Here is a 57671-nt window from a genome sequence, read left to right as displayed (position 1 = left end):
GATCTCAGAGAAAATCTTCGCTTCCAGTGCAACCTTACCAGCTTCGATGATCGTACCGTTGCATACCGTCTGGATACCGAATTCTGCATCGTTACCTACGAGTTCGATTTTTCCATTAGATGCATCGACGAGGATACACTCGAGAATCGACATCGTGGTTTTCGACGGAACAGCTTTGGATACGATATTGATCGCGTTGATCAGATCAGTTTTCTTGAATTGCAGTTTCATGAGGCGGCCTCTCTTTATATTTAATTAATTCTTTTAATTTCTAGTACTATTATTAGGGGCTGTGGAAATGTGAAAAAGTCATTTTCACGGCATAATTACGTCATTTTCGGCATCTGACAACTCGGTTGACAGTTGCTTTACACACTGTGAACAAATCATGTCACGATAAGACGCTTAAGGTGAGATTTTTTTCTTCAGGGTCTCAATTGTGGATTTCAATTGTTCGTTTGTGCGTAATTCTGTGGATATCTTATCGATACCATGCATTATCGTCGTATGATCGCGCCCGCCGAGGTACTCACCGATGGTTTTCAGCGGCGCCTCGGTCATGGTACGGCAGAGGTACATCGCAAGCTGTCTAGGGTAGACGATTTCCTTGCTTTTCTTCTGCGAAGCGATCTCGAGATTTGTGATGCCGAAGTGTTCTGCAACGGTCGTGATGATCAGCTCCGGGGTCACTTCCTTCGGACCATCCGGTGTGATGTGGTCCTTCAGAAGATCCTCGGCGAGCGCGAGATCGATGGACTGGCCCTTCAGGCGGGACATGGCCACGATTTTCGTCAGTGCGCCCTCGAGCTCACGGATGTTTGACTTGATATTCGTCGCGATGTACTTGATGATCTCGTTGTCAATGTTTACATTCATGAGCTCCTCCTTCTTACGAAGGATAGCCATACGTGTTTCGAAGTCCGGCATCTGGATATCCACGATCAGACCGACCTCGAATCGTGAACGGAGTCGATCCTCGAGATTATCGATGTCTTTCGGTGGTTTATCTGATGCGATGACGATCTGCTTCTTATTTTCATACAGGGTATTAAAGGTATGGAAGAACTCTTCCTGTGTTCCTTCCTTACCTATAATAAACTGGATATCATCGATCAGCAGAACATCAAGCTCACGGTAACGGTTACGGAAGTCGGCCGGCGACATGTTGTTCTTGTTTCGGATGGAATCGACGAACTCGTTAATGAAGGTTTCCGAGGTGACATAACGGATCTTCGCGTTCGGATTATTTCTTAATATAAAGTGTGCAATCGAATGCATCAGATGCGTCTTTCCGAGACCGGCGCCTCCATAGATATAGAGCGGGTTATAGATCTCGCCCGGTGATTCAGCGACCGCGAGGGATGCTGCATGCGCCAGGTTGTTGCTTGAACCAACGACGAAGGTGTCGAAGGTGTATTCACTATTCAGATTTGCTTCCTTCAGCGTTTCAGCAAACAGCTCTTCCGGATCTTTTTTCTCGCTGGAGATACCCTGAAGACGCTTCACATAGTCGCGAGCATCTTTTTCCACCATAAAAAGAATCTCGACAGGAATGCTGGTCTTTTCTTCGACCGCTACCTTTAAAAATAAGGAATACTTTTTATCGAGATACTTGATATAGCCTTCTTCTGGTACAAGAATCAGCAGCTGATTGTTGATAAAATCAAATAGTCTGAGCGGTTTCAGCCATGTATCAAAGGATACAGGGAGGATGTCATGCTCCTCCTTCATATTCTTCAGAATATCATCCCAGTTTTTTCTAATCGTCTCAAAATCGTTCATGAGATGCTCCTTAAACGATAAAATCACGAATAAATTATAAACGATTGTGGATAGAATAGCAAGGCAATGCCACTTAGTCTGTGGATAAACACTTGTGAACATCTGTTTTTCCACATAAAAATGACGTAATTCTGTGCTTTTTAAAAATCCAAGTCAGCCTGGTACTCCACTTATCCACATTTTGTACACAATTTGTGGACAGATTTTTATACTGTTGAAAAGTGGATAAAAATGTTGATAAAGTGCATAAATAAAGGATTGACGAAAAAATAGCTTTTCTATATAATATACAAGCGATGTTTACCCTAGATCTGAAGTTACTTCAGGACGAAGGGCTATTCAAGGAGTCCAACATTGAAAACTGAAAATTCAATGGAGTCCTGAAAGATTATCAGAAAAGGAGGTGTCAGTATATGCACAAGGGAAAAATGACTTTACAGCCAAAGACCAGACAGAGATCCAAGGTTCATGGATTCAGAGCCAGAATGGCAACCGCAGGCGGTAGAAAGGTACTGGCTGCCAGAAGAGCAAAAGGTAGAGCAGCATTAACCGTTTAATTCACGACATATGATGAAGACCGCTTTTGAAAGCGGTCTTTTTTCATATAACAGTGTCTGTTTTTCGAGGGGATTCTGCGGGCGCGCTGCGCCTGAGAAAGCCGTTCGGGAGGAGACGGGTCGACAGCATTGAACAGAAATACACAGGCAGGAGAGGTTTTTTGAGAAGATGAAGCGATTTCCATCCGTAAAAAAGAATAGTGATTTTCAGAGAGCTTATCAGACCGGCCGATCGTATGCGTCGAGCGCGCTCGTGATGTATGTTTGTGAGAACGGATGCAGGCACAACCGTTTAGGGGTTTCCTGTTCGAAGAAGATCGGAAACTCGGTCGTGCGTCATACATTTGCGCGGAAGATGCGTGAAATCTTCAGATTAAATGATTTCAGAGTGAAACAGGGGCTAGACATCATCATCGTGATTCGCGGAAAGGCGAATTACTGTACTTATCAGCAGATTGAAGAGCAGTATCTCAATCTTTTGAACAGGCATCATATCTTTATGAAAGATGCGGAGGCGCAGAAGACGCCGGACGCATAGTGGTATCGAAGTGGGACGATGGGATGTGTGACGAAGAGAGAATACACATCCGGGGGGCGTGCATATGATTTCGAAACTCATGGTGGGTTTGATTCGTGGATACCAGAAGTGTATCTCGCCTTATATCGGTGCTCACTGCAAATATACACCGACTTGCTCTCAATACGCCATTGAAGCAATCAGAAAGTACGGGTGTATCAAAGGTTCATTGTTGGCGGCATGGCGCATCCTGCGATGCAATCCATGGGCCAAGGGCGGTTATGATCCTGTTCCCTAATCCGGAGGTAAATCTTGGACTTTTTATCCTTAGTTGTACTTACAAAAAATACGTCAACGATTCCTATTCTGGGACCGATCTGGAATATCATCGTAAATGTACTCGGCGTGATCATGAATGTGATCTATCTTTCGCTCGAGAAAATCGGTATCGGTAATATCGGTCTCGCGATCATTATCTTTACCCTCGTCATGAGAATTATTCTTTTCCCGACCAGCCTTAACCAGCAGAAGTCTTCCCGTATGATGCAGATCATGCAGCCGGAGATGAAGGCGATCCAGGATAAGTATAAGAATAAAACGGACAATGCGTCCATGATGGCGCAGCAGGAGGAGATGAAGGCCCTCTATGAGAAGTATGGTACATCCATGACCGGTGGATGTCTGCCGCTCCTTCTTCAGATGCCGATCATCTTCGCGCTGTATCGTATCATCATGAACATCCCTGCCTACGTTCCGCATGTATACTCCATCTACGAGAACGTCATGAATGCCATCGGTGGTTCATCCGCAGCTCAGAAGCTCGTGGATTTCGCAACCGATAACGGTATGAAGAACATCCTGGCACAGCTTCATAATCTCGGTGTCGGTGAGAATGTTTCCTACACGGCAGATCAGATCGGGAATTTCATCATCGATTTCCTGTACAAGCTGAACCCGAGTCAGTGGACCGCACTTCAGGGTGTGTTCACCGACACAAATGCGGTCAATGCGATTCAGACCGCTGCAGAGCAGTCCGCACATATCAATAACTTCCTAGGTATCAACCTCTCCACTGCACCGAGTGCGATGGGCTTCGTACCGAACGTTTACTGGATCATCCCGATCCTCGCCGGTCTTCTGCAGTACCTGAGTGCGAAGCTCATGACTGCACAGAATGCAGGTATGGCAGAGGGCAATGATCAGTCCGCGCAGATGATGAAGAGCATGAATATGATGATGCCGCTTATGTCGGTATGGTTCTGCTTCACCTTCGCATCTGGTATCGGTCTGTACTGGTGTGCTTCTTCCTTCTTTATGATCATTCAGCAGATCATGATGAACAAGTACTTCGGTAAGTTCTCGGATCAGGAGCTTCTGCAGGCTTCGATGGAAAAGACCAATAAGAAGCGTGCGAAGAAGGGTCTGCCGCCAATCGACGAGAAGACCGTAGAGAAGCGCATCGAGAAGGCAAAGGCGATGGCAAATACGGCCGAGAAAAACCGCATGGCCGTCATCGCAAAGCAGAGTGCGAAGACAAAGGAGTCCACAGAGTATTACAACCGTAATGCAGCACCGGGATCTCTGGCATCGAAGGCCAATATGGTTAAGATGTATGATGAGAAGAACGAAAAGAACAAGAAGTAAAGAGGTTTATCATGGATAAAATCAGAGTTTCAGCCAAAACCAAGGATGAAGCCATCACCAAGGCCCTGATTCAGCTTGGGATCACATCTGATCGCCTGGATTACACTGTGCTTGTCGAGGGTAAGTCGGGTCTTTTCGGTATCGGTGCGAAGCCATGGATTATCGAGGCTTCCGTAAAGGCGGCTTCTCAGAAGTCCGAGCTCGAGCGTCTCGAGAAGGAGATTCATAATATCACGAGCGGTAAGGCAGCGGAAAAGAAGACCGCGCCAGCCGCTCCGAAGAAGCCGCTTACGGAAATGCCGGTCGCAGCGCCTGCAGAGAAGAAGGCGGAGGATGTAGCAGATCCGAAGGATGAGAGCCCGAAGTCCGAGAACAGAGCGGATACAGAGCGCACGGAGCGTCGTGAGCGCAGTGAGCGTCGTCCGAGACGTGATCGCAATGAGCGTAATGATCGGGGAAATCGTGGTGAGCGTCGTAATGACCGTGTTTCCGGTAAGCGTTATCCGCGCGGCGGCTACGAGGTAAAGGACATGTCCATCCTGAATACCCCGGAGCCGGAGCATAAGGTACACGAGATCAAGCCGGTTTCCCCAGAGGAAGCAGCGGCAGCACAGAAGCAGGCCGAAGAGTTCATCACGACGCTTATGAAGGGGATGAACATGGACGTCAACATCAGCGCATCCTTCGATCATGCCAATAATGAGCTTCTCCTCAATATGGAAGGCCCGGACATGGGTATCCTGATCGGTAAGCGTGGACAGACACTCGATTCGCTGCAGTACCTGACCTCCCTCGTCATCAATAAGGAGCACAAGGAGGATTACATCCGCGTAAAGCTCGATACCGAGGATTATCGTTCCAGAAGAGAAGCAACCCTTCGTAATCTTGCAAGAAACATCGCCTATAAGGTTCGCCGCTCCAGAAAGCCGGTGGCACTCGAGCCGATGAATCCATATGAGCGTCGGATCATCCACAGCGCACTGCAGAATGATCGCTATGTGACCACTCGTTCCGAGGGTGAGGAACCGTTCCGTCATGTGATCATCTTCATGAAGAAGAAGGATCGGAAGCCGTATCCACAGGATGAGAAGCGGCAGGAGAAGGCACCGGAAGCGGTAGAAGCTCCGGTTGTGGAGATGCCAGTTACAGAAGCAGTAGCCGTGGCTGAAGAGACAACAGAAAATGCATAATCCACCGAATCGGCGTATCCGTCGATAGAAATGTGGATAACAGGGTCCCGTATGCAAAGCGCATACGGGATTTTTGTATGCATTTAAACGTATTGCAAATAAGCGGATTAGCTATTAGAATAAGTGGAGTTTTAGGATGATTATGGTGGATAACTGCCCGCTTTTTTGAAGGGAGACGAGATGAGAGAGGATACAATATGTGCACTGGCGACGGCTGCCGTCGAATCCGGTATAGGAATCATACGTGTCAGCGGGCCAGATGCGGTTTCGATCGTGTCGACACTCGTCCGCTCGAAGAGCGGTCACGCTGTGGATATCTCGGAAACGCATCGTATCAGATATGCGTTCATCTATGATGCTGAGGAGCCGCTCGATGAGGTTCTGATCCTGACGATGCGGGCACCGCGTTCGTATACAGGGGAAGACACGGTGGAAATCGACTGTCATGGCGGTGTGCTCATGATGCGGAAAATCCTCGAGGCAGTGGTGCACGCAGGTGCACGCCTGGCAGAGCCGGGCGAGTTCACAAAGCGTGCATTTCTGAATGGTCGGATCGATCTTTCAGAGGCAGAGGCCGTCGGTGATATCATCACATCCGAAAATGAAAATGCACTGAAGGCGTCGGTTCGGCAGCTGCGCGGCTCGGTTTCCAGAGAAATCAAGGGCTATCGTGCGCAGATTCTCGAGGATGATGCCTTCATCGAGGCGGGGCTCGATGATCCAGAGCATATCTCACTCGATGGGTTTACAGACGAGCTTAAAACACATGTTGCGACTATACTGTCCGGTATACGACGGCTGATCGCCAGTGCGGATGATGGACGTCGACTCCGGGAGGGCATCCGTACCGTCATCCTGGGGAAGCCGAATGCCGGTAAATCCTCTCTGCTCAATGCACTCGTCGGTGCAGATCGTGCGATCGTCACCGATATCGCAGGCACGACACGCGATACGCTCGAGGAGCATATCAATCTGAAGGGGGTCAGTCTCACCATCGTGGATACGGCCGGCATCCGTGCGACCGAGGATACTGTCGAAAAAATCGGTGTGGAGCGTGCGCTGAAGGCTGCGTCGGATGCAGATCTTCTGATCTATGTCGTGGATGCGTCGGTACCACTGGATGCGTCGGATGAACAGATCATCGGGGAGCTCGGCGATCGGAAGTGCATCGTACTGATGAATAAATCAGATCTTCAGGCAGTGATCAGCGAGGAGGAACTCGAGAAAAAGACGGGCCGTCCGGTGCTCTCCATCAGTGCGAAGCAGGAGACCGGTATGGACCTCCTGGAAGAGAAGATCCGGGCGATGTTTTACCAAGAGGAGCTTCGTTTCAACGATCAGGTGATCATCACAAATGAGCGTCATAAGTACTGCCTCAGTGAAGCTGCGAAGGCGCTCGAGGAGGTGCTTCACTCCATCGCGATGGATATGCCGGAGGATTTCTATACGATCGATCTGATGCGGGCCTATGAGGAGCTCGGCTACATCCTCGGAGAACAGGTATCCGAGGATCTGGTCAATGAAATCTTTTCGAAGTTCTGTATGGGAAAGTAGAGATAGGAGACGGAAATGTCAGTAGTAGAAGAGAGATATGATGTGATCGTCGTCGGGGCGGGCCATGCCGGATGTGAGGCAGGACTCGCAACGGCACGTCTCGGACTGGAGACCGTGGTATTTACGGTGAGTGTCGACAGCATCGCTTTCATGCCATGTAATCCGCATATCGGTGGCAGCTCGAAGGGACATCTCGTCCGTGAGCTGGATGCGCTCGGCGGTGAGATGGGAAAGGTCATCGATCAGACTTTCCTGCAGTCGAAGATGCTGAATAAGTCGAAGGGACCAGCGGTGCACAGTCTGCGTGCGCAGGCAGATAAAAAAGCCTATGCCGATGAGATGCGGAAACGCCTCGAGAATCAGCCGCATCTTCTGATCCGGCAGGCGGAGGTCGCGGAACTGATCACGGAGGATGTGTGCGACGCGAACAGTGAGTATACAGCTGCCCATAAGAAGGTGACGGGCATCCGGACGACATCCGGTGCCATCTACCATGCGAAGGCCGTCATCCTCTGTACCGGAACCTATCTTAACTCCCGCTGTCTGACTGGTGATCTCATCGAGCATACCGGTCCGAATGGCTTCAAGGCAGCGACGAAGCTGACGGATTCCCTGAAGGCAAACGGGGTACGGATGCTTCGTTTCAAGACGGGAACGCCGGCGCGTGTCGACAAGCGTACACTGGACTTCTCCCAGTTTGAGGTGCAGAAGGGCGATGTACCGGTGATTCCGTTCTCCTACTCGACGGCGTTTTCCGAGGTACAGCGACCGCAGGTCGACTGCTGGCTCGTGTATACAAACGAAAAGACGCACGAAATCATCCGTGAGAATATCGAGCGTTCCCCGATGTATAACGGATCGATCCAGGGTGTGGGACCGCGCTACTGTCCTTCCATCGAGGATAAGGTCATGAAGTTCCCGGATAAGAACCGGCATCAGATTTTCATCGAGCCGGAGGGACTGTATACGAACGAGATGTACCTGAGCGGTATGTCGAGCTCGATGCCGGAGGACGTACAGTATAAGATGTACCACTCCATGAAGGGATTCGAGCATGTACACATCGTCCGAAATGCCTACGCTATCGAGTATGACTGTATAGATGCGACCCAGCTTCGCTCGAACCTCGAATTCATGAACATCGACGGTCTCTTCGCCGGCGGTCAGTTTAACGGTTCCTCCGGCTATGAGGAGGCAGCTGTGCAGGGCTTCATGGCCGGTGTCAATGCTGCCATGCGTATCCTTCATCGTGATCCGGTCGTACTCGATCGTTCAGAAGCCTATATCGGCGTACTGATCGATGATCTCGTCACGAAGGAGAGTACAGAGCCGTATCGTATGATGACGAGTCGTGCAGAGTATCGTCTGCTCTTACGACAGGACAATGCCGATCTTCGTCTTCGAAAAATCGGCCATGCGATCGGACTCGTATCCGATGCAGAGTACGAGAAGACGCTCGAGAAGCGCAGAATGATCGATGTCGAGGAGGAGCGCCTTCGGAAGACCTTCATCGGAAACAGCGATGAGGTGAATCACTTCATGGAGGCACATGGATCGACGGCACTCAGTTCCGGTGTCTCCCTCGCAGAGCTTATCAAGCGACCGGAGCTCGACTATGAGAGTCTGAAACCGCTGGATCCGAAGCGACCGGAGCTTCCGTATGGCGTACGGGAAGAGGTCGGCATCGAGATCAAGTATGAGGGATACATCCGGCGGCAGGAGCAGCAGGTCGAGGGATTCCGTCGCATGGAGAATAAACGCATCCCGAAGGACATACGCTATGAGGAGGTCGGAAATCTCCGCATCGAGGCGAGACAGAAGCTCGAGCGCATCCGGCCGGAAAACATCGGTATGGCCAGCCGTATCAGTGGTGTCAACCCGGCAGATATTTCAGTGCTGCTGATCTATCTGGAGACGTACCACGCACCGAAGAAGGATGCAAATACGTAAAGAAAATCCCGTCGCTGAATGACGAATCCATCCTCTTTTCTGAAAAGAAACAGGTGATAAGAAGGGTCAATCAGAACGGATAAAACAATAGAAAATACAGGGAGCAGTATGACCGATACATTTTATCATCGACTGAAGGAGCAGGCGGAAGCACTGGGCATCCGGCTGAGCGACACGCAGATCGAACAGTTATTTACATATTATGAGATGCTGGTGGAAACCAATAAGGTGATGAACCTGACGACCATCACAGAGGAGTCTGAGGTCGTGACGAAGCACTTCATCGATTCTATGGCGATCGTAAAAGCCGTCGTGAAAAACGAGAATGTTTCACGTGAAACATTGAGCGGAAAAACACTGATCGATGTCGGAACTGGTGCGGGTTTCCCCGGGCTGGTGCTGAAAATCGTATTTCCAGAGCTGAGGGTCACACTGAGTGATTCACTGCAGAAACGTCTTCGTTTCCTTGAGGATGTGATCGCGAAGCTCGGACTTCAGGAGGTCGAGACCATCCATGGAAGGGCCGAGGACCTCGGGCATCAGAAGAATCTTCGTGAAAGCTTCGATTTCTCGACCTCACGGGCTGTAGCAAATATGTCAACATTGAGCGAATATGATCTGCCGTTTGTGAAGAAGGATGGCTACTTCATCGCATACAAGTCGGGCAAGGTCGACGAGGAGCTGGCGACGGCGGAGAGCGCGATCCGAAAGCTCGGTGGTAAGCTGGAGCAGGAGGTAGAGTACATGCTTCCAGAGTCGGATATCCGTCGCTCACTGATTACGATCCGGAAGGCGAAGGAAACACCGAAGACTTACCCGCGAAAGGCCGGCACACCGGCGAAGGATCCGCTATGAAGAAAAATCAGATTGCATTGATTTCAAATTCACTGCTTCTGCTGACGGCGATCATCTGGGGCTTCGCGTTCGTCGCGCAGAGCGTCGGCATGAATTATGTCGGGCCGTGGACCTTCGTGTTTACGCGTTTCTTCATCGCGGCGATTCTGCTCCTGCCGCTCTCGGCATTTTCGGAGAAGAACTACCGCGCATCGCTGCCGGAAGCAGTGGAAGAGAAGCAATATAAGACAGAAGCGCTGCTCGGTGGGGGAGTCTGTGGACTGTGTCTGGGGGCAGCGAGTATCACGCAGCAGATCGGTATGCAGACGACCTCCGCAGGCAAGGCCGGATTTATCACCGCCTGTTATGTCGTCATCGTGCCGGTGCTCGGCATATTCGTAGGAAAGAAACCGAAGAAAACGATCTGGCTGAGTGTGGCGCTGGCGCTGATCGGTCTCTACCTCATCAGTATGCATGGCGGCATGACGATCGAGCGGGGGGATGCGATGGTGAGTCTCTGTGCACTGCTGTTCTCGTTTCAGATCATTTCCGTCGATCACTTCTCGGAGAAGGTGAATCCGATCCGGCTGTCGAATATTCAGTTCTTCTTTGCATCCCTCGTCGGACTGATCGGTATGCTTCTGTTTGAAAGGCCGGATATGGCGGGCATCCTCGGTGCGATGCCGTCGATTCTGTATGCGGGTGTGCTGTCATCGGCGGTCGGCTATACGCTGCAGGTGCTGGCGCAGAAGAATACGGATCCGACGATTGCGTCGCTGCTGATGTCACTGGAGTCGGTGTTCTCCGTGGTCGGTGGCTTCCTGATCCTTCATCAGATGCTGTCGATGCAGGAGCTCATCGGGTGTGTGATCGTGTTTGCGGCGGTGATCATCGCACAGATCGTCTGATGATCATTTCGTTATGAAGAGCTCGGAGGGGCGGCAACAGAAGCACAGTACTGCGAGCTCGGAAGACGCATGGCTGAGAAAAGTTGGTACGTGGTGGTGCCAAAATTTGACACGTATATATGTATGGGGTAAAATAGCGACAGTGATGATGTTTCACGTGAAACATTATCACTGTTTTTTCTTTAAGATGGATGTTACATCTAATGGTAAATGTTCTTAAATATCTGGTCTATGTTTCACGTGAAACATAGATGGACCATAAGTGACTGAGATGTTTCACGTGAAACATTTTCAGTTCACCTTAAATCGATCACGGGAGAGTATCATGGGGAAGATTATAGCGATTACAAATCAGAAGGGTGGCGTCGGAAAGACGACGACGGCAGTAAATCTGGCGGCGACGCTTGCGGAGGCCAATCAGCGGGTTCTTCTGGTGGATTTCGATCCGCAGGGAAATGCGACCAGCGGGTTCGGTGTCGAGCGTGATGAGGTCGAGCATACAATTTACGATGCGATGAGCGGCAGCTGCACGATGGATGAGGCGATTCTCGTGGAGGTGACGGAGAATCTGGATCTGATACCGGCAGATATGAACCTGGCAGCGGTCGAGGTGGAGTTTGCGGATCAGGAGGATAAAAATCAGATTCTGAAGAATCTGCTGACACCGTATAAGGAGCACTATCACTATATCCTGATCGACTGCCCACCGAGTCTCGGCACGATCACGGTCAATGCACTGACAGCGGCGGATTCGGTGATTATCCCGATTCAGTGTGAATACTATGCACTGGAGGGTCTGAATCAGGTGCTGAATACCATCGGACTCGTACAGGAGGGACTGAATCCGGAGCTCGACATCGAGGGTATCGTGTTCACGATGTATGATGGACGAAATAAGCTGTCACAGCAGGTGGTGGAGTCGGTCAAGCAGAATTTCCAGGGCAATATCTATGATACGTTGATTCCGCGAAATGTACGTCTCGCGGAGGCACCGAGTCATGGTGTGCCGATCACTGAGTATGAATCATCGTCGACGGGGGCTGAGAGCTACCGGAGACTGGCAGCAGAGCTTATGAGTAAGGGGGACGATATCTATGGCTAAGGAGCATGGACTGGGAAAGGGCCTTGGGGCCATCTTCGGAACCAGCACAACGGTGAAATCGGATCGCCCGAAAACAGAGCATCGCTATAAGACGGTCGCAGAGAAGACGGCGGAACAGTCTGAGACAGCGGCGGGCCTCGCGGAGCCAATGCAGGCGACCGAAGAGGCTTCTGCTGAAGCAGAGAAGAGTGTCAGCGGAAGAAAAAAGCGGGTGACCGCGGCCGCAAAAAAAGAGACGGCGAAGAACAGCACAGAAAATACCGTGATCGTGATGGCAGGCGAAAAGACCGTTCATGAGAATACAATCACGAAAGATACGAAGAAGGTTCACAGCACCGAAACCGTGCATGATACGGAGCAGGACGGGATGCTGCTCGTGAAGCTCAGTCGCATCCAGCCGGATCCGGATCAGCCGCGAAAGAATTTCGATGAGGAGAAGCTGACCGAGCTTGCAGAGTCCATCCGAACCTACGGGATGATATCACCGATCGTGGTGAAGAAGAGGGGCGCACTGTATGAGATCGTCGCTGGTGAGCGTCGCTGGAGAGCAGCACGCATCGCCGGTCTCAAGGAAATCCCGGTGGTCATCAAAGAGGTCGATGAAAAGACGAGCCGTGAGCTGTCCATCATCGAGAATATCCAGCGTGATGACCTGAATGCGGTCGAAGAAGCGAGAGCATATCAGTCTCTGATCGAGGAGTATGGACTGACGCAGGAGGAGGTCGCTGCCCGTGTAGCGAAGAATCGTTCGACCATCACGAACAGTCTGCGACTTCTGAGGCTCGAGCCGGAGATCCTCACACTTCTCCAGGATGGAAAGATCACGCAGGGACATGCCCGTGCACTGCTGGCGGTCGAGGATCCGGAGCTCCGAAAGAAGATCGCAGAGAAGTGTACGAAAGAAAATCTCTCTGTACGAGAGATCGAGACCCTCGTCAAGCTTGATAAGCTCTCGAAGGCGAAGAAGGAGAAAAAATCCTCTCCGGAAGCCCAGGAGCTTCGGCGGCTCAAGGTCATCTATAAGGATCTCGAGCGGAAGATGAAGACGAAGCTCGGTACGAAGGTCTCCATCGTTCCGAAAAATACGGAGCGTGGCACACTCGAAATCGAATATTATTCGCAGGATGATCTGGATCGTATCTTTATGATCCTGAACTCCAGCAGAAATGATTAAACAGAGCGAGGAAATATATGATAGTGACAGAAACGCTTCTGCTCGGAATCGCAGCCGCTGGGCTGCTGATCGGACTGATCTCTCTGATCCTGGCTATCCGGGCAAATGCAAAATACAAGAGACTGTATCGTCAGTATGATTACTTCATGCGTGGCAAGGATGCAGAGACCCTGGAGGACTATTTCGTCGATCTCCAGCAGCACGTGGAGGCACTCGAAAAGGAGGATATCAAGAATAAGGACGTCATGCGTGTACTCAATAAGAATATCCGTGCGTCCTTTCAGAAGCTCGGCATCATCCGGTATAACGCCTTCGGCGGAATGGGTGGAAACATGTCCTTCGCCATCGCGATGCTGGACAGCACGAACAGTGGCTTCGTCATCAATTCCGTGCACTCGAGAGAGGGCTGCTTCTTATATATAAAGGATGTCGATGCCGGTACCACCGAGGTGGAACTCGGCGCAGAAGAGCAGCTCGCGCTGGAGCAGGCGCTGGGCTATAGAGAGAAAGAAAAGCAGCAGTGAAAAAACAGACACGAAAAAAACTGAAAAAATGCCTGGCGATGGGTGCGGTATTTCTGATCGCACTCATCCTCTATTTTTACCGTTCCTGGCACTCGATGGAGCGGCAGAATACGGTGTACTCCACGATGGAAGAGCCGAGCCTGCCGGTGGCCTATGTTTCGAGCGGCGATTACCTCATGAATCCGATGCATGCCTATCTTCAGGATATGGGAAAGCAGGCAGCCCGCGATATGATCACGGTGCTGCCGCAGGATCGTCAGCTGAAGCTCGTCGTGCAGGAGTACGATAACATGGTGGCTTCAGCCAGCTACGAGATCCGTACACTGGACCTCAGCCATCTCATCGAAAAGGGAACGGTCTCCGACATCAGCCGGAGCGACGGTAACGCAAGCCTCGTCCTGCCGATTCAGAATCTCATCAATAAGGATCAAGCGTATCTTCTGCATATCACGCTGGAGACGGGTGCCCATACGCTGAACTACTATACACGTATCCTCTGGACGGACCGTGATTACACGAAATCGATGGAGGATGTCGCGTTCAGATTTACGACGGGCAGCTTCGATTCAACGAACAGTAAGGATATCACGACCTATCTGGAAACGAAGGATACGGCGGATAATTCGAGTCTCGGACATGTCGATCTGCACTCGAGCTTCAACCAGATCATCTGGGGAAAGACCGGGATGCAGCCGAAGGGAAGATTCTATATGACGCTCAAGGAATTTGACGGCATGATGGGCGAGATTCAGATCAGCTACGAGTCGTATATGACGGATGAGAACGGAGAGGAGAAGCACTTCCTGAATGAGGATAACTTCGTCTTTCGAAATGATCCGGAGCGGGTCTACATGATGGACTTCGACCGGACGACACATCAGATCTTCGAGGGCGACAGCGAGGATTTCGCGGGCAAGCGGATCACGCTCGGTGTCGGAAATACGGATGATATCGCCGTGCAGAAGTCGGAAAATGAGCATTATATCGCATTTAAGACGGATCAGGGGCTCTGGCGCTACGATCAGTCTTCGAAGAGCGGACATGCGGTGAATATCTTCAGCTACCGCTCGGATACGGATGATGGCGTCCGCGCAAACTATGATCAGCATGACATCAAGATCCTGTCGGTATCGGATAAGGGCGATGTGGATTTCCTCGTCTACGGTTATGTGAACCGGGGAAGCCATGAGGGATATAATGGTATCCTGTACTACCGCTATGACAGCTCGAATGATACAGTGACGGAGAACTTCTTCATTGCGATCCCGGAGGTATATGATCAGATACGCTGGAATCTCGAGAAGCTCGCCTACCTGTCCGGTGACGGACTCCTGTATCTCTATTACGGCGGCAGCATCTACGGCATCGATACGAACAGCCTCGAGGTCGTCACGATCGCCACAGGACTGCAGGAGTCGGGCTTCGCAAGCTCGGATACGCAGCAGTACATCGCTTACCAGAATCCGGATGCGGAGGACATCTATCACGCCGCGAAGATCACGCTCGTAAATCTCGAGAGTAATCAGTCCAGCGAGATCCAGGGTGGTGGCTATCTCCGTTTGATCGGCTTCAACCAGGATGACCTGATCTACGGTATCATCAATCCGGCATACGCCAGCATCTATACCGAGAAGCATAAGATTCCGATCAGCGAAATCCATATCGTCGGACCGGATCTCAGCGATAAAACGAGCTACGCGAAGGATGGATTGCTCTTTACGAACGTTCGTGTGAGCGGAACCCGCCTTCACTTCGATAAGATCCGTCCGGTCGAGGGTGGACACTATGAGGCTGCCGGCGAGGACACCATCATCTCGAATCGTGAACAGACCGATGCGAGACTTAGTGGTGTCGGCTCGTACACGGATAAAATCCTTCAGAAGGTCTGGTATATCGAGATCAAGGACCTCGGCACGAAGCATGTGCGGAGCACGGCACCGAAAAATCTCTCCCTCGAGCGAGCCTCCTCCATCGACCTGAACATCACGGAGGATAAAAATGTGATACCGATGTTCTATGCCTACGCACACGGTCATTTCCAGGGCCGTACCCGGACGCTCGAAGAGGCGTATGAGCTCGTGTACGATGATTTCGGTTATGTGCTTACCGCGGATGGGGAATTCGTATGGAATCGTGTGGATAAGAGTACGATGGTGACGATCCGGAACGCGACAGCCCTCGCCGAGGAGCCGCTCACGAAGCTCTCGAAGCTGACCACGATCGACACCTATGATACCTACAGTATGGTCAATGCTTATGGCATGGACCTGAGCTCCGCCCTTTACTTCCTGAATAAGGGCTACCCGCTGATCGCGTATCTCGAGGACAGCTGCTATCTGATTTACAGCTATGACTCCTTCAATATCCGTCTGGTGGATCCGATGAGCGGAAGCCAGAATGTCGTCGGAAGAGAGGACGCGGAAGCGATGTTCCGTCAGGATGGAAATCGATTCGTCGGGATCGTGCCGCACAAAACATAAGAAAACCGGAGGCGAAAGCCTCCGGTTTTTCGTTATGTCGATTGAAAGTCCGACAGTGCGTCTGCGAGTGCGGCGAACTGTGCGAGGGTGAGGGCTTCGCCACGGATGGTCTCGGAGAGACCGAGGGAGGCGAGGGCTTCACGGGTAGCGTCCTTCGGGATGGAGGCGAGGGAAGAGAGGGCGTTCAGCAGTGTCTTCCGGCGCTGTCCGAAGGCGGCCTTAATGATCTGGAACATCCAGCGCTCGTCCTCGACCTGTACCGGCGGCTCGGTGTAGCGCTTCAGTCGGATGACGGCGGAGCCGACATTCGGGCGTGGGATGAAGCAGTGCGGTGGCACCTCCTGGATGATATCCGGCTCGGCATAGTACTGCACGGCGAGGGAGAGGGCACCGTAATCCTTCGTACCTGGTCCTGACTGCATGCGATCGGCGACCTCCTTCTGCACCATGACGGTGATCGACTGGATCGGTGCATGGCTCTCGAAGAGGCCCATGATGATCGGGGTCGTGATGTAGTAAGGGAGATTCGCGACGACCTTTACCGGATTACCGTGGTTGTAGGTCGCGATGACCTCGTGGAGATCGAGCTTCAGTACATCGTTGTGGATGATGGAGACATTGTCATACGCCTGTAAGGTCTCGTGCAGGATCGGAATGAGGTTCGCGTCGATCTCGACGGCGACGACATGGCCGGCCGCCTCAGCGAGTGCCTGGGTCAGCGTGCCGATGCCTGGTCCGATCTCGAGGACACAGTCGTCCTTCGTGATTTCCGAGCTCCGAATGATGTTCTGGAGCACGTTTTCGTCGATCAGGAAGTTCTGACCGAAGCGCTTCTGGAAGCGGAAATCGTTCTTCTGTATGATTTTGATGGTTTCCTGTGGGGTGATTAATTTATTCATAGGCGTAGTGTACCATAATTTATAGAAAAAATCTCCCGGATTGCTCCGGGAGATTCAAATTCTTCATCGAGAAAATGTTACTGTTCACTCGTGGCTCGGCGGACAGCAACACCTTGACTTGCCCACGTTTGAACAGGGACGAGAAAATACATCGAACAGAAGAAGATCAGTGGCTGCGACGTACGACGCGTGCGACGCGGAGGCGGCCACGGTTCAGCAGGTAGCAGAGGAGTGCCCATCCTTCGGCGGCGTTTGCGAGGGACTCCTGTGCAGCGACGGTCTTGTCGCTGAGGGTCAGGATACAGCCGAGACGGGAGGTCGGAATCGAGGTGGAGAGAGGGAACATGTGGCTCCAGATCGCACGCTTCTCCTTATAGGAAAGATAGAAGCCCTCCTTCTCTGCATTTTCTACCGCGTCTTCCGGGTGATAGAAGCAGTACCAGCGGCCGTCATGGATGGTCTTATCCACCTTATGATAATCAATCAGGCAGAAATCGTGCAGAAGACCTACACGTGCGGCACTGTCCGGATCGACACCGATATGCGGTGCGATTGCGGCAGCCATCTTCGCGACGCGGACCGAGTGATCGTAGGTGTTCGTGCTGCCATGACGAGGCACGGACATCAGTTTTCGATACGCACGATTCTCGGTGATCGTCGGGTACTGCTTCGCAAACTGCACTGCGTCATCATTTAAAACCATCGGTATATTCCTTTCTGATGCAAGGCATCGAGACAAAAAACAGAATAAGTGAATACGGGCGCCGCCTGCAGTTACTGCAGTGCGGTCCATACGTCGCAGGCTTCGGTCAGAAGTTTCAGAACAGAGCCTGCATCGCGTATAGCTGCCCGTAATTATTAAAACTATATACGAATGCACGAAAGGCCGTCAATTATATTTAGTAAAATTTTAGAAAAGAGTATGTAAAAAGCAAAAATCTTAGAGATTTCTGCACATTGTGAAGAAGTTTCGGGATGACTACACTAGAAGTCGATTTGAACAGTATACAAAAGGCCGGGTGCCGCATGTATACATTGACCGAAAAACATCGAGGTCAGCGTGGATCCGCGTCCTCCGGTGTTGATCTGCAGCAATCCTTAACCGAGGCTTTATCATGAAGCGTTTTCACCATAGACACAGAACCGCTGTCCTCGATATGACGACCATCGCAGCGGTGATTCTGTCTTTTTTTTCCGCCCTTCTCCTGTTCAGCCTGCGCTGGCTGATGAATACCTGGTCGGAGCTCACCGTGGATGAGGTCCTGTATCACCTCTTCGCGCCGCTCCAGGGCACCAGCACCGCGATGGTCCACGAGTATATCCTGAAATGTGCGATTCCGGCCGCGATCATCGCGATCGTCATCATCGCGATCTTCATCGTCTGCCGGCATAAACAGAACTACCGGAAGCTCGTGACGCTCGCACTGCTCGCCGCCTTCTTCACCACCGGCTTCACCGTGGTGGATGCCTGGGACGACCTCGACATCGGCACCTACATCAAGTCGCAGCTCGAGACCTCCCGCTTCATCGACGATCACTACGTCGACCCGAAGAACGTGACGCTTTGCTTCCCGGAGAAGAAGCGGAACCTCATCTACATCTTCATGGAGTCGACGGAGGTGACCTTCGCCGACCAGGCCTCCGGCGGTGCCTTCCCGCAGAACACGATCCCGGAGCTCACGAAGATCGCCGAGGATCACGAAGACTTTTCGGGTGCGGCATCCACCCTCAACGGTGGGTACGCCATGCCGGGTGCGACCTGGACGATGGGCGCCATGTTCGCACAGACCTCTGGACTTCCGCTGAAGATTTCCATCGATCAGAACGCGATGGACTCGCAGAAATCCTTCTTCCCGGACATCCTCACGATCGGTGACATCCTCGAGAAGCAGGGCTACACCCAGGAGCTGATGCTCGGCTCTGTCGGCTACTTCGGTGGCCGCAAGCTCTACTTCCAGACCCATGGAAGCTATGCCATCAAGGACTTCAGCTACTGGAAAAACCAGCACAAGTTCCCGGCGAACTACTGGGTCAACTGGGGCTTCGAGGACCGGAAGCTCTACGAGTACGCACAGGAGGAGCTCACCCGCCTCAGCAGCAGTGAGCAGCCGTTCAACCTCACGATGCTGACCGTCGACACGCACTTCCCGGACGGCTATGTCTGCCCGCTCTGCCCGACGACCTTCGATGAGCAGTATGCGAATGTCTACGCCTGCGCATCGAAGCAGCTCAGCAGCTTCCTCGACTGGTGTAAGCAGCAGGACTGGTACGCCGACACGACGATCGTCATCTCCGGCGACCACCCGACCATGGACCACGACTTCTGTGACGATGTGCCGGAGAATTACGAACGGACCGTCTACACAGCGTATGTCAATGCTGCCGTCCAGCCCGTCCGTGCAGAGCGCCGCGACTTCACGACCTTCGATGATTTCCCGACGACCCTTGCGGCTCTCGGCGTCGATATCGCAGGCAACCGCCTCGGCCTCGGCACGAATCTCTTCTCCGATGTACCGACGCTCTCCGAGCAGTTCGGACGCGCGAAGGAGAAGGAAGAGCTCGAGAAGAAATCGGCACTGATGGAGCAGCTCGGGCAGATCGACGAGCAGGCCGCCATCGAGTCCAAAGAAGCAAAAGAACTGAAAGAGAAGCAGAAAAAAGAAAAGGCAGCCGCCGAATCACGTGCGGCTGCGGAGAACCATAAATAAAAACAGTGCAGGGCCGTCGCCCTGCACTGTTTTTCATTTCTGCGCGTTTTTCTTCAGGATGTAGTCGATCGCATCCGCGATGCCATCCTCGAGGATGGACGGGCAGATGTAGTCCGCGACGTCCTTGCACTCCTTCTTCGCGTTCCCCATCGCGATGCCGAGCCCGCAGTGCTCGATCATCCCGACATCGTTCCAGCCATCACCGATCGCGGCCGCCTCCTCGAGCGAGAAACCATAGTCCGCGAGGAGCGCATCGATGCCCGACACCTTCGAGATGCCCTTCTTCGTGAGATCGAAGCTCATGCCGTCGGACCAGCGCACGAGCTCGCACTCCGGCACCCGCGCCTCCATGACGTCCGCCTCATCCAGTGTCATGATCGGGATCATCATATAGATCGGATTCTCCAGCGCCTCCTGCACCGGTCGCACCGGCGGCTGCGCTGAGTTGATGTGCTTCAGCACCGAAAGCAGCTCCGGCGTCACCATATTTGCGTAGATCGCACGCTCCTCCTCGAAGAGGCAGGCGAAGGGCTGCTCCTCACAGAGTGCCAGCACCTTCTCCACCGCCGAACGCGGGATCTCGATGCGCTGCACGACCCGCCCGTTCCGCGGATCGAAGTACGCCATCGGCTCCGGGCTGTTCTTCACATCGAAGCGGTACGGCTCCTCGTGCCGGAGATGCTCCCCGTGCACGATTGCTGCATCCACCTTCTTCGGATCCAGTACATAGCAGAACTCCCCATCCATGGTGACGAAGGCGTCGAAGCGCATCCCTTCCGTGAGGTTCTCGTTCCGGATCTCCATCCAGTGCCGTCCCGTCGCGATCGCACAGAGGATCCCCGCCTCATGTGCCCGCCGGAGGGCCGCCTGCGTCGACGCCGGAACCCGTCCGGTCTCGAACGGTCGCAGCGTGCCATCGATATCAAAAAAGATGATCTTAATCATAAAATTCCTCTCCTCCAGTTGTTTCATGGTAACAGTTCAGAGAGGTGACCCTCCGGGTCGACCTGCCTGAACTGTTACGTTTCATGGGCTGATGTCGTCGGTTCGAGCTTCATCCCGCGCTGCACGGTGCCAGCGCCGAAGCGCTCCTGCAGGGTCTTCGACAGGGCCTGCAGCTTCCGTTCCTTCTCGGCCTTCCGGCGCGTGTCACGGATCTCTGCCTCGATCTCTGCGCGGTTCTCTGTGAGCTCCTCGAGCGTCATCTGACGGAAATCGCCATGGTCGAGGTTCGCGGTGAAGATCGCCATCAGGCGAACCTTCCGTCCCTGCCCGAAGAGGCCGTCCGGCGCATCGAGCAGCTGATGCATGAGGACGACGGCGACCGAGAGGATCTTCTCCGGATCCTGCGTCGGGTCCGGCAGCTTCTGCTGTACCGAGCGTCGCTTGAAATCATCGGTCTTCGCGGAGAAGCCGACCGTGCCGGCGTAGAAATCATGCTTCCGGAGCCGCCCCGCGACCTTCACCGCGAGTGCCCGCATGATCTCCATGCCCTCGGTCTCGAGATTATCCTCATCGATATCCACCGTCGTCGTGATCTCGTTCGAGATGCTTTTCGCCTCCTCCTGCACGGAAGATACGGCGCGCGTCGAGATGCCATGGGCGGCCGCATGAATATAGCTGCCTGCATTGGCGCCCAGAAGACCGGTGAGAATCGTCGGGTCGAGGCGGGCGGCGTCGCCGATCGTATGGATGCCGATGCGCCGGAGCTTTTCTGCCGTCTTACTGCCACAGCCGTAGAGGTCACCGATCGGAAGCGGCCACATCTTCGTCTCGATCTCGGACGGGTAGAGCGTGTGGATCTTATCCGGCTTCTCGAGGTCGGAGGCCATCTTCGCGAGGAGCGTGTTGCTCGAGATACCGACATTGACTGTGAAGCCGAGGGTGTCGCGGATCTCGTCCTTCAGGAGCACCGCGGCATTCATGGGGAATGCAAACGACCGGAGCCGGGTGGCCTTCTCGCCCGTCAGTGTCCCAGCGACGATCTGCTCGAAGATGGCGCTTCGGATTGACTGCTCGGTGCCGGTCATGTCGAGGAAGGCTTCATCGATGGAGAGCTGCTCGACGACCGGGGCATACTTGTGCAGAATCTCGATGAAGGCCGCGGAGTACGCGCGGTAGGTCTCGAAGTCAGAGGGCACGAGGACAAGGGAGGGGCAGAGCTCGAGGGCCTTCACCACGGGCATCGCCGTCCGGATGCCGTAACGCTTTGCCGGGAGGGAGCGCGCCGTGATGATGCCGTGGCGGGTTTTTACGTCGCCGCCGACCGCGGACGGGATCGTGCGGAGGTCGATCGCCGTCGGATCCTCGCGGAGGCGCTTCACCGCGGACCAGCTGAGAAACGCGGAGTTGACATCGATATGAAAGATCGTGCGGTCCATCGGGCCTCCTTTCTGCTCAAACAATTTCGTATAGTATAGCAGAAAAGAGAATATCTGTGGTATGCTGTTAGCGTTTCCTTATCAAAATGGTAAAAGATACATAAAACAGAATATAAGTGAATAACAACAGGAGGAGAAACCATATGAGAAAATCGAAGTATACGATGCTGATGTTACTGATGGCGGCGTCGCTGTCGGCCTGTGGTCAGTCGAAGCCGGCGGAGACGACGGCAGCGGCCACGACCGTGGCGGCCACAACCGAGGCGGCGACGGAGGACAGTGCGGAGGCGGATCAGGCAGCCGCAGATCATGTGGCGTCGCTGATCGATGTGATCTATGTACAGGAGCGGACCGAGGATACCGATGCGCAGTGCGCGGAGGCGAAGGAAGCCTGGGACCAGCTGACAGATGTGCAGAAGGCGCTCGTCGAGGGTGAGGAGGCCGATCCGGATTATTTCGGCCGCGACACCGGGGATGCCAGCAAGGACGATCCGCTGAACGAGGACGGTATCGGCGAGAAGGAGCTTCTCGTCGTGAGCTTCGGTACCTCCTTCAACGACAGCCGTGCGCAGGACATCGGAGGCATTGAGAAGGCGCTGCAGGCAGCGTATCCGGACTGGTCGGTGCGTCGTGCCTTCACTGCGCAGATCATCATCAATCACGTCCAGGCGCGTGATGGCGAGAAGATCGACAACATGGACCAGGCGCTGCAGCGTGCGGTCGACAACGGCGTCAAGCATCTCGTGATCCAGCCGACGCACCTCATGCACGGCGCGGAGTACGACGAGCTCTGTGCGGCCGCTGAGTCCTATAAGGATAAAATCGAGACCATCGAGATCGCCGAGCCGCTGCTCGGGGAGGTCGGACAGGATGGCTCCACGACCAACGCCGACAAGAAGGCCGTCGCCGAGGCGCTGACTGCCGAGGCAGTGAAGGCCGCCGGTTATGAGAGCCTCGAGGATGCAGCGAAGGACAGCACCGCCTTCGTTTTCATGGGCCACGGCACGAGCCACGCAGCCGCGGTGACCTACACGCAGATGCAGACCCAGATGGAGGAGCTTGCGTATGGGAACGTCTACATCGGCACCGTCGAAGGAAAGCCGGCAGAGACCGCCTGCGAAGCCGTGATCGAGCGCATCAAGGAAGCGGGTTATAAAAAGGTCGTGCTTCGTCCGCTCATGGTCGTAGCCGGTGACCACGCAAACAACGACATGGCCGGTGACGATGACGACTCCTGGAAGAGCCAGTTCCTCGCATCCGGCGCCTTCGATACGGTGACCTGCCAGATCGGCGGTCTCGGCGGCATCCCGGCCATCGAGCAGATCTACGTCGAGCACACCGCCGCCGTGATTGGTGCACCGACCGGTACGACGTCTTCCGACAGTACCTCTGAGGCCAATGCAGACGCCCTCGAGGATGGTACCTACGCGGCAGACTTCACCACGGACAGCAGCATGTTCCACGTGAATGAAGCGGAGGACGGTAAGGGTGTACTCACCGTGAAGGACGGGCAGATGACGATCCATGTAAGCCTCGCTTCCGAGAACATCCTGAACCTCTTCCCGGGAAGCGCGGAGGATGCGAAGAAGGACGGCGCGGTGCTTCTCCAGCCGACGAAGGATACCGTGAAGTACTCGGACGGCACGGAAGAAGTCGTAAACGGCTTCGACATTCCGGTCCCGGCCCTCGACGAAGAATTCCCGCTCGCCCTCATCGGCAAGAAGGGAAATTGGTACGACCACATGGTGAAGGTTTCGAACCCGGTGAAGAAATAACAGATCTTACTAAGGAGGCGCCTGCGGGCGCCTCTGTTTTTATGCGCCGCCCGGGGGCATCCATGCGCCGCTCCGTGCTGCGCACGGTCATCTCATGGATATAAGGAGACGATGCCATTATATGCGCCTTCGGCGCGGGCATCGTCGCTTGATTTTGCCGACTTCGTGGCAAAACGGCCTCGCCGCCCGGGGGCATCCATGCGCCGCTCCGTGCTGCGCACGGTCATCGCATGGATATTAAGTAAAACTTTGTTAAAAATTAAATTAATTGTATCGACAAAGAAACAATATCGTGTATAATAATTAACGAGCGAAAAATGTAAGCGCTTTTTTGCTCGAGGATAGAGGAATCCACCGCTTTCGGCAGCGTCCGATGCTTTCTGAAAATATCAGAGAGAGGTCAGAAGCGTTCGGAAGATCCCCAAGGGATTCCGCTGACTGGTAACCAGAGAAGAGAAAGAGGTTAAACAGAATGGCAAAGATTGATTTAACGAAGTATGGCATTACTGACACAACAGAAATCGTATACAATCCATCATACGAGGAGCTGTTCGCAGAGGAGACCAAGGAAGGTCTTACAGGCTATGAGAAGGGCTTCGAGACCGAGCTCGGCGCTGTAGATGTATTCACTGGTGTGTACACCGGTCGTTCTCCTAAGGATAAGTTCATCGTCATGGATGAGAACTCCAAGGACACGGTATGGTGGACTTCTGACGAGTATAAGAATGATAACCATCCGGCTTCCAAGGAAGCATGGGCCGCTGTGAAGGAGATCGCTCAGAAGGAGCTTTCCAACAAGAAGCTTTATGTCATCGATGGCTTCTGCGGTGCCAACAAGGACACTCGTATGGCTGTTCGTTTCATCATGGAGGTTGCTTGGCAGGCTCACTTCGTAAAGAACATGTTCATCCGTCCGACCGCTGAGGAAGAGGCAAACTTCGAGCCGGATTTCGTTGTTTACAACGCATCCAAGGCGAAGGTTGAGAACTGGAAGGAGCTCGGTCTCCACAGCGAGACTGCGGTTGTCTTCAACATCACCAGCCACGAGCAGGTTATCGTAAACACCTGGTACGGCGGAGAGATGAAGAAGGGTATGTTCTCTATGATGAACTACTACCTCCCGCTGAAGGGCATCGCTTCCATGCACTGCTCTGCAAACACCGATTTCAACGGCGAGCACACCTGCGTATTCTTCGGTCTGTCCGGAACAGGTAAGACCACCCTTTCCACCGATCCTACCAGACTCCTCATCGGTGATGACGAGCACGGCTGGGATGACAACGGCGTATTCAACTTCGAGGGCGGCTGCTACGCAAAGGTTATCAACCTTGATAAGGACGCAGAGCCGGATATCTATGGCGCGATCAGAAGAGACGCTCTTCTCGAGAACGTAACCGTAGATGAGAAGACGGGCAAGCTTGACTTCAACGACAAGTCCGTAACCGAGAACACTCGTGTATCTTACCCGATCGACCACATCGAGAAGATCGTTAAGCCGATCTCTCACGGTCCTGCAGCAGAGAACGTAATCTTCCTTTCTGCAGATGCATTCGGCGTACTGCCACCAGTATCCATCCTTACTCCGGAGCAGACCAAGTACTACTTCCTGAGCGGATTCACAGCAAAGCTTGCTGGTACAGAGCGTGGTATCACGGAGCCGACACCGACCTTCTCTGCTTGCTTCGGTCAGGCATTCCTCGAGCTTCATCCTACAAAGTATGCTGAGGAGCTCGTAAAGAGAATGGAGAAGTCCGGCGCAAAGGCTTACCTCGTAAACACCGGTTGGAACGGCACCGGCAAGAGAATCTCCATCAAGGATACTCGTGGAATCATCACCGCTATCCAGAATGGCGATGTTGCCAAGGCTCCGACCAAGAAGATCCCGTTCTTCGATTTCGAGGTTCCGACCGAGCTTCCAGGCGTAGATCCAGCAATCCTCGATCCTCGCGACACCTATGCAAATGCATCTGAGTGGGAGGAGAAGGCAAAGGATCTCGCACAGAGATTCCAGAAGAACTTCGTCAAGTACGAGGGTAACGAGGCTGGTAAGGCACTCGTTGCAGCTGGTCCTCAGCTTTAATATCAATCTTTACCATTCATACAGGGCAGTCAGGGCGCAGGCTCCGGCTGCCCTCTTTTTATAGTCTGGTTATAGTCTGGACAGGAGCCCCGGAGGGGCAGCAACGGAGGCACAGTACTCCGAGACCGGTTCAATCTAAGCCGGGGACCCTAAGCGGCACTAGGCCCTCTGCAATCGCTGAGTTTTCTTGATGAAAACTCAGCGTTGCTAGAGGGTTCCAAGGAGAGATAACACCAAGTGCCGCTAAGGGGACCCGGCTTGATTTCACACGGTCTCTCCGTATGGCCTCCATTGCCACTCCTCCGGGGCTCCTGCCTGAACTGTAACGCTAGTCTTAAAAAAAGATGAAGGACAAGTGTGGAATCTATACTTTTTCGAGCTATCTGTTAGAATAGTAGGGTCTGGAAAAACGTAGTAAATGTAAGTACAGACATAGTAGAACAGGAGAAAAAAGTATGGACAATAAATTTTTCGATGTCGTGGACAGCGATGGGCATCATGTGGATAACGTGTCTGCTTCCGACGAGGGGAAGGCTGAGAATTCCACATCGGTGTCCGGGGACAATGCCGGCGATCAGGGTGCAGCCCAGGTGAGCAGCGATTCCGGACAGGCAGATGGAGCATCCCCACGTGTTCGGACAGCTGGTGGAAAGAAGCGGAGACCAAAGAAGTCCGATGACGGAGAGCAGCCGACGACGCTGCTCGGAGAGATCATCGACTGGGTGAAGGTCATCGCGGTGGCGGCGGTGCTGGCGTTCTGTCTCAACAACTTCATCATCGCGAACTCGACCATCCCGACGGGCTCCATGCAGGACACGATCATGGCCGGGGCGCGCGTCTTCGGCTCCAGGCTGAAGTATACCTTCGGGGAGGTGGAACGTGGAGACATTGCCATCTTCGTCTATGGGTACAAGTGCAAGGGCTGCGGGCAGAGCTACCGGGAGACAGACGAGGGTGTATGCCCGAACTGTGGGCGCGAGGATAAGAAGAACTCCGTCGTATACTATGTGAAGCGTGTCATCGGTATGCCAGGGGATCACATCGAGATCCGGCAGACCGGGACCGCGGATGCGTCCGAGTTCCACAACATCAGGATCGGGAAGAACGCAGACGGCTCAAGCGTAGAGGTGCCGATCGGTACGGTCTATGTGAACGGTGAGGCCATCACGGAGACCTATCTGCCGGAGCCGATGATCGTCGACGGGCAGCAGTTCCCGGCGGTGGATGTGACGGTGCCGGAGGGCAGCTATTACATGCTCGGGGATAACCGGAACAACTCACTCGATGCCCGCTACTGGGGTGAGTACAACATGGTCTCCCGCGACAAGATGGTGGCGAAGGTATACTTCAAGTACTGGCCGCTCACGGATATGGGCAGCGTGAACTGATTTCACAGAAATAACACAGACAGCCGATAAAATGAGGAGGCTGCTTTAAAGGAGGATATATTATGGCGAAGACAGAAGGACAGAAGCTTGAGGAAAAGCTCTGTTATAAGATTCAGAACATCGGCATGGAGCGTCCGGAGGACGTGGAGAAGGCCATGGCGTTCTGCGAGGGCTACAAGGAGTTCCTCGATCATGCGAAGATCGAGCGTGAGGCCGTACGTGAGACGATCCGGATGGCAGAGGAGAACGGCTACAAGCCATTCGAGCGTTCGAAGAAGTATAAGACCGGTGACAAGGTATATTTCGATAACCGTGGCAAGAGCATCATCCTGACCACCATCGGTAAGCGTCCGCTCGATGAGGGTGTGCACTTCAACATCGCCCACATCGACAGCCCGCGTCTCGACCTGAAGCCGAATCCACTCTATGAGAAGGAAGAGCTTGCGTTCTTCAAGACGCACTACTATGGTGGCATCAAGAAGTATCAGTGGGCGGTGACCCCGCTCGCACTGCACGGTCGTGTGATGCTGCGTGACGGTCGTGCCATCGACCTCGATCTCGGTGAGAAGCCGGGGGATCCGGTCTTCGTCGTATCCGACCTTCTGCCGCACCTCGCGCAGGAGCAGGTGAAGCGCACCCTCGCGGATGGCATCAAGGGCGAGGAGCTGAATGTGCTGCTCGGCTCGACACCGATCGCTGATCCGGAAGTGAAGCAGGCGTTCAAGCTGAAGGTGCTGTCGATCCTCCACGAGATGTATGGCATCACCGAGGCGGACTTCCTGCGTGCCGAGCTCACGATGGTACCGGCACAGCATGCCGTCGATATCGGCTTCGACCGCTCCATGGTCGGTGCCTATGGCCAGGATGACAAGGTCTGTGCGTACACCGCACTGATGGCTGAGCTCGAAACGAAGAAGCCGGAGTACACCACCGTGACCGCCCTCGTCGATAAGGAGGAGATCGGTTCGGTCGGAAACACCGGTATGTCCGGCGATATGCTGCTTCACTATATGGAGGACCTCGCAGAGGCTGAGGGTGAGCGCGTGCGCGATGTGCTGCGTGCATCGCTGTGTCTGTCGGCAGATGTCAATGCTGCCTTCGATCCGACCTTCCCAGATGCGTTCGAGGCGAACAATGCTTCCTACATGAACCGTGGACCGGTCCTCACGAAGTACACCGGCTCCCGTGGCAAGTCCGGCTCCAACGATGCGTCTGCGGAGACCATGCAGCGCGTCATCAAATACATGGATGATGAGAATGTGATGTGGCAGATCGGCGAGCTCGGCCGTGTGGACCTCGGCGGTGGCGGAACCGTGGCGATGTTCATCGCCAACATGGACGTCGATACCGTGGACCTCGGTGTGCCGGTACTCGCGATGCACGCACCGTTCGAGATCACCTCGAAGCTCGACGTGTACTACACCTATAAGGCGTTTAAGGCGTTTAATAAGTAATTCAATGACAGCGCATACCAGGTCCCCGGCGGGCCGGCTACGGAGGCACAGTACTCCGGGACCGGTTCAATCTAAGCCGGGGACCCGCACTGAATGCTTATGTAATAAAATCTAGAACTGAGGAGAAAATTATGAAGAAGAACAGACTGATTCTGACTGCCGCTGTGGCGGTAAGTGTGATGGCGCTCGCGGCGTGCGGCTCATCGAACAAGACCCCGGAGGCGACCACCGCCGCTGCAGCCGAGGCAACGGACGCAAGTGCATCCGATACCGCGACCGCTTCTCAGCTCAGCGCGGATGATCCGGAGATCCAGGCCCTCGAGGCGACCGAGGTACCGGAGCTTCCGAAGTTCAGTGACATGGGTACCGTGAAGCTCTGCGACCTCTCGAGCATCACCGTCGAGACCAGCCCGAAGCTGACCGTCGATGAGGACATGGTGAATTCCCAGATCGACTACCTTCGCAAGAACTACCTCAAGGAGACCGAGGACGCAGCGAAGGAAGGCGATACTGTAAACATTGACTTCGTCGGAAAAATGAACGGCGAGGCATTTGATGGTGGTTCAGGCACCAGCTACGATCTCGTACTCGGCTCCGGCAGCTTCATCGATGGTTTCGAGGACCAGCTGATCGGCGCGAAGAAGGGCGAGAAGCTCGAGGTCAATGTGACCTTCCCGGAGTCCTATCCGAACAATCCGGACCTCGCTGGCAAGCCGGCGGTGTTTGACGTCACGGTGAATAAGGTTTCCACCATGCCAGAGCTCACCGATCAGTGGGTGAAGGAGCATGCGGAGGACATGGGTTCCAAGGCATCCGATGTGGCTTCCTTCCGCGTAGAGCAGCAGGCGCTTCTTCAGGCGCAGGTCGACTATCAGTACAACAACACGATCCAGCAGGATGCGCTGCAGCAGATCGTGGATACCTCGGAGATCACCGTCTCGGATGCGATGCAGACGTACGCAGAGGACTATGTGATTTCGCAGGAGGTATCGTCCGCGAAGCAGTACGGCTACAGCCTCGCGGATATGCTGAACATGTACGGCATGAGCGTCGATGATTTCAAGACGGAGATCGCCGGCTATGCGACCGATTATGCGAAGCAGAGAATGGTCGTTGCGGCCATCGCGAACGAGCAGGGCATCAAGTCCAGCGATCAGCTGATCGACGAGCTCGCAGTAGAGCTCAGCGGCCTCGCCGGCAAGGAGCTCAACAAGATCCAGCTCATCGAGCAGTACGGCGGCGATGCGGTGAAGGACGAGGCGGTGAACAAGGCTGTCCTCGACTACGTACAGACGCAGGTGAAGGTCGTGGAGACCACCGAGACCAGCGCAGCAGCGACCGAGGCCGCCGCTGAAACGACGGTAGCGGACGAAACCACTGCAGAGGCTGCGGAAGAGACCACTGCCGCACAGGGCTGATATATAACATCCTGTTTTCAGAAGAGCTGCCCTCCGCTCGATCTGCGATTGATTTATAGAAGGAAGCTGTCGTCCCTCTCGAAATCATGCTACACTAGTAGGCAGCAAATCTGAAATCAATCGGAGGCATCTTATGCGTCATCATTTACGTGGCTTTCTCGGCATCGTGTTTGCCGTGCTTCTCATCTTCATCACCTTTGTCACGAGCTTCGAGGCGGTCACCTACTGGACGCCGAACTTCTATCGTGATGAGTTCGAGCACTACCAGGTCCTCGACGATATGCAGGCCTGGATGGGCGACGAGATGACGATGGACGACCTCTGCGACGTCATGCACCAGACGATGGTGTACCTGCGGGGCGACCGTGAGAATCTCATCGTCGAAACGACCATCAACGGCGGGACGACCGAGTTCTACAACGAAAACGAGAAATCGCACATGGCGGATGTCCGGCAGCTCTTCGTGATATGCCTCGTCGTCCGCTCCCTCGCGATCCTCAGCTGCATCGCCATCGCCGGCTTCCTGATCGTGGTCGCTGGTCCGCGTGGCGCGCTCGGGTACCTGAGTCGAGGCTTTATCCGTGCCTGCCTGCTGATCCTCGGGCTCGTCGCCGTCATCGCGTTCCTCGCCATGATCGACTTCACGCGGGTCTTCACGGCCTTCCACGAAATCTTCTTCAGTCAAGGAAACTGGATGTTTGACCCGCGCGAGAGCCGTATGATCAACATGCTGCCGGAGGGCTTCTTCTCCGACTGCGCACTGCGCATCGCCTCCACCTTCGTCGGGGCAATGCTGGCGTTCCTCGTGGCGAGTGGCGTCGCGCGTCAGTTCACGAAATCATAAAACAGCATACCCACGCCGCACGCCGGCCAGCATCAGCACATACATTCATCCGAGATAGAGGAGTGATTTACATGTTCGAAACAGATCAGAATATCAAGCGAAGAAAGACCATCCTGGTCGGCGTCTGCCTCGGCGGCGACGGCTTCGAGGTCTCCATGGAAGAGCTCGCAGGCCTCGCCGAGGCGGAGGGGCTCGAGGTCGTGGCAGATGTCACGCAGAACCTCGCTTCGCAGGACGCCGCCTGCTACATCGGCTCCGGCAAGGTTCAGGAGCTGAAGGGGCTCGTCTTCGAGCTCGACGCAGACCTCGTGGTCGTCAATAACCAGCTCTCGCCGTCACAGCTTGCGAATCTCGCACATGACCTGGAGGTCGAAGTCATTGACCGTACGAACCTGATCCTCAACATCTTCGCGGACCGCGCCCGCACGAAGGAAGCGAAGCTACAGGTCGACTACGCGAAGCTGCAGTACATGCTTCCGCGTCTCGTCGGTCTCCGTCAGAACCTGAGCCGACAAGGCGGCACCGGCGGCTCGATGTCGAACAAGGGTGCCGGTGAGACCCAGATCGAGCTCGACCGTCGCCGCATCGAGAAGGACATGTCAGAGCTCCGAAAGCAGCTTCGAGAGATCACGAAAAACCGCGACACGCAGCGCCGCAAGCGCCAGGCCTCCGGCATTCCGCAGGTCGCGCTCGTCGGCTACACGAACGCCGGCAAGTCGACGCTCATGAACCGGCTCCTCGAGGCCTGCTGTCCGGACGAGGAAAAGGAAGTCATGGTGAAGGACATGCTCTTCGCGACCCTCGATACCACCGTTCGGAAGATCACTCCGGGCAGCCATCGCGACTTCCTCCTGTCCGACACCGTCGGCTTCATCAACGACCTCCCGCACGATCTCGTCGACGCCTTCCGCTCGACGCTCGAGGAGGCGGTCAATGCCGACCTGATCCTCGAGGTGGTCGACTGCTCGGACCCGAACTACCAGATGCACATGGACGTCACCACCCGCACCCTGAAAGAGCTCGGTGCCGGCGCCATCCCGGTCATCTACGTCATGAATAAGGCTGACCGGAAGTACCCGCTCTCGGAGCTCCCGATCGACCGCGGCGATAAGATCTACATCTCCGCCGCAGGCCGCCTGGGCCTCGACCTCCTCCTCGAGAAGATCGAAGAGAAGCTCTTCGCCGGCTACATCACGATGGACCTCATCATCCCGTACACCGCCGGCCAGGTCGAGCACGACCTCCAGGAGCGCGCCCGCGTGCACAAAACGAGCTACGAAGACGACGGCATCCACATGACGGTCGACATGAACCAGGAGCTGCTGCAGCGGTACAAAGTCTACCTGCAGTGATTTCGCCCGCGCATGCCCGGGCCAATGCTTCCGGCCGGATACATGGAACCCGCCCGCAGCCGGCGATTTCCCGCGAAGGTATGTGCTTCCTGCCGACAGCATTGGCCTCACGTACAGTAAAACAGAGAAAGATTTATGGACCAGAATGCACTTCTCGAGGGCCGCATCCGCGATCTCTCTGAAAAAGCCTATATCAGCAACTATCTCACGCATACATGCTTCCTTGCGGCGTCCGAGCTCGCGCAGTTTCATGCGATTCTCCGGAAGCAGGGCATCAGCAGCAAGGTGCACGCGGTGAATGGTGTGCCGTACCTTATCTTCGGCGGGCGTGCAGATGCCGACCGGAACGTCGTCGTGTTCCTCCCGGACTACATGACAGAGGAGAGCTTCCTCGCCGAAGAGCCGGCACAGGGGGATGTCATCCGCTGCCTCCATGTGACGCCGCTGAATCGGAAGTTCACGGATGCGCTCACGCACCGTGACTACCTCGGGGCCCTCATGAACATGGGCATCGAGCGCGACCAGATCGGCGACATCCTTTGTGGGGACGCCGAGGCCTTCATCTTCGTGCTCAGTGATATGGCCGACATCATCGCCCGCGAATTCACCCGCGTGAAGCACACCTCGGTGAGTTGCGAGGTCGTGCCGCCGTCCGCCTGCACCCTCGAACCCGCGTGGGAGGAGCTGTCCGGCTCCGTCGCCTCCGAGCGCCTCGACGCCGTACTCGCGATGGTTTACCGCCTGAGCCGCACGAAAGCGCAGGAGCTGATCACCGCAGAGAACGTCTTCATCGACGGCCGCACCGTCACCGACACCAGCTACATCCTGAAGCCGGACGAACGCATCTCCGTCCGCGGCCACGGCAAGTTCATCTTCACCGGCACCGGAAATACCACAAAAAAAGGCCGCGTGTACGCGCACGTGAAGCTGTATAAGTGATGGCGATTGAAAGTCTCTCATGGATATGTTAATATTAAGTGTTTTATAAATTACATAGCACGTTTGCGTAGCTCAGCTGGATAGAGCGTCCGCCTCCTAAGAAGGATGCTATCATCCGCCATTTTTAAAAAATTGTCCTCTTTTTGGGCATGATTTTGGGGCATTTTTGCCCACTTTTTCTAAAATTGGCGGTATGATCAATTGTTTATTTTGGGTTCTGAGTTCGAATCCGTTGGCCAATTTTTTAGCCTGATTTCTAATAAATTTTGCGGTGCAACACGCGCCAATTGGGATTTTGTTTCGCCGCGTTTTCGGCCTTGCCACTTAAAAATTCGCGCGCGATCACCCACCCAGAGGGTGGGCGATCGCGCGGCAGCAATTAAGAAATTGCTTGCCGCGCTTCACGCCTTTTCTTCTTTTGATGGTACCGGAAAACCTTGATATTTCAGCGTTTTCTGTTATTATATCACTTGGCTTGTAAGAATCCTGGTAGTACTCTCTGGTCTCTTCCAGATTGACTTCCTTGGCTCTTCTTGTTGCCATGCATCGGCTTGCGAAAACATCTCAGCAAGCTAAAAATAATCTAATACGTCTCTGTAGCTCAGCAGGATAGAGCGTCCGCCTCCTAAGCGGAAGGCCGCTGGTTCGAATCCAGTCAGGGACGCCAGCGCACTATCGCGGAAGATTTTTCACGAAATCTTCCGCGTTTCTTCTAATAAAAAAGAGGCTTCGTTGATAAAGTGCTAAAGAAACAGGGCTTTTATCTAATAAGGAAAAACGCCCTGAACTGGTGATTCCGCTAAAAATGGCGCATGTTTCCGTGTTCACCGGTGTATCTGGGTGTAAATCTGTGATAAATCACTCCTATCGCCGCAGAAATCTGAAATACGATACCCGGAAGCTGCGCTCACTGCCTCTACTATCGCCCGGATTTCAAGTATCACCGGTGCCAGTTCACCAGGTGTCCCTACGGTAAGGATAAGGATGTGTTTCGCAAAAAGCCTCTGAAGCGCGATAAATTCTCCTGAAAGCAGGTGGTGACTATGAGTGTTTGATTATTTCTATGGACCTCAGGCAGAACAGTTTGCCTTCTACCGGGTTCCCAAGGTGCTTTTTACGAATGACCGGTTCAAATATCTGTCTGCTGAGGCGAAAACTTTGTATGGCATCTTACTGGACCGCGTTCCCCTCTCTGCGAAAAACGGATGGATCGATGAACAGGGCCGCGTGTATATCATCTGCACGATTGAAGAAATCATGGCGGACATGAACTGCGGAAACAAGAAAGCGATCCAGTTGCTCTCGGATCTGGAGGAAAAGGTCGGTCTCATTGAGAGAAAGCGGCAGGGACTGGGAAAGCCGAACCTGATCTATATTATTCCGTATCTGGTAGGTCAATTAAAGAATTCGCAGGAGGTTTCATGAAGGGGCTTTGATATGCCCCTTCTTTTTTGTTCCAAAGATTTATTTCATGTTCTTTGGATGTTTTGTATCTTAAATTCTTTCTATTTGCTATTGATTATACGTAACAAAAACGTTATGATGCATAAAACGTTATTATTGGGTTAGATCAGGTGGGATTATAGTATGAATACGACAGAAATAATTAATGGTATCTGTTCTCAGATGGGGATTTCCAAAGCAGAATTGGCAAAGCGTATAGGGCTGTACCCCTCCTCTCTGTATAGAAAACTATCCAAAGAGAGTATGACTTTTGAGGAACTTCAAAAATGCCTTGATGTTTTAGGCGTTGAGGTTGAACTACAATTTCAATTCCCGGATGGACATCGCTTTAGTTCCCAGGAAAACCATAAGCAGATTGTCGAAAGAATGGGCGTTCTGGAAAAGAAACTGGAAGCCGCCAGCAAAGTTGATGAGTTCCGCAAAAAGTCGTTAAGGGAGCTGCGAACGGAACTGAACAGTGCAGTTGGTTATGCAGAGATTTGCCGGAGACACAGATCCCAGGTGGATTTGTATTTGGATAAACTCGGCGTTGTCCATGGCAATATGGAAAGAACCATTTCCTTTGCACTTGGGGAGTCATTCCATGACGAAGCTGACGAGATCGAACCTGTGCAAATTGAGCAATTGCAGGGGAAACGGGTTCTGCTTGTTGATGACAATGAATTAAACCGTGAGATTCTTGCGGAAGTGCTTTTGGATCACGGGCTGCTTTTTGAAGAGGCTGATAACGGAAGTAAAGCAGTTGCCGCGGTGAAAGAACATGAGCCGGGGTATTATCAATTCATTTTGATGGATATTGAGATGCCGGTGATGGACGGTTATGAGGCAACCGTAAATATCCGAAAGCTCCCGAACCGAATCCGGGCAAACATTCCCATTATCGCCCTTACGGCAAACGCAGTTGCGGAGAATCGGGAACGGGCGGCTGTAATCGGGATGGATGATTTCCTTGTAAAGCCCACAAATTCCGCCCGCCTGCTGAGGAGCCTGGCAAAATTCCTGTAAGAACAGAGAGAATGCTCTGAACTGGTACAAGATTTTTTTAACAGAAAAATCATGAGAGGGAGAACACAAATGAAAAAGAAAAGACGGATCTCTTTGCTGCTTGCTGTTGTTATGACGGCGGCGATGCTGACAGGCTGCGGAGGGCAGCAAAGCGCCGGCAGTAAGAAACCGGATGATAAAATCTCGATCTCCATGTATATGTGGGACCGCTCCATGCTCAAGGAACTGTCTCCTTGGCTGGAGGAGAAGTTCCCCGAGATCGAGTTTACCTTTATCCAGAGCTTCAACACCATAGAATATTACAAGGACCTGCTGTCCCGGGGAGAGGAGATCCCGGACATCATCACCTGCCGCCGGTTTTCCCTGAACGACGCGGCTCCTCTGGCTGAGCATCTGATGGACCTGAGCCAGACCGAGGTGGCGGGGACCTTCTACTCCAGCTACTTAGAGGTCAACCGGGAAACCAACGGTGCCATCCGCTGGCTGCCCATGTGCGCCGAGGTGGACTGCATCATGGCCAACAAGGATCTGTTTGACCAGTACAACATCCCCCTGCCCACCAACTATGCCGAGTTCGTGGCCGCCATTGACGCCTTTGAGGCCGTGGGCATCAAGGGCTTCCAGAGCGACTGGAACTACGACTATACCTGCCTGGAGACCATGCAGGGCTGCGCCATCCCGGAGCTGATGAGCCTGGAGGGTACCCAGTGGCGCATGAAATATGAGAGTGAAACGGAAGATCACCAGGTGGGTCTGGACGATACGGTCTGGCCGAAGGTCTTTGAAAAGTACGAGCAGTTCTTAAAGGATGTCCGTTTCCAGCCCGGCGACGAGGAGAGGCAGTTTTCTGTCACGATGGAACCTTATTTCCAGGGAAAGACCGCTATGGTGCGCAACACGGCGGCTCTGGCAGACGACATCACGCAGGAGCGGGGGATCAACAGCGTGATCCTGCCCTATTTCGGAGAAACCGAGCAGGACAACTGGCTGCTGACCTATCCCATGTGCCAGCTGGCCGTGTCCAAAACCGTGGAACAGGACGAGGCCAAGCGGGCAGCCGTGATGGAAGTGCTGTCAGCCCTTTTCAGCGAGGAAGGACAAAAGCATGTTGCCGCCGGTACCTCCGTGCTGTCCTACAACAAGGAAGTGAATATCACCTCCAGTCCTGCCCTCCGGTATGTGCAGGACTGCATCGCCAGCAACCACCTGTATATGCGTCTGGCCTCCACGGAGGTGTTTGCCATCTCTCGGGATGTGGGTCACAGGATGATGACGGGCGAATATGACGCGAAGGCCGCCTACAACGCATTCGACGCACAGATCACCGACTATAAGAACCCGGATGCGGCGCAGGTCATGTTCACGCAGGAGAGCGCCTATTCCAACGAATTCACCGACCACGGCAGCGCCGCGGCCTCCTCTTTGATGAACACCATCCGCTCCTCCATGGGAGCCGATATCGCCATTGGCTATTCTCCCACAGCCAGCACCTCCATCTATGCCGGGGACTACACCCTCCAGCAGGCCAAGTGGGTGCTCACCGCCCGCAACTCCGTCTATCTGGGCGAGTACACCGGCGAGGAGGTCTGGCGGTTCATGGACTGGCTGGTGAATGTGAAGGAGGACGGCTCCAATCCCATCCGGCACCGCAATCTGATGCCCGTCACCAGCGGTCTGGAGTACACCGTCACCGAGTACGAGCGGGGCAAGTTCCGTCTGGAGAAAGTGACCGTGAACGGGGAACCTCTGGATGAGAATGCCACCTACAACCTGATGCTGGTAGGTGCGGACACCTTCCTGGAGCATGAGAACTTCTGTAACTGCCCCATGCCTGCAGACCTGAAGGAAAAGCGGCAGGCCTATCTGGTGGACGATTACTCCAGTCAGGAGTGTATGCAGGAGGCACTGGAGAAAACGAAACAGTTCCTGGAGCCTACCGAGTATGTGACCATACTTCAGGGGTAATGACAGGGCGAAAGAAAGCCGAGAGGAGGGTAATGCGGTGAAAAAACGATTGACAGCTTTGCTGCTGTCCCTTGTGTTGGTCGCAGGGGTAATCTGGGCGGGTTCTGCCTACTTTGACTTTGTCTCCCAGACGATTTACGAGGAGAGCACCGCCCACCTGACGGAGATTTTTCATCAGGCAAACCAGCAATTATATAATCTGGTCTCGGTCAACTGGAGCCGGATGCGGATGTGGGTGCCCTATCTGGAGAAAGCGGAAAGTGACGAGGAGGTCCTCGCCTATGTAGACCAGGCGCGGGAGGAGAGCAATTTCACGGATTTTTATTTCATCTCCCGGAACGGCGAATATCTTACCCTGACCGGAAACAGGGGCTATCTGGACCTGCGGGACCAGCTTCCCAACCTGATCCTGGAAAAACAGCCCATCGTTGTAAACTCCGTTGTCCCGGATCAGCCGGAGATCATGGTGTTTGCGATTCCCGCCAAGCAGAGCAGCTACCGTGGCTTTGACTATGAGGCCATCGCCATTACCTATAACAATTCCGACATGGTGAACGCTTTAAAGATATCTGCCTTTGCCGGACAGGCCAGCACCTATGCGGTTCTGCCCGACGGACGCATTGCCGTGGACAACAGCAGCGAGGCTATGGACAGCGTCCACAATCTCTTTGTTCTGCTGGAGGAATCGAAAAGTCTGACCGACGATCAGATCACTGCCTTACAGCAGGATTTCCTGTCCGGCAATTCCGGTTCGCTGCTGTTCAAAATCAACGGCGTCTCCAATTATCTGGTGTATGAGTCCGCCAATTTTCAAAACTGGACTGTTGTGGGTATTGTGCCTACCGATGTGGTCAATTCCAGCATGAACAAGCTGCAATCCACCACCATGCTGGTGGTGTCGGGTATTGCCATCGCTCTGGCCGTGATGCTTTTGCTGCTGGTGATCCAGCAAAACCGGCAGAAGCTGAGACGGAAGGACAACGAGCTGCTTGCCCGTGACGAGCTGTTCTCCAAGCTGTCCGTCAATGTGGACGACGTCTTCCTGATGGTGGATGCAAATGATCTCCGCGTGGAATATGTGAGCCCCAATATCGAGAAGCTGGTCGGTATTTCAGAACAGCAGGTCCTCGATGATATCCATGAGATCGAGCATCTGATCCGGACGGACGAATCGGTTCACATTTTGGATCAGCTGTCGACCATTTTGCCCGGTGAACAACGCGAGTGGGATCGGGAGTACATCCACCAGAAAACCGGCGAGGAGCTGTGGTTCCGTGTGGTGGTCTTCTGCACGGATATTCAGGGTGAGAAGAAGTACATTCTGGATCTGTCCGACCGCACCAAGGACAAGAAGATCAACCAGAGACTGGAGGATGCGTTCCATACTGCGGAGAATGCAAACCGTGCAAAGACTACCTTCCTGAACAACATGTCCCACGACATCCGGACGCCCATGAATGCTATCATCGGCTTTACCAACATTGCCATGAAGCATGAACCGAAACCGGAAGTGAGGGGCTGCCTGGAAAAGATCAGAGAAAGTTCTGATCACCTGCTGACCCTCATCAACGATGTGCTGGATATCAGCCGCATCGAGAGCGGCAAGATAAAATTCGCACCCATTCCCGTTGATATTACAGTGGTGGCAGATACAGTGCTCAGCATCATGCAGGGATTCCTGTCCAACCGGAATATCGCATTCCACACCGATCTGGCCATCCCGGAGAAGCCCTGTGTACTGGCCGATGCCGTGCGTATCCGGGAAGTGCTGGTGAATATCCTGGGCAATGCGGTGAAATTCACGGAGGACGGCGGTACCATCGCCTTTGAAGCCAGCTACCATCCCGGTGCAGATGACCGGCACATCATGGTACGCTACCGGATTGTGGATACGGGCGTGGGCATGCGCGAGGAGTTTGTGGAGCATATCTTCGATGAGTTTTCTCAGGAGGATAACGGCGCACGGACACAGTACAAGGGCACCGGTCTGGGCATGGCGATCACCAAGCGGTATGTGGACCTGATGGGCGGCACCATTTCTGTGGAGAGCAAAAAAGGTGAGGGCTCTGCCTTCACCGTTGAGATTCCCCTGGAGCTTACCGATGAAAGCAATGTTCAGACACAGGGGCTTCCTGCCGCAAAGGTGAACCTGATAGGCGCGAAGATCCTGATGGCAGAGGACAATGATCTGAATGCGGAAATCGCAATGGTGCAGCTGGAGGAACTGGGAATTCAGGTCACCAGAGCCGCCGACGGCAAAGAGGCTTTGAAAATCTTCGCATCAAACCAGCCGGGTACCTTTGACATCATTTTTATGGATATTATGATGCCGAAAATGAACGGCTATGAGGCTACAAAGGCCATCCGTGCCCTGCAGAACCGCCCGGATGCCCGGACGATTCCCATTATCGCTATGACGGCCAACGCTTTCGCGGAGGATGTGCAGGCATCTCTGGATGCGGGAATGAATGGCCATATCGCCAAGCCGATTGTAATAGACGAGGTTGTGAAAAACATTGCACGGAATCTGAACCGCTGACGCCGCCTGCTTTCCGGCAATGCGTTTTTGATCAGATCAAAGAGAGAAAGGACTATCTATGCAAAAGCAGATTCTAATTGTTGAAGACAATATGCTCAACCGCGAGATACTCAAGGAGATCCTGTCCGATGCGTATACGGTTCTGGAGGCGGAAAACGGTCAGGAAGCCCTCGACGTTCTGCGGGAGCACGCCGATGACATTGCTGTGATCCTGCTGGATGTGATGATGCCCGTCATGGACGGCTTTACATTTCTTGACCGAATCAAGGCAGATGACAGGCTTTCTCTGATCCCCGTCATCATCATGACCCAGAGCGACAGCGAGGCCGATGAGGTAGCCGCCCTGGCTCACGGCGCCACGGATTTTGTTCCCAAGCCCTACCGGCCCCAGGTGATTCTGCACCGGGTCGCCAGCATCATTAAGCTGCGGGAAACAGCCGCCATGGTGAATCTGTTCCAGTATGACCGGCTGACCGGGCTCTTCAGCAGGGAGTTCTTCTATAAGAAGGTGCGGGAGCGGCTTCGGGAGGATCCGGAGGGAGAATACAGCATCGTTTGCTCCAATATTGTAAATTTTAAGCTGTATAATGATTCCTTCGGCGTGGCGGAAGGGGATCGGCTGCTGCGGGAAGCCGCGGACGCCATGCGCCGGGCGGTGGAGCCGTCGGGGATCTGCGGACGGTTCGGCGCGGACCGGTTCATATGCCTGCAGGAGTCCGGAAAGGAGGCCCGGGACCGGGCTGTCTTTGACTCGGATCAGGCGGAATCCGGCAGGAGCTGCAACGTGGTGATGAAGTGGGGCGTCTACGAGATCACTGACCGTTCCGTTCCGGTGGAGCAGATGTGCGATCGGGCCAATCTGGCGGTGGACAGCATTAAAGATCAGTATAATTGCCACTTCGCGGTCTATGATGATGTTCTGCGGGGCAAGCTGCTGCGGGAGCAGGCCATTACGGAGGCCATGGAGACCGCACTGAACGAAGGGCAGTTTGTTGTCTATTATCAGCCGAAGTACAGCCTGAACAATGACTGTCTGGCGGGGGCCGAGGCTCTGGTGCGCTGGGTTCACCCGGAGCTGGGCTTTCTGTCCCCGGGAGAATTCATTCCCCTGTTTGAGAAAAACGGTTTTATCACCCGGCTGGACCGGTATGTCTGGGAAAATGTGTGTGCCACGCTGCGCCTCTGGCGGGAAAAAGGATATCCTCAGCTGTCGGTGTCGGTCAATGTGTCCCGGGCGGACGTCTGCCATGCCGACCTGGCGGATACGCTGCTGGAGATCGTCCGGAAATACGGCGTGGAGCCCGCCCAGCTCCATCTGGAGCTGACCGAGAGCGCCTATACGGAAAACCCGGCTCAGATCCTCAGCACCGTGGAGCATCTGCGGGAGCTGGGCTTCATCATTGAAATGGATGACTTCGGCAGCGGCTATTCTTCCCTCAATATGCTCAACCAGATGAAGCTGGACATCCTGAAGCTGGACATGAAGTTCATCCGAAGCGAAACCTCCAAGCCCATGGAGCAGGGAATCCTGCGGTTCATTGTGGGACTGGCCCGCTGGCTGAATCTGAGCGTGGTGGCGGAGGGCGTGGAGACCCGGGAGCAGCTGGAGCGCCTGCGGGAGATCGGCTGCGACTACGTTCAGGGTTACTTCTTTGCGAGGCCCATGCCCGCCGGGGAGTTTGAGAAACTGCTGCAGGCCCAGCCGCCAAAGTATCCGAAACCCTCCGATGCCGCCCCGCAGGCCAAAACCGACCTGGTGAAGCTGCTGGTGGCGGATGAGGATGCCGAATACCGGGGGAAAGTCCGGGAGCTCTTTGAAGGCCATTATGAGGTGCTGGAGGCGGCTACCGCTCAGGAGGGAATCGCCTGCATCCGGGAAAGCGGCCAAGCTTCTGTTTTCGCGGTGATCCTCAGCGCCACCCTTCCGGAAAAGGGCGCTTTGGCGCTGGTAAAGGCCATCCGGCAGGACCCTGCCTGCTGGCGGATCCCCATACTGACCACGATGCCCTATGGCGAGAGCTGCGAGGAGTATTTGCAAGAACTGGACACCGATGATTTCCTGTGCAAGCACCATCCGCTGAAGGATCTGCGCAGAAGGGTTTTCCAGATGATGCGTATGGATGCCCACCACGTCCGGGAGCAGCTGCTGATAGACGAAGCAGGCAGGGACTATTTGACCGGTCTTTTGAACCGCAGAGGTTTCTTTGCCGCTCTGGACGCGCTGCGTCAGGAGGATCTCCCTCTGGCCATGTATCTGTTTGATCTGGATGATCTGAAGAAGGTCAACGACCAGTTCAGCCACAACAAGGGGGATGAAATGCTTTGCTTTTTCGGAGATCTGCTCCGCCGTCAGACCCGGGACGGAGATATTCTCTGCCGTTACGGCGGAGATGAATTCGTGGTGGTTCTCCGGCGTATCGCCTCTCTGGATTCGATCCTGCAGAAGGGCGAGACTATCTGCAAGGAATTTCAGGAATTCCCTCTGCCGGACGGTCTCCAGGCCGCATGCTCCGGCGGTATTGCCCTGTGCGGCACGGATGAGCGCCCCTCCGCGGAGCTGATCGAACGGGCGGATGCCGCTCTGTATCGGGCAAAGAAGAAACACAAGGGCAGTTGCTGTCTGTGGAAGAAATAAGGGTCAGCCGGACAATTCCTGCACCGGCCTTGCAGAAGCTCGGTCAGCTCCCCCGAGGAAGCCGTCAGCCTGTCAAAACCGAGGTTTGCGCTTACGCCCTTGAGGGTGTGGGCGGCGCGAAAGGCCTCCTCCGTCTACCCCTGCTCCATTGCCCGGCAGAGTTCGGGATAGCTCCCGTCATCCAGGAATTTGGCAATGAATTTCCGGATCAGATGGATGCCCGGCAGCCGCTTTTCCACCTGGGCGTAGTCTCCGCCCAATACTTGATAACACTCTTGAATCGTCATTGGCTTCCTCCAGATTTGTAATGCAAAATGATGCACATGTAATTTTAAGTGACTGTTTTCAAGTTTTTTCGAACTTTATTGACATTCAGTATGTCACATTCTTTCGGATTTCAAAACATAAAATGCATTTTTTGAGATTTTTTCTGTTTCAGGAACGGAATTCCTGGCGAGAAGCCGGGATGACTTTTTCAAATTATGTAACGGGAAATGATATCCGGAAACTAAAAGCTCGGAAACGAGCCGAAATATCCCATAAACGCCACCGCGACAAAGAGATAGAAAATGAAAGCAACCTGAAAATCAGGATATTTCATAGAAAACACAGGAGAGGAGTGAGGCACAAATGCGGGAAAAGAATAACCTGTGGCGGCGAATCATTCTGGCAGCTGTCCTGCTTGGTTTGATTCTGGCGGGCTTTTTCGTTTATCTCAGTTCGAACCGCTGGATGACACTGGAACGCAATGCCAATTATATCGCGGACGCGGCCACGCAGTCAGCAAAGCGTATTGATGACTTGCTGGTTGGTGCCGAAAACAGCATCAGCGCGATCGCCCATATTTATGAGCGAAGCCTGGACGCGTCACAGGCCAATGTGGAAGTGTTGGAAGAACTGACAGAGTCCACGATTTTTGACTACATCGGTTATGTGGATGCCCAAGGAATTTACACGGATAACCGGGGCTTGCAGGCCGATGTGACTGACCGGGTATATTTTCAGGACGGCATGCAGGGCAATTCCGGTATGGACATGATCTCCAACGGCCGCGTCAGCGGCGAGGATTTGGTGATCTTCTATGCTCCGCTGCGGCTGGATGGAGAAGTGGTCGGTGTTCTTACCGGACGCTATCGACAGCAGCAGATGCGCAACATCATCACTTCTTCTTACTTTGGGGAAGCCGCGGACACCTATCTCTGCCTGTCGGACGGAACCGTAATCGCCAGCTCTAAGGAAGAAAAGCCTGAAAACATCCTGGAAACGTTGAATCGGAACGATGGGGCGGATCAGGAAGCCGTGGATATTCTCACCAATGCCCTCTACACCGGCGGCTCCGTCAGCTTCACCTACACCAATTCCTATGGCTCCAGCGCAGCCTATGTGACGAAGCTGCCCCAAAGCAACTGGATGCTGCTGCAGGTCTTTCCCATTGGCGTTACCAACGAAATGCTGAGTGAATCCAATAAAGCCGCGACCTGTCTGATGGTGTGGCTGGTGATTCTTGCCGCGCTGTATGTTGTTCTGCTGCTTCTGGAGAACGCAAGGCAGACGAAGAAACTCACCTGGGAGAAGCAAGAGATGCGGGACATTGTAGACACCACATCCCATCTGTTCCGCAGATTCATCCTGGTTGATCTGGAGCACGACACTTACACGATTCTGGAAGACGATGACAAGTCCGGTAACAATCCGCTTCCGGTTGAGGGTACATACAGCGACCTGCGCAATTACTGGCTTGACCGGATTGTGGATACGCAAGCGGAAAGCTACGACAGAGAGCGGTTCAGCGTCCGGTCGATTCAGGAGCATCTGACAGCGGATGTGCCTTACCTGCAATACGAGAACCGTGTCCGTGGCAGCGGCGTTAATTGGTGGCAGATCTCCGTCCTGTGCCTGAAGCGGAAGCGTGGGGTTCCGGTGTCGGTCTTGGTAGCAGTGCAGGATGTATCGGAGCTGAAAGAAAGAGAGCAGCGCAGCCGCATCGCGTTGGAGGATGCCTATCAATCGGCGCAGGCAGCCAACGAGGCAAAGCGAACCTTCCTGTTTGACATGAGCCACGATATGCGCACGCCGCTCAATGCGGTGATTGGCTTGTCCGGCCTGTTGGATCGGGATGCCGCAGACCCCGACAGAGTACGCTCCTACAGCCGGAAGATCAAAGCATCCGGACAGCACCTGCTGACCCTGGTCAACGAAGTCCTGGATATGTCCAAGATCGAAAGCGGAAGGACTTCCCTGAATCTTTCAACCTTCTCCCTTTCGGAATTGCTTGAGGAGCTGACTTTCGTATTTCAGCCTCAGGCGCAGGAGAAAGGGCAAACGCTGAAGATCAATGCTTTTGGTGTTCCCCAGGAGCGTCTGATTGGTGATAAGCTGCGCCTGAATGAGGTGCTGGGCAATCTGCTGGACAATTCCATCAAATATACCGCTCAGAGCGGAGAAGTGACACTGACTGTCCATGGGCTTGCCCAGACCACACCGGGCTATGTTCATCTTCTTTTCGAGGTTATGGATAACGGCATAGGAATGAGCCCGGATTTTGTCCCCCATGTGTTTGATCCCTTTGTCCGTGAGAAGAACAGTACGGTCAGCGGAATCCGGGGCGCGGGCCTTGGCCTGACCATTACCAAGAGCATCGTTGACCTGATGGGCGGAACCATCCGTGTGGACAGTGTACAGGGAAAGGGAAGCACATTTCAGGTTGAACTGGAACTGCGTCCGGCGGTGGAAGATGGAGATTCGGCGTTTTGGAAGGAGCAGGGCATCCGAAAAGCGCTGATTCTGGGGTCTGACGAGAAAATCTGCAAATCCATTTATAGCCTGATGGCGGGAACCGGTGTGGAATTGCAGTATGCCACCGACAGCACCGCTGCCTGGAATCTATCGGAGGATGCCGCCTTCGACCTGATCCTGTTGGATCACACATTGCCGGATATGGATACGCTGGAAGCCATCCGAAGCATCCGGATGCATTACGGAAATGCGCCAGAGCTGATTCTGATCGACAGCGATTGGATTGGCAAGGAGAAAGACGCGCGCAGTGCCGGGGCAAACGGCTTTTTGCCGGCTCCTTTCTCCATGTCTACCCTGAAGAAAGTAGCTTCGGAGTGCCGGATCCAGACCAAGCCTGACGCAACAGGTGTTTCGCTGGAGGGGCTCCGGATGCTGGTGGTGGAGGACAATGACATCAACGCGGAAATATTGATGGAATTGCTGGACATGGAGGGCATCCTTAGTGAGCGTGCGGAAAATGGCCGTGCGGCAGTGGAGCTGTTCCGGAGCAAACCCGAAGGCTATTATGACGGAATTCTGATGGATATTCAGATGCCGGAGATGAACGGCTATGAGGCCACTAAGGCCATCCGAAGTCTCGACGACCGTCCTGACGGACGCACGATTCCCATCATAGCAATGACAGCGAACGCCTTTGCCGAGGATGTTCAGGCTTCTCTGGATGCCGGAATGAATGGGCATCTTTCAAAGCCGATCGTGATGGACGAGGTGGTAAAGACCATCGCGAGAAATCTCGACCATTGAATGCGCAAACCATTTTTCACAGAGAGAAAAGGAGAACGTCTATGAAAAAAATACTTACCCTGCTGCTTGCCGTGGCCATGGCAGCAACCATGCTCACCGGCTGCGCAGGCCAGAATGCCAATCATGGAACTGCTGGGGAGAACAGCACACCCCAGACAGAAAAAAAGGAAAAGGTGGTCGTTGCCTGCTGGGGCAATCAGATGCTGGATTCCTATACCCAGTACCTCTGCGACCTGTTCCCGGAGGTGGAGTTTGAATTTGTTCTGGCCACGAACTCCACGGATTACTACCGTTTCCGTGCAGATCACGACGATATGCCCGATATTCTGACGGTGCGCCGCTTTGCCCTGAAGGACGCGGTGCTGCTGAAGGATTTCCTGTATGACCTGAGCAACACCGAACTGGCGAGCACCTATTACGGTTCCTATCTGGACAGCTATACCTATGATGACGGCACTGTGAACTGTATTCCTTCATGGCTTACGGCGATGTGAACTGGTATTTGAACCTTGTTACGGAGAAGATGGGAATTTCTGAAGTGGATACCACCGGCCCCAAGACAGAAGAATACCTGACACAGCGCCTGGTGGAAGAGGGCGGACAGCTGGAAGCACCTACGGATTACATTATCCTGCGATAAAGTGCGGGTCGGTCGCTGACACGCGGGGCAGAAAAGAGATTTTGGGAGAACACGCATATGAAAGAGAAAAAACAGATAAGTGGCGATAGCGCATATATAGATGGAAGCATTTTTCCTGTTTTAGGCTTGACAAGTGAATTATAATAAGAAAAAGAGATATTGACCCTGGTTGATATCTCTTTTTTCGTGAAAGAAAAGACTACTCTACTTTGCATCTTGCCATAAAATGAAGAGTAGCCTAATTCAATGCCTGGATGGAGGGGGTGCAATCGTTGGATTGTATCAAAATGGTGGTTGCGATGAATCACTGAAAATGCGGCTCGCGTACAGCCATCCCGGCGGTCAGCACAAATATAAAGTTGATTTGTTCCCTCTTACACTGGGCACCGAAATTAATCCGAGATCACGAAAAAGCAAGTTCAAAAGATCTCAATTTGCACGAAAAAGCAAGTTCAGACATCGCTTCGGAAATTCTGTTAGAAGGCGGGACATTTTACATTTAACGCATTTTAACTCACAATAACGAGTTAAAAACAAATTTAACTCAACACGAAATGAATTAAAATGAGTTAGAATCGAATTAAATGTAAGTAAAAGATAGACAAGGGCACCAGCCCGTCAGCCCAAAAGGCAGGTCTAGATACACTGGGTAATTATTTCAGCGTGTCTGGACCTGCTTTTTTTAATTTTTTTGTCGTAATGCCCCTTTGTGGTAGTGAAACTAAAGCAAATCCGTACAACTAGGGCGGGCAACCCGTACAGCCGGCACCTAAAAATATCCATCCGTACGGGCTAAACTTGTACATGTAAGGAGCCAAACGACTCCTCTACAGGAACCTTGAAAAATACATACCATTCTTCAGGCACAGCCCTGTGATGGGGAGCCACATCAGCGGATGAACGCAACGATCGCCAATAGAAGGCGGGAGCGTGAACCGGCCTGTAAGTATCGGATTGCTTCCGATATACAGCATTGATCCATCACAGCACAATGATACTTCTGTACGCAGCTCGGTGAGAACCACGGAGGGGTTAGATTCCCATGGATCTGGTAGCAGCCAGACGCCTGAATGCATTCCCGGCAGGTCAGAGCACCTGTCAGTTCCCAGGGGTGTCGAGGACAAATGTGGGGATAACAAATGGCAGATCTTCTCGGTGTATCCGATGACACGGTTTATACCCTGATCAAACGGGATCACATTGAGACCTTTGAGGTAGATACCTGGATGCGTATCCGAAAGGATGTATTTGAGGCATGGTACAAAACGCAGACCAAGTATCGAACCCAAGCTGACCGGGAACGAGATGCAGAGCTGGAAGCCGCATCCATGACGATGCCGGAAATGGCCAGACTGCTTTTGATCACCCGGAAGGAAGTCTACAATATCCTTGGTTCTCCTAAGCGGAAGGTCGCGCGTTCAAATCGCGTCGCGAACATGAAATGACGGTGTCAGCCCCTTGCGAGTGTAAGTGGGTTGGCATCATTTAATTTCCGGCAACTGGATATTCTCTTCGGACAGGCGGTGCACTATACTAGGGAAAGTAAAAAGTCTATCCTGTTGTTTTATAAAGCGAGGTGATCGATATGACAGATTCTGAATTACATGAAATCACGAGAGAGGCGTCGCAGGTGATCCGTGCGCTGCTGGAGCAGACGGAGCTTCGCGAGCACAGTGTGCTTGTGGTGGGCTGTTCGTCGAGTGAGATCCTCGGCGGGCACATCGGGAAGATCGGCAGTATGGAGGTCGCGGATGCGGTGTATCAGGGGATCGCGCCGGTGCTGCAGGAAAAGGGCATCGATCTCGCGGCGCAGTGCTGTGAGCATCTGAACCGTGCCGTGATCGTGGAGCGTGCGTGTGCGCTTCGAAACGGCTATGAGATCGTGTCGGTCTGCCCGTGGCCACATGCGGGCGGCAGCTGGGCGACGACCTGCTGGCAGCACTTCGAGGACCCGGTAGCGGTCGAGGAAGTGCGTGCGGACGCCGGGATCGATATCGGCGATACGCTGATCGGGATGCATCTGAAGCGCGTCGCCGTGCCGGTGAGACTGCGTATTTCACAGATCGGCGCGGCACACGTGGTCTGCGCGAAGACACGCCCGAGATTATGGGGCGGCGAACGTGCGCACTATACGCCGTACGAGGGAGACCAGGCATGATAGAGAAGATAGCGGCACATGTAGTCTGCGCGAAAACACGCCCCGAGATTATGGGGCGGCGAACGCGCACACTATACGCCGTATGAGGGAGGAAAGGCATGATAGAACAGGAACAGATGGAGCGGATGCAGCAGGCGGTCGCGGAGATCCGCCGCACGATGGCCGAGGCGGCGATCCGTGCAGGACGGAAGCCGGAGGAGATTCTTCTCTGTGCGGCCTGCAAAACACGTACCGTCGAGGAGGTCAGGGCGAGCGCAGAGCTTCCGATCGACATCTTCGGCGAGAACCACGTACAGGAGCTCGTCGAGAAGACGGATGCGGGCGCCTACCTCGGGAAGCCGGGCCACTTTATCGGCCATCTTCAGACAAACAAGGTGAAGAAGGTCGTCGGCCGTGCGTCGCTGATCCAGAGCGTGGACAGCGAGCATCTCGCCCTCGCGATCGAGAAGGAAGCCGCGAAACGGGAACTTCAGCAGGATATCCTTCTGGAAGTCAACATTGGCGAAGAAAGCAGTAAGAGCGGGGTCAATGCAGACGGCCTCTGGTCTCTGTTTGAGCGCCTGCTCGCGACGACCCCGCACCTCGATATTCGTGGCCTCATGGCGATCCCGCCGGCGGACGCCAGCGAAGACGAGACCCGCCGCTTCTTCGCGAAGATGCGCGGACTCTACGAGGAAGCCGCACAGCGCTACGCCGGCAGCGTCGACATGCAGTACCTCTCCATGGGCATGAGCGGCGATTACCCGCTCGCCATCGCGGAAGGCGCTAACATCGTCCGCATCGGCACCGCCATCTACGGCCCGCGCGATTACTCCGCGAAGGCGTAAATTAATGGGGTCTGACCCCATTAATTTTTTCTAAACAGAATCTAAACTCGAGTTTATGGGGTCAGACCCCCTTACGAAATTCTTAAGACAGAAAAACAGCCGGGTGGAAACACCCGGCTGTTCGTTTACGATGCTGTGTTTTTATGGATTCGGTGGGCTCTGTGGATTCAGCATGACGGAGGCGTAGAAGATGCCGTCACGCCACTCGAAGCGGGCATCGCCGTCGTAGCGCTGGGCGATGTAGCGGATCGAGACAGTGCCGACGCCGTGACCTTCGTGCTTCGTGGAGACGAGCTCGCCCTCGTCCCAGATCGGCTTCCGGCTGCAGGTGTTGTCGACCACGATGGAGAGGCAGGCGTCGCCGTTCTGCTTTACGATCACGCGGATGGCCTGATCAGAACGGATATCCGCAGCCGAGGACACGCCGACGCGCGGATCGATCGCCGTGGCCGCGGTGGAGGCAGTGAGGCTGTCGGCTGCGGCCGGAACAGTATCCACCTCGGTGACGAGTCCGCCGGCATTGGCCTCGGCAGAAGCAGCGCCCGACGATGCGCCACGACTCAGCTCAGTCTTACAGGCGTCGACGGCATTCTCGAGGAGGTTTCCGAGGAGGACACAGAAGATCGGGTCCGGAATCAGAAGACGCTCCGGGAGCTGTACACGGGCGGTGAAGCGGATCCCGGCGGCTTCCGCATGCCCCGCGTAGTAAGCGACGACCGCGTTCACGGTCGGGTTGTTACTGTAGGTCTTCGACGGCGTATCCACGTGCTCTGCAGTGTACTCAGCGAGGTAGGTCCGGATCCCATGGAGGTCATTCCGGTCCGCCAGTTCCTTCAGCACCATGCGATGATGGCGGAAATCGTGGCGGGCGCGCCGGCTCTCCATGATGCGCGTCTTCAGCATCTCGAACTGCTCCGTCTGGACGCGCAGGAGATTTTCCATGGTCTTGTTTCGCTCGTTCGTGATGATCTGCTCCTGCAGATTCTTCATAAAGAGGATCAGCAGATGACTCAGCATGAACATACAGAGCAGCAGCAGGATACGGGCGAGCAGTGCGAGACTGCCGACATGGCCGTCCCGGATCGTGCCGGTGAGCAGCAGGATCATCGTGGTCGCGACGAACGGAAGCAGCCACGCCGTCATCCAGAAATCATGGATCTCGACGGATATCAGCGTCCTAAGGATCTCGTGCAGAAATGTAGACATCGGAATCATGGTACTGAGCGTCATGACGAGCGTCACGACGCCGGCCTGCCAGCTGTAAAAATCGAGGGAGATGTTGTTCTCACAGAGGAAGAAGGTCGCGGCGCGGATCGCCAGCAGATAGTCGATCGTAAAAATAAAATGAAAGAGGATGATCCACCTGTCCGTCCGGGAATTCAGCATCATCAGCACGAGAAACAGCGGGGCCGCGAGGTACTGCACGTACACCGCAGGGAAGCCGAGCTTCACCAGAAGCCCGAAGATGCATAGATATCCGCACTCCCAGAGGAGTATGCGTAGAAGGGTGCGCCGCTTCGAAGAGCGGAGACTGTCCAGCGCCGGCAGGTACCCCACGAAAAGGAACGGAAATGTATTCAGTGCTTCGTTGATGATCAGTTCGGTCATAGCGCCTGCCCCTCTCTCAGCGTTTTAAAGGTATAGTCGAGGTACCGCTCACGTACATCGCTGTACTTCAGTCGGCTGATCGCGATGGTGGCACCGCACTTCATGTCGAAATGGTCGCTCTGCAGCTTATGCACATCCTCGAAGTTCACGAGGACGCCCTTCATGCAGTCGCAGAACCAGTCGAACGGAAGCAGCAGCTGCTGAAACTCCTTCTGGCTCAGATTCACCTCCAGCGTCCCGCCATCCTTCATGTACACCATGATCCGCCGGCTCACGTACTCCGTGTAGGCGATGTTATGCAGAAACAGCCGCACATTTTTCCCCTGAGACGGCACCATCACATAGCGGTCGCGCTCGATGCGGTCCATGTTGCAGCGGTCCAGCGCCCGCGTGACCTGCGCCTCATTCACCGGCTTCAGCAGATAGTAGGTCGCATTCACGTCGTAGCTGTCGATGGCGAAATCCGGCGACGTCGTCACGAAGAGAAGACTGCAGTTCGTATCCTGCTCCCGGATCCGCCGCGCCGTTTCCATGCCGGTCATACCGCTCATATAGATGTCGAGAAAGATGATATCGTAACGTGTCGACTCGAAGTGCTCGAGGAAGGCCTCCCCGCTCGCAAACAGATCCGTCTGATCACAGAACAGTCCATGCGTCGACAGGTAGTGCGCGACCAGGCCCGAAAGACGCTCCGCCTCGCCCTTGATATCATCTACAATCGCGATCTTCATACCGCTCCCCCCTCTGATCAGGCTAATGCAGTCGACATGTACGCTCGTGGCTTTCACCGCCGCAGCTTCGTCCGCCACAGCCAGCCCCTGCACGCCGTGGCACGCTTCCGGCGCCTTCGGCTGATGCAGTCGACCTGCACGGTCGTGGCTTTCACCGCAGTTCTCCGCACCACGACCGTGCGATCTCTGATCACATTATACCCCATCCTGGAAGGGAATCGGCATCTTAAATAAATTATAATCCTTCCCCGAAAGAGCGACAGTACATCTTGTGTATGCTTAACTACATCTTGTGATTTCGTGGCGGTCCATGCCTCCGGCCTCCGCATCGTCACGCCGCAGTTTCTGTAACTGGCTTTCACAAAAAGCGTTTCCCAGTCGGATAAATATCCTTCCATTTAAAAAGCGGCAGGCTCCACACGGTCCGCCGCTTTTTGAATCATAAATTACTGCCAGCTTCATCTGTTTAATCTCCATGTACTATTTATAAGGCGTGATGGTATAATTTTAAAAAGTATAGTTAAAGGAGATAAGAAGATGAAGTATGATTTTACGTCAATTATGGATCGTGTCGGTAAAGACGCGATCGCAGTAGAAGCGCTCGGTCAGATGAAGATGGCCCCGAAGCCACCGAAAGACGGCTTCGACATCATCCCGATGTGGGTAGCCGACATGAACTTCCCGACCGTTCCGACGATTCCGAAAGCCATCATCGAGCGGGCGAAGCACCCGGCATATGGTTACTTCTCCCCACGCAAAGAGTATTACGACGCCATCATCCAGTGGCAGAAGAACCGAAACGGCGTCACCGACCTGACCCCGGAGTGCATCGGTTATGAAAACGGTGTTCTCGGTGGCGTGATTTCAGCACTTAATGTCTACTGCTCCAGAGGAGATAACGTGCTGGTCCACAAGCCGACCTACATCGGCTTCACCAACAGTCTGACGAACAATGGCTACCACATCGTTCACAGTGAGCTCGTAAAGGACGAGAACGGCGTATGGCGTATGGATTTCGAGGACATGGAGAAGAAAATCGTGGAGCATAACATCCATGCAACCATTTTCTGTTCACCGCACAACCCTTGTGGTCGTGTATGGGAGCGCTGGGAGATCGAAAAGGCCATGGAGATCTATAAGAAGCATGATGTCATGGTTATCTCAGATGAAATCTGGTCCGATATCATCACCACCGGCCATAAGCATATCCCGACACAGAGCGTATCGGAGGATGCGAAGATGCGTACCGTTGCGCTCTATGCACCGAGTAAGACCTTTAACCTCGCCGGTCTGATCGGAAGCTACCACATCATCTATAACAAGCATATCCGTGACCGCGTAGAAAAGGAGTCCAGCTTAGGACACTATAACAGCATGAATGTCCTCTCCATGCACGCGCTGATCGGTGCTTATCAGCCGGAAGGATATGAGTGGCTTGAAGAGCTCCGCGAAGTCATCACCGGAAATATCGATTATGCCTGCAACTATATCCGGGATCACTTCGAGGGTGTTTCTGTAGCCCGTCCGGAAGGAACCTATATGCTGTTTGTTGACTGCAGCGAGTGGTGTGAGAAGCACGGAAAGACCATCGAAGATGTCGAAAAGGCTGCATGGGATGTCGGCGTCGCCTGTCAGGACGGTCGTATGTTCCACGGCCCATGCCACTTACGTATCAACCTCGCACTTCCACTCTCCAGAGTTCAGGAAGCCTTTGACCGCCTCGACAAGTACGTATTCAACGCGTGATGAAGAGGCGAGCCGCTACGTGCACAGTCACTACAACTTCTGCAGGACCGTTGACATCGACGCCACCATCGCCCTCGTCACTCACCTCGTGCAGGACCTCAGCAGCGCAGACCTCCGGCACATCCTCCGCCGCGACATCCTCTCGGAGGACGACTGACCACGCCGTCTTCCCAATCAGTACAGAACTCATATAACTGAAGGGGTATGAATACAGCGCTGGGCAGTTAATATAATTCAAATTATCATAATCTAAATTATATTAACTGCCCGGCACTGCTATGTCCTCGGTCAATGCCTCCGCCCTCTACATCATCGCTCCGCCGTTCCTGTGACTGGCTTTCGCAAAAAGCGCTTTCCGGTCGCTCCTGCCATTATGTTTTTCGCAGACTCGTCGTAAATAGTCCTCCTGCCATTATGTTTTTCGCAGACTTGCCTCCCGGCAACCTTATGACATTAACTCTGACGAATCCCGGCAGAGAATTCTCGAGCAGATTTCCGGTTTTTGACGCAAATATACCATTTTCTCGACCAGTGACATTATCTCGCCCCACGACATCTCGCTGAAAAAGCTTCGGCAAGGGCTCTCGGCGCACTAAACATAATGTCACGCCTTCCAGAATTGTCCCCTCTGCGAAAAAACATAATGTCATGCAGCCAGAAAATCGTCTCTTTGTAAAAACTCCCTAATGTCACGACTTCTGAAATCGAGGGGATTGCGAGAAAACTCAAAAAAGTTAATGGCATGCGCAGCGGAAATCCGGAATTTGCGAAAGGTACATAATGTCACACCGTCTGGAATTCCAGGGCTTGCGAAAAAATCTAAAAAAGTTAATGCCACGTAGAATGGAAAACCTCACTTCGTGAAAGCCTCATTTTGCCAGTATATTGTGGTGACTGACCGAACAAGCTATAATCAAATATAGTCTATCCTCGCAATGAACCGCGTAAAAAACAACACTCACTGCAGGAACTTAACATGCATTGATCCCACAGGAGTTGTCTATGTGCTGTCGATTTTACATTGATAAAGAAAGTCCGGAAATGCAGAAAATCATCGCGCAGATGAACCGCTCCCCACTGATGCAACGCTGGCCCTCCACACAATCTGAAGCCTTTGTTCTCGACGCCCAGACATCATCTCTGCAGGCCAGCTTTCTCTCATCGCGGACTCCAGAGGCACAGCTTCACGGCTCCTTGTCTCCGACGGCACTTTCTACACCCAACGTAATCCCGCCTCTCGACATCCTCCCGCATGCCATCACCGACATGACCTTCTTAAGAATTTCATAATGGGGTCAGACACTATATACCCGTAGAGGTATAAATACAGCACCTCCATTTTCTCAAAGATTGACACAATCAAACATCGATAATATAATCCAAATTATCATAATTCAAATTATATTAATTAAGAAAGGCGGACTATATGGACTTCATCGGGAGAGCGTCAGAGCTCGCGACGCTGAATGCGGAATATACGCGAGAGAGTGGTTTCGTCATCGTGTATGGACGGAGACGGGTCGGAAAAACGACGCTGATCAAAGAATTCATAAAAGATAAGCGTGCGTTTTATTTTCTGGCGACGACGGAAAGTGAAGCACAGAGCCGGAAGCGCTTTGCCTCCGTCCTTTCACGTGGCATGAATAATCCGATGCTCGCGAAAGTCACGTTCGATGACTGGCTGGATCTGTTTCAGCTGGTAGCAGACGATCATCCGGATGAAGAAAAGGTTCTGGTCATCGATGAGTTTCCCTATCTCGTGAAAACGAACCCGGATTTTCCGTCGATACTGCAGAATGCATGGGATGAAATACTGAAAGATCACCATGTGATGCTCATCCTCAGCGGCTCACTGATCAGCATGATGAAAAAGCATGCCTTGTCATATGACAGCCCACTCTATGGACGAAGAACCGCGCAGATTCGCCTGATGCCGCTGCCATTTACCGACGTATACGTAACGCAAAACATGTCCTTTGAAGATACCGTCATGCAGTATGCCATCACAGGCGGCGTGCCGAAATACATGGAGCTCTTTCAGCCGGATGAGCCACTGATCGAGCAGATTCAGCGTGTGATACTGTCGAAAAACGGTTTCCTCTATGAAGAACCGGATTTCCTTCTGAACGAAGAAGTGCAGGCGCCGGTGAATTATTTTTCTGTGCTCAAAGCAATCTCAGACGGAAACCACAAGCTGAGTAAAATCGGTCTTAGCATCGGACAGGACAGCGCTGCGATCACGCCATACCTGAAGACGCTGATGGACCTCGGATATGTCGCGAAACATGTCCCGAGCACTGAAAAAAATCCGGAGCGCTCCCGAAAAGGCCTCTATTATGTAGCCGATAACTTCATCCGATTCTGGTTCACCTATGTATATCCTTTCAAAGGAGAGCTGGAACTGGGAAATCAGCAGATCGTGCTGGATCAGATGGAAAAAGACTTTCAGCAGAAGTTTGTGGCCTTTTCCTATGAAAGCATCTGCCGCGATATTTTCGCAGAACTGTGCCGCAGACAGCAGATCGAGTTCACACCATCCCGCATCGGTGCATACTGGTGCAACGACCATGAAGACGACACCGAAATCGATGTGGCTGCCGTAGACAACCGAAACAGACGTCTGTTCCTCGGCGAGTGTAAATACCACCAGAAGCCGGTAGATGTCGCCGTGTACGCATCCCTGCAGGAGAAAGCCAAATCTCCGGATCTGGCAAAAGCCTTTAAGGATTACGAAATCATCTATGGACTCTTCTCAAAAAGCGGATTCACAGACCGCCTGACCAGCATCGCAGAAGAGAATCCACGGCTTCTACTGATACAGGAAGATCAGCTTCTCTAGCTTCGAAGAGTTATAAATACAGCACTGGGTTGTTAATATAATTCAAATTATCATAATCCAAATTATATTAACCACCCGGCGCTGCTATGTCTTCGGCCAATGCCTCCGCCCCTTACATCATCGCTCCGCCGGCGCGCAGCAGTGCCCGAAAGTCAGCGCGCCCGCGCCTCCCGGCAGTCGATGAAGATTCACACTCAAAACTGACCCGGGTCAATTTTAAGTGTGAATCTCACCGTGAAATAACCGCACAGAAACCTGTACAACAGCCAGAAAAAAATAAGCCCCGACGCAGACGTCACTGTCCGCCCGGGGCTGCCATATTATTCCACGTCATCTTACGATAAAAATATAATTTCTACCAGTATTATCCTGAAAGTTCTGTTGATATCTATACTGTCATGCTTTTTAAAGCCTTCAACTGATCTCGTTTCGCATAAATCACATTCAAAATATAAAGTGAATATTACGGTTCAAATGTACCCCTGTTCCGAAGGAACGGATACCGACAGTCCGGCACTAT

48 protein-coding genes, 1 tRNA gene and 2 pseudogenes (1 of these 51 running past the window's edge) are annotated in these 57671 nt (G+C 53.6%); 38 read left to right on the top strand and 13 right to left on the bottom strand.

The window, feature by feature from the left end; genetic code table 11:
* Together dnaN and dnaA are read right to left on the bottom strand one after the other, a co-directional pair.
* Positions 1 to 231, bottom strand: partial view of a DNA polymerase III subunit beta gene (dnaN, locus tag ACK8P7_RS08110; RefSeq protein ID WP_410043710.1) — the 5' end (the start) only. The gene continues 891 nt to the left of window position 1, outside the view; only the first 231 of its 1122 coding nucleotides appear in the window; the start codon lies at positions 229 to 231; its stop codon lies beyond the left edge, outside the window.
* 174 nt (positions 232 to 405) lie between these two features.
* Positions 406 to 1782 carry a chromosomal replication initiator protein DnaA gene (gene dnaA, locus ACK8P7_RS08105; protein ID WP_410043709.1) on the bottom strand — a complete coding sequence of 459 codons (1377 nt, stop codon included), beginning with the start codon at positions 1780 to 1782 and terminating at the stop codon, positions 406 to 408.
* A 413-nt stretch (positions 1783 to 2195) separates the two neighbouring features.
* On the opposite strand from dnaA, the gene rpmH reads away from it, so the two are divergent.
* From rpmH to ACK8P7_RS08040, 13 genes are all read left to right on the top strand, one after another.
* A complete protein-coding gene (gene rpmH, locus ACK8P7_RS08100) occupies positions 2196 to 2339 on the top strand; it encodes a 50S ribosomal protein L34 (protein ID WP_410043708.1) in 144 nt (47 codons plus the stop codon).
* A gap of 169 nt (positions 2340 to 2508) precedes the next feature.
* Positions 2509 to 2877, top strand: a complete 369-nt coding sequence (rnpA, locus tag ACK8P7_RS08095) for a ribonuclease P protein component (protein WP_410043707.1) — start codon at positions 2509 to 2511, stop codon at positions 2875 to 2877.
* A 64-nt stretch (positions 2878 to 2941) separates the two neighbouring features.
* Complete coding sequence (gene yidD / locus ACK8P7_RS08090) at positions 2942 to 3154, top strand: membrane protein insertion efficiency factor YidD (protein ID WP_410043706.1); 213 nt, start codon at positions 2942 to 2944, stop codon at positions 3152 to 3154.
* 11 nt (positions 3155 to 3165) lie between these two features.
* Entirely contained in the window at positions 3166 to 4500 is a 1335-nt protein-coding gene (locus ACK8P7_RS08085; RefSeq protein ID WP_410043714.1) for a YidC/Oxa1 family membrane protein insertase, read from the top strand.
* 11 nt (positions 4501 to 4511) lie between these two features.
* On the top strand, positions 4512 to 5690 hold the full coding sequence (gene jag / locus ACK8P7_RS08080) for an RNA-binding cell elongation regulator Jag/EloR (RefSeq protein WP_410043705.1): 1179 nt from the start codon (positions 4512 to 4514) through the stop codon (positions 5688 to 5690).
* A gap of 180 nt (positions 5691 to 5870) precedes the next feature.
* Positions 5871 to 7244, top strand: a complete 1374-nt coding sequence (mnmE, locus tag ACK8P7_RS08075; protein WP_410043704.1) for a tRNA uridine-5-carboxymethylaminomethyl(34) synthesis GTPase MnmE — start codon at positions 5871 to 5873, stop codon at positions 7242 to 7244.
* A 15-nt stretch (positions 7245 to 7259) separates the two neighbouring features.
* Positions 7260 to 9194, top strand: a complete 1935-nt coding sequence (gene mnmG, locus ACK8P7_RS08070) for a tRNA uridine-5-carboxymethylaminomethyl(34) synthesis enzyme MnmG (RefSeq protein WP_410043703.1) — start codon at positions 7260 to 7262, stop codon at positions 9192 to 9194.
* A 108-nt stretch (positions 9195 to 9302) separates the two neighbouring features.
* On the top strand, positions 9303 to 10049 hold the full coding sequence (gene rsmG, locus ACK8P7_RS08065) for a 16S rRNA (guanine(527)-N(7))-methyltransferase RsmG (protein ID WP_410043702.1): 747 nt from the start codon (positions 9303 to 9305) through the stop codon (positions 10047 to 10049).
* On the top strand, positions 10046 to 10936 hold the full coding sequence (locus tag ACK8P7_RS08060) for a DMT family transporter (protein WP_410043701.1): 891 nt from the start codon (positions 10046 to 10048) through the stop codon (positions 10934 to 10936). The genes rsmG and ACK8P7_RS08060 overlap by 4 nt, the downstream gene beginning before the upstream one ends.
* Positions 10937 to 11261: 325 nt before the next feature.
* Entirely contained in the window at positions 11262 to 12038 is a 777-nt protein-coding gene (locus tag ACK8P7_RS08055) for a ParA family protein (RefSeq protein WP_410043700.1), read from the top strand.
* A complete protein-coding gene (locus tag ACK8P7_RS08050; RefSeq protein WP_410043699.1) occupies positions 12031 to 13212 on the top strand; it encodes a ParB/RepB/Spo0J family partition protein in 1182 nt (393 codons plus the stop codon). Before ACK8P7_RS08055 ends, ACK8P7_RS08050 begins: the two co-directional genes overlap by 8 nt.
* Before the next feature lie 17 nt (positions 13213 to 13229).
* Positions 13230 to 13736 (top strand): DUF4446 family protein, encoded by a 507-nt coding sequence (locus ACK8P7_RS08045; protein WP_410043698.1) that lies wholly within the window; start codon positions 13230 to 13232, stop codon positions 13734 to 13736.
* 38 nt (positions 13737 to 13774) lie between these two features.
* The gene (locus ACK8P7_RS08040; protein ID WP_410043697.1) at positions 13775 to 16216 is read left to right on the top strand and encodes a hypothetical protein; all 2442 of its coding nucleotides are present in this window, start codon (positions 13775 to 13777) and stop codon (positions 16214 to 16216) included.
* A 32-nt stretch (positions 16217 to 16248) separates the two neighbouring features.
* Here ACK8P7_RS08040 and rsmA read toward each other — a convergent pair whose 3' ends face one another.
* Together rsmA and ACK8P7_RS08030 are read right to left on the bottom strand one after the other, a co-directional pair.
* Positions 16249 to 17115, bottom strand: a complete 867-nt coding sequence (gene rsmA / locus ACK8P7_RS08035; protein WP_410043696.1) for a 16S rRNA (adenine(1518)-N(6)/adenine(1519)-N(6))-dimethyltransferase RsmA — start codon at positions 17113 to 17115, stop codon at positions 16249 to 16251.
* 166 nt (positions 17116 to 17281) lie between these two features.
* Entirely contained in the window at positions 17282 to 17818 is a 537-nt protein-coding gene (locus ACK8P7_RS08030) for an HD domain-containing protein (RefSeq protein WP_410043695.1), read from the bottom strand.
* 412 nt (positions 17819 to 18230) lie between these two features.
* Here ACK8P7_RS08030 and ACK8P7_RS08025 point away from each other — a divergent pair, with 412 nt between their 5' ends.
* Positions 18231 to 19823, top strand: coding sequence for a sulfatase-like hydrolase/transferase (locus ACK8P7_RS08025; protein ID WP_410043694.1), 1593 nt, complete (start codon positions 18231 to 18233; stop codon positions 19821 to 19823).
* Between the two features lie 33 nt (positions 19824 to 19856).
* On the opposite strand, the gene ACK8P7_RS08020 is transcribed toward ACK8P7_RS08025, so the two are convergent.
* Together ACK8P7_RS08020 and ACK8P7_RS08015 are read right to left on the bottom strand one after the other, a co-directional pair.
* Positions 19857 to 20768: an HAD hydrolase family protein gene (locus tag ACK8P7_RS08020; RefSeq protein WP_410043693.1), complete on the bottom strand. Its 912-nt coding sequence runs from the start codon at positions 20766 to 20768 to the stop codon at positions 19857 to 19859.
* A 74-nt stretch (positions 20769 to 20842) separates the two neighbouring features.
* Positions 20843 to 22204 carry a DNA polymerase IV gene (locus ACK8P7_RS08015; protein WP_410043692.1) on the bottom strand — a complete coding sequence of 454 codons (1362 nt, stop codon included), beginning with the start codon at positions 22202 to 22204 and terminating at the stop codon, positions 20843 to 20845.
* A gap of 164 nt (positions 22205 to 22368) precedes the next feature.
* On the opposite strand from ACK8P7_RS08015, the pseudogene ACK8P7_RS08010 reads away from it, so the two are divergent.
* The 9 genes and pseudogenes from ACK8P7_RS08010 to ACK8P7_RS07970 form a co-directional block, all read left to right on the top strand.
* Positions 22369 to 23562, top strand: a pseudogene (locus tag ACK8P7_RS08010) (sirohydrochlorin cobaltochelatase); the annotation flags it as partial.
* A 528-nt stretch (positions 23563 to 24090) separates the two neighbouring features.
* Positions 24091 to 24279, top strand: a complete 189-nt coding sequence (locus ACK8P7_RS08005; RefSeq protein ID WP_410043691.1) for a hypothetical protein — start codon at positions 24091 to 24093, stop codon at positions 24277 to 24279.
* A gap of 172 nt (positions 24280 to 24451) precedes the next feature.
* Positions 24452 to 26059, top strand: a complete 1608-nt coding sequence (gene pckA, locus ACK8P7_RS08000) for a phosphoenolpyruvate carboxykinase (ATP) (protein WP_410043690.1) — start codon at positions 24452 to 24454, stop codon at positions 26057 to 26059.
* A 455-nt stretch (positions 26060 to 26514) separates the two neighbouring features.
* Complete coding sequence (gene lepB, locus ACK8P7_RS07995; RefSeq protein ID WP_410043689.1) at positions 26515 to 27447, top strand: signal peptidase I; 933 nt, start codon at positions 26515 to 26517, stop codon at positions 27445 to 27447.
* Positions 27448 to 27509: 62 nt separating this feature from the next.
* Positions 27510 to 28901: an aminopeptidase gene (locus ACK8P7_RS07990; RefSeq protein ID WP_410043688.1), complete on the top strand. Its 1392-nt coding sequence runs from the start codon at positions 27510 to 27512 to the stop codon at positions 28899 to 28901.
* Positions 28902 to 29032: 131 nt separating this feature from the next.
* Positions 29033 to 30319 carry a trigger factor gene (tig, locus tag ACK8P7_RS07985; RefSeq protein ID WP_410043687.1) on the top strand — a complete coding sequence of 429 codons (1287 nt, stop codon included), beginning with the start codon at positions 29033 to 29035 and terminating at the stop codon, positions 30317 to 30319.
* A 133-nt stretch (positions 30320 to 30452) separates the two neighbouring features.
* Positions 30453 to 31163 (top strand): TIGR01906 family membrane protein, encoded by a 711-nt coding sequence (locus ACK8P7_RS07980; protein WP_410043686.1) that lies wholly within the window; start codon positions 30453 to 30455, stop codon positions 31161 to 31163.
* Between the two features lie 71 nt (positions 31164 to 31234).
* Positions 31235 to 32515, top strand: a complete 1281-nt coding sequence (gene hflX, locus ACK8P7_RS07975) for a GTPase HflX (RefSeq protein WP_410043685.1) — start codon at positions 31235 to 31237, stop codon at positions 32513 to 32515.
* Positions 32516 to 32650: 135 nt separating this feature from the next.
* Positions 32651 to 33454, top strand: coding sequence for a YlmH/Sll1252 family protein (locus tag ACK8P7_RS07970; protein WP_410043684.1), 804 nt, complete (start codon positions 32651 to 32653; stop codon positions 33452 to 33454).
* A gap of 342 nt (positions 33455 to 33796) precedes the next feature.
* Here ACK8P7_RS07970 and ACK8P7_RS07965 read toward each other — a convergent pair whose 3' ends face one another.
* A complete protein-coding gene (locus tag ACK8P7_RS07965) occupies positions 33797 to 33997 on the bottom strand; it encodes a hypothetical protein (protein WP_410043683.1) in 201 nt (66 codons plus the stop codon).
* 47 nt (positions 33998 to 34044) lie between these two features.
* On the opposite strand from ACK8P7_RS07965, the gene ACK8P7_RS07960 reads away from it, so the two are divergent.
* From ACK8P7_RS07960 to ACK8P7_RS07935, 6 genes are all read left to right on the top strand, one after another.
* A tRNA-Arg gene (locus ACK8P7_RS07960) sits at positions 34045 to 34121 on the top strand.
* 380 nt (positions 34122 to 34501) lie between these two features.
* Positions 34502 to 34879, top strand: a complete 378-nt coding sequence (locus ACK8P7_RS07955) for a replication initiator protein A (protein ID WP_410043682.1) — start codon at positions 34502 to 34504, stop codon at positions 34877 to 34879.
* A gap of 162 nt (positions 34880 to 35041) precedes the next feature.
* Positions 35042 to 35923, top strand: a complete 882-nt coding sequence (locus ACK8P7_RS07950) for a response regulator (RefSeq protein ID WP_410043681.1) — start codon at positions 35042 to 35044, stop codon at positions 35921 to 35923.
* A gap of 69 nt (positions 35924 to 35992) precedes the next feature.
* Complete coding sequence (locus ACK8P7_RS07945) at positions 35993 to 37888, top strand: extracellular solute-binding protein (RefSeq protein ID WP_410043680.1); 1896 nt, start codon at positions 35993 to 35995, stop codon at positions 37886 to 37888.
* A 37-nt stretch (positions 37889 to 37925) separates the two neighbouring features.
* On the top strand, positions 37926 to 40427 hold the full coding sequence (locus ACK8P7_RS07940) for an ATP-binding protein (RefSeq protein WP_410043679.1): 2502 nt from the start codon (positions 37926 to 37928) through the stop codon (positions 40425 to 40427).
* A 58-nt stretch (positions 40428 to 40485) separates the two neighbouring features.
* Entirely contained in the window at positions 40486 to 43062 is a 2577-nt protein-coding gene (locus tag ACK8P7_RS07935; protein WP_410043678.1) for an EAL domain-containing protein, read from the top strand.
* Between the two features lie 11 nt (positions 43063 to 43073).
* On the opposite strand, the pseudogene ACK8P7_RS07930 reads toward ACK8P7_RS07935, so the two are convergent.
* Together ACK8P7_RS07930 and ACK8P7_RS07925 are read right to left on the bottom strand one after the other, a co-directional pair.
* Positions 43074 to 43181 (bottom strand): annotated as a pseudogene (locus ACK8P7_RS07930) (Hpt domain-containing protein); the annotation flags it as partial.
* Positions 43182 to 43196: 15 nt separating this feature from the next.
* Positions 43197 to 43349 carry a hypothetical protein gene (locus ACK8P7_RS07925; RefSeq protein ID WP_410043677.1) on the bottom strand — a complete coding sequence of 51 codons (153 nt, stop codon included), beginning with the start codon at positions 43347 to 43349 and terminating at the stop codon, positions 43197 to 43199.
* 343 nt (positions 43350 to 43692) lie between these two features.
* On the opposite strand from ACK8P7_RS07925, the gene ACK8P7_RS07920 reads away from it, so the two are divergent.
* The 6 genes from ACK8P7_RS07920 to ACK8P7_RS07895 all read left to right on the top strand — a co-directional run bounded on the left by ACK8P7_RS07920 (position 43693) and on the right by ACK8P7_RS07895 (position 50227).
* Entirely contained in the window at positions 43693 to 46602 is a 2910-nt protein-coding gene (locus ACK8P7_RS07920; protein ID WP_410043676.1) for a response regulator, read from the top strand.
* 41 nt (positions 46603 to 46643) lie between these two features.
* Entirely contained in the window at positions 46644 to 47096 is a 453-nt protein-coding gene (locus ACK8P7_RS07915) for a hypothetical protein (protein ID WP_410043675.1), read from the top strand.
* Entirely contained in the window at positions 47078 to 47242 is a 165-nt protein-coding gene (locus ACK8P7_RS07910) for a hypothetical protein (RefSeq protein WP_410043674.1), read from the top strand. Before ACK8P7_RS07915 ends, ACK8P7_RS07910 begins: the two co-directional genes overlap by 19 nt.
* Before the next feature lie 1139 nt (positions 47243 to 48381).
* Positions 48382 to 48687: a hypothetical protein gene (locus tag ACK8P7_RS07905; RefSeq protein ID WP_410043673.1), complete on the top strand. Its 306-nt coding sequence runs from the start codon at positions 48382 to 48384 to the stop codon at positions 48685 to 48687.
* A gap of 134 nt (positions 48688 to 48821) precedes the next feature.
* Entirely contained in the window at positions 48822 to 49400 is a 579-nt protein-coding gene (locus ACK8P7_RS07900) for a TIGR01440 family protein (protein ID WP_410043713.1), read from the top strand.
* A gap of 98 nt (positions 49401 to 49498) precedes the next feature.
* Positions 49499 to 50227, top strand: a complete 729-nt coding sequence (locus ACK8P7_RS07895; protein WP_410043672.1) for a YggS family pyridoxal phosphate-dependent enzyme — start codon at positions 49499 to 49501, stop codon at positions 50225 to 50227.
* A 141-nt stretch (positions 50228 to 50368) separates the two neighbouring features.
* On the opposite strand, the gene ACK8P7_RS07890 is transcribed toward ACK8P7_RS07895, so the two are convergent.
* The 3 genes from ACK8P7_RS07890 to ACK8P7_RS07880 are packed head-to-tail and all read right to left on the bottom strand — an operon-like array spanning position 50369 to position 52760.
* Entirely contained in the window at positions 50369 to 51835 is a 1467-nt protein-coding gene (locus ACK8P7_RS07890) for an ATP-binding protein (RefSeq protein WP_410043671.1), read from the bottom strand.
* A complete protein-coding gene (locus tag ACK8P7_RS07885; protein ID WP_410043670.1) occupies positions 51832 to 52566 on the bottom strand; it encodes a LytR/AlgR family response regulator transcription factor in 735 nt (244 codons plus the stop codon). The genes ACK8P7_RS07890 and ACK8P7_RS07885 overlap by 4 nt, the downstream gene beginning before the upstream one ends.
* Before the next feature lie 53 nt (positions 52567 to 52619).
* The gene (locus tag ACK8P7_RS07880) at positions 52620 to 52760 is read right to left on the bottom strand and encodes a hypothetical protein (RefSeq protein WP_410043669.1); all 141 of its coding nucleotides are present in this window, start codon (positions 52758 to 52760) and stop codon (positions 52620 to 52622) included.
* 343 nt (positions 52761 to 53103) lie between these two features.
* Here ACK8P7_RS07880 and ACK8P7_RS07875 point away from each other — a divergent pair, with 343 nt between their 5' ends.
* Complete coding sequence (locus ACK8P7_RS07875) at positions 53104 to 54312, top strand: MalY/PatB family protein (RefSeq protein WP_410043668.1); 1209 nt, start codon at positions 53104 to 53106, stop codon at positions 54310 to 54312.
* Here ACK8P7_RS07875 and ACK8P7_RS07870 read toward each other — a convergent pair.
* A complete protein-coding gene (locus ACK8P7_RS07870; protein WP_410043667.1) occupies positions 54302 to 54502 on the bottom strand; it encodes a hypothetical protein in 201 nt (66 codons plus the stop codon). The genes ACK8P7_RS07875 and ACK8P7_RS07870 overlap by 11 nt on opposite strands.
* Positions 54503 to 55314: 812 nt before the next feature.
* Between ACK8P7_RS07870 and ACK8P7_RS07865 the strand changes: the two genes are divergently transcribed.
* The gene (locus ACK8P7_RS07865; protein WP_410043666.1) at positions 55315 to 55602 is read left to right on the top strand and encodes a hypothetical protein; all 288 of its coding nucleotides are present in this window, start codon (positions 55315 to 55317) and stop codon (positions 55600 to 55602) included.
* Between the two features lie 136 nt (positions 55603 to 55738).
* A complete protein-coding gene (locus ACK8P7_RS07860) occupies positions 55739 to 57151 on the top strand; it encodes an ATP-binding protein (RefSeq protein WP_410043665.1) in 1413 nt (470 codons plus the stop codon).
* Positions 57152 to 57671 lie beyond the last annotated feature (520 nt).

The sequence above is a fragment of the Oribacterium sp. P9 genome, assembly GCF_046365365.1.
Lineage (GTDB): Bacteria > Bacillota > Clostridia > Lachnospirales > Lachnospiraceae > Oribacterium.
Note: the sequence above shows the minus strand (reverse complement) of the source record. Positions and strands in the feature narration are given on the sequence as shown.

What these genes read in the sequence shown, in the direction of transcription:
- dnaA (WP_410043709.1), bottom strand. Translation starts at nt 1,782, where the DNA reads ATGAACGATTTTGAGACGATTAGAAAAAACTGGGATGATATTCTGAAG.
- rpmH (WP_410043708.1), top strand. Translation starts at nt 2,196, where the DNA reads ATGCACAAGGGAAAAATGACTTTACAGCCAAAGACCAGACAGAGATCC.
- rnpA (WP_410043707.1), top strand. Translation starts at nt 2,509, where the DNA reads ATGAAGCGATTTCCATCCGTAAAAAAGAATAGTGATTTTCAGAGAGCT.
- yidD (WP_410043706.1), top strand. Translation starts at nt 2,942, where the DNA reads ATGATTTCGAAACTCATGGTGGGTTTGATTCGTGGATACCAGAAGTGT.
- jag (WP_410043705.1), top strand. Translation starts at nt 4,512, where the DNA reads ATGGATAAAATCAGAGTTTCAGCCAAAACCAAGGATGAAGCCATCACC.
- mnmE (WP_410043704.1), top strand. Translation starts at nt 5,871, where the DNA reads ATGAGAGAGGATACAATATGTGCACTGGCGACGGCTGCCGTCGAATCC.
- mnmG (WP_410043703.1), top strand. Translation starts at nt 7,260, where the DNA reads ATGTCAGTAGTAGAAGAGAGATATGATGTGATCGTCGTCGGGGCGGGC.
- rsmG (WP_410043702.1), top strand. Translation starts at nt 9,303, where the DNA reads ATGACCGATACATTTTATCATCGACTGAAGGAGCAGGCGGAAGCACTG.
- ACK8P7_RS08060 (WP_410043701.1), top strand. Translation starts at nt 10,046, where the DNA reads ATGAAGAAAAATCAGATTGCATTGATTTCAAATTCACTGCTTCTGCTG.
- ACK8P7_RS08055 (WP_410043700.1), top strand. Translation starts at nt 11,262, where the DNA reads ATGGGGAAGATTATAGCGATTACAAATCAGAAGGGTGGCGTCGGAAAG.
- ACK8P7_RS08050 (WP_410043699.1), top strand. Translation starts at nt 12,031, where the DNA reads ATGGCTAAGGAGCATGGACTGGGAAAGGGCCTTGGGGCCATCTTCGGA.
- ACK8P7_RS08045 (WP_410043698.1), top strand. Translation starts at nt 13,230, where the DNA reads ATGATAGTGACAGAAACGCTTCTGCTCGGAATCGCAGCCGCTGGGCTG.
- ACK8P7_RS08040 (WP_410043697.1), top strand. Translation starts at nt 13,775, where the DNA reads ATGGGTGCGGTATTTCTGATCGCACTCATCCTCTATTTTTACCGTTCC.
- rsmA (WP_410043696.1), bottom strand. Translation starts at nt 17,115, where the DNA reads ATGAATAAATTAATCACCCCACAGGAAACCATCAAAATCATACAGAAG.
- ACK8P7_RS08030 (WP_410043695.1), bottom strand. Translation starts at nt 17,818, where the DNA reads ATGGTTTTAAATGATGACGCAGTGCAGTTTGCGAAGCAGTACCCGACG.
- ACK8P7_RS08025 (WP_410043694.1), top strand. Translation starts at nt 18,231, where the DNA reads ATGAAGCGTTTTCACCATAGACACAGAACCGCTGTCCTCGATATGACG.
- ACK8P7_RS08020 (WP_410043693.1), bottom strand. Translation starts at nt 20,768, where the DNA reads ATGATTAAGATCATCTTTTTTGATATCGATGGCACGCTGCGACCGTTC.
- ACK8P7_RS08015 (WP_410043692.1), bottom strand. Translation starts at nt 22,204, where the DNA reads ATGGACCGCACGATCTTTCATATCGATGTCAACTCCGCGTTTCTCAGC.
- ACK8P7_RS08005 (WP_410043691.1), top strand. Translation starts at nt 24,091, where the DNA reads ATGCCATTATATGCGCCTTCGGCGCGGGCATCGTCGCTTGATTTTGCC.
- pckA (WP_410043690.1), top strand. Translation starts at nt 24,452, where the DNA reads ATGGCAAAGATTGATTTAACGAAGTATGGCATTACTGACACAACAGAA.
- lepB (WP_410043689.1), top strand. Translation starts at nt 26,515, where the DNA reads ATGGACAATAAATTTTTCGATGTCGTGGACAGCGATGGGCATCATGTG.
- ACK8P7_RS07990 (WP_410043688.1), top strand. Translation starts at nt 27,510, where the DNA reads ATGGCGAAGACAGAAGGACAGAAGCTTGAGGAAAAGCTCTGTTATAAG.
- tig (WP_410043687.1), top strand. Translation starts at nt 29,033, where the DNA reads ATGAAGAAGAACAGACTGATTCTGACTGCCGCTGTGGCGGTAAGTGTG.
- ACK8P7_RS07980 (WP_410043686.1), top strand. Translation starts at nt 30,453, where the DNA reads ATGCGTCATCATTTACGTGGCTTTCTCGGCATCGTGTTTGCCGTGCTT.
- hflX (WP_410043685.1), top strand. Translation starts at nt 31,235, where the DNA reads ATGTTCGAAACAGATCAGAATATCAAGCGAAGAAAGACCATCCTGGTC.
- ACK8P7_RS07970 (WP_410043684.1), top strand. Translation starts at nt 32,651, where the DNA reads ATGGACCAGAATGCACTTCTCGAGGGCCGCATCCGCGATCTCTCTGAA.
- ACK8P7_RS07965 (WP_410043683.1), bottom strand. Translation starts at nt 33,997, where the DNA reads ATGGCAACAAGAAGAGCCAAGGAAGTCAATCTGGAAGAGACCAGAGAG.
- ACK8P7_RS07950 (WP_410043681.1), top strand. Translation starts at nt 35,042, where the DNA reads ATGAATACGACAGAAATAATTAATGGTATCTGTTCTCAGATGGGGATT.
- ACK8P7_RS07945 (WP_410043680.1), top strand. Translation starts at nt 35,993, where the DNA reads ATGAAAAAGAAAAGACGGATCTCTTTGCTGCTTGCTGTTGTTATGACG.
- ACK8P7_RS07935 (WP_410043678.1), top strand. Translation starts at nt 40,486, where the DNA reads ATGCAAAAGCAGATTCTAATTGTTGAAGACAATATGCTCAACCGCGAG.
- ACK8P7_RS07925 (WP_410043677.1), bottom strand. Translation starts at nt 43,349, where the DNA reads ATGACGATTCAAGAGTGTTATCAAGTATTGGGCGGAGACTACGCCCAG.
- ACK8P7_RS07920 (WP_410043676.1), top strand. Translation starts at nt 43,693, where the DNA reads ATGCGGGAAAAGAATAACCTGTGGCGGCGAATCATTCTGGCAGCTGTC.
- ACK8P7_RS07915 (WP_410043675.1), top strand. Translation starts at nt 46,644, where the DNA reads ATGAAAAAAATACTTACCCTGCTGCTTGCCGTGGCCATGGCAGCAACC.
- ACK8P7_RS07910 (WP_410043674.1), top strand. Translation starts at nt 47,078, where the DNA reads ATGGCTTACGGCGATGTGAACTGGTATTTGAACCTTGTTACGGAGAAG.
- ACK8P7_RS07905 (WP_410043673.1), top strand. Translation starts at nt 48,382, where the DNA reads ATGGCAGATCTTCTCGGTGTATCCGATGACACGGTTTATACCCTGATC.
- ACK8P7_RS07895 (WP_410043672.1), top strand. Translation starts at nt 49,499, where the DNA reads ATGATAGAACAGGAACAGATGGAGCGGATGCAGCAGGCGGTCGCGGAG.
- ACK8P7_RS07890 (WP_410043671.1), bottom strand. Translation starts at nt 51,835, where the DNA reads ATGACCGAACTGATCATCAACGAAGCACTGAATACATTTCCGTTCCTT.
- ACK8P7_RS07885 (WP_410043670.1), bottom strand. Translation starts at nt 52,566, where the DNA reads ATGAAGATCGCGATTGTAGATGATATCAAGGGCGAGGCGGAGCGTCTT.
- ACK8P7_RS07875 (WP_410043668.1), top strand. Translation starts at nt 53,104, where the DNA reads ATGAAGTATGATTTTACGTCAATTATGGATCGTGTCGGTAAAGACGCG.
- ACK8P7_RS07870 (WP_410043667.1), bottom strand. Translation starts at nt 54,502, where the DNA reads ATGAGTTCTGTACTGATTGGGAAGACGGCGTGGTCAGTCGTCCTCCGA.
- ACK8P7_RS07865 (WP_410043666.1), top strand. Translation starts at nt 55,315, where the DNA reads ATGTGCTGTCGATTTTACATTGATAAAGAAAGTCCGGAAATGCAGAAA.
- ACK8P7_RS07860 (WP_410043665.1), top strand. Translation starts at nt 55,739, where the DNA reads ATGGACTTCATCGGGAGAGCGTCAGAGCTCGCGACGCTGAATGCGGAA.